Source organism: Arthrobacter sp. FW306-1B-F12A, assembly GCF_058781865.1.
Genome location: NZ_JBYSXD010000009.1, coordinates 1 through 47,600 on the forward strand (window position 1 = coordinate 1; position 47,600 = coordinate 47,600).

The window sequence follows — 47,600 nt, forward strand, 5'->3', positions numbered from 1 at the left end:
CCCTCCCAGCCCGAAGGCGCCTTCTCCACCCTCCTCTCCCACGTGGCCGATCGCGTAGAGGACCTCCTCGCCGACGAATTCGCCCGGCGCGGTTTCAGCGCAGCCGACGGCGCCATGTATGCCCAAATGCTCGTGGGCATGGTGGCGATGACCGGCCAATGGTGGCTGGACCACCGCGAGCCCGACAAACGCGCGGTAGCCGCCCACCTGGTCAACCTGGCATGGAACGGCCTGACGGGCCTGCAAAAGGAGCCGGAACTCCGGAGCGAGGGCTAGGGCGTCTGGTTGGCTTTTGCGGTTGCGGTTTCGGTTGCGTCCACGGTTGCCGTGGTCGCCTCCGCGGTTGCGTTTCCGTGGTCGCCTCCGCGGCGCAACTGCCCTTCGCCGTCGCCGTCGCCCTTGGTCGCCTACGCGGAGCAACGGCCCTTCGCCGTCGCTTAGACACAGCGCATATGGGGTCTTCCGGTCGCTGAGCGACCTCCAAACCCCGATGCGCCGCGATGCGCTCCTACCCGAAGGCCCGCAGCACCGCTCTTGCCATCGTTCCGTTTGGCGCCCGGCCTTCAACGCCGAGGCGCTCCGTCGACACGCAAAATTCCTATCGACACTGGAATCCGCGCATCGGATTTCACTTTCTGCGTCGCTGGCAAATTTGGGGGTCGAGAATCGCCCCCGATTCACCAAACAGCCGCTTCGACCCGCGCCCGGACCTCCGACGCCGATGTGCCCCGACGACGCGCAAAATTCCTATCGGCACTGGAATCCGCGCATTGATTTTCTCGATCCGTGTCGCTGGCAAATTTGTGTGTCAAGAATTGCCGAAGTCTCCCTTGTGCCTCGAGTTCCACGGCCCCTACCCATCCCACCGCTGGCGGACGACGCCGGCAGTCCGCCCCCGCGAGGTGACTTACCCCCGCCGGAGGCGGTTCTTCCGAAAGGAGCGCATCGCGGCCCTTCGTGGGCCGGGGAGCTCGCTCAGCGACCGAGCGGGCCCTCTTGCGTCGAAGCGGCGTTCCGAGGGCCCCGAAGCGAGCCTGCGAGCTTTGGGAAGGAACCTCCGCGCTAAGCGACGCGGAAGAGCCGCCTACGGCACCCCAGGCGACCACGCACCAAGGCGAGCCGCACCTACTCCCCCAGGATCTCCGCCGCCTCGAGCCATTCGAGCTCTAGGCCTTCTTTTTCGTCGAGGAGTTCCTGGAGCTTGGTGTTCAGTTCGCCGAGGGCGTCGAAGTCGCCGGATTGGGACTTGGCCGCCATTTGGACGTGGAGCTTCTCTTCTTGTTGCGCGATCTTGCCCAGTTGACGGTCGATCCTGTTCAGGTCTTTGCGGGCTTCGCGCTTCTCTGCTTCGCTGGGCCCGGAGGCTGCGGCACTCGAGCCGCTTCCCGCCGTCGGCCTCGCGCTGCCGCTCGACGCGCCGCCGGTCACCGCGCCGCTCGCCAGCGCGGCTTCACGCAATTCCAGGTACTGGTCCACGCCGCCCGGAAGTCCGCGGAGCTTGCCGTCACCCAGGAGTGCCATTTGGGAATCCGTGACTCGCTCCAGCAGGTAGCGGTCGTGGCTGACAACGACCAGCGTGCCGGGCCAGCCGTCCAGGACGTCTTCGACGGCGGCAAGCGTGTCGGTATCGAGGTCGTTGGTGGGTTCGTCGAGCATCAGGACGTTCGGTTCGCCCACAAGCAGACGCAGAAGTTGCAGGCGGCGCCGTTCGCCACCGGAAAGGTCGGTGACGGGAGTCCACTGCTTTTCCTTCGTGAACCCGAGCTGCTCCACGAGCTGGCCGGCCGTGAATTCCTTGCCGCCCACGCTGAAGGAGCGCTTCTCACGTTCGATGACCTCGATCACGCGAAGGTCGGACACGTCATCGAGTTCCTTGACGTCCTGGCTGAGCACCGCCGTGACAACAGTCTTGCCGCGCTTGACCTTGCCTGAACTCGGCGTGATCTCGCCGTTAAGGAGCCTCAGGAGGGTGGACTTTCCGGCACCGTTGACGCCCACCAGCCCCAGCCGCTGCCCCGGAGCCAAGCGCAAGGTAACGTCGTCGAAGAGCTTCCGGCCGGCGTCGTCCCCCTTGAAGTCCAGGGAGACGCCTTCAAGGTCCAGCACGTCCTTGCCGAGGCGGGCGGTTGCCATCTTGCTGAGGGCCACCGAGTCGCGCGGATCAGGAACATCTGCGATCAGCTCGTTGGCGGCTTCGATGCGGAACTTGGGCTTGGACGTGCGCGCAGGGGCGCCCCGGCGCAGCCACGCCAGCTCCTTCTTGACCAGCTGTTGGCGCTTGCTTTCGACGACGGACGCCGTGCGGTCACGCTCGGCGCGGGCCAACACGTAGGCAGCGTAACCGCCATCGAACGGGTCCACTATGGCGTCGTGCACTTCCCACGTCCGGTTGCAGACTTCGTCCAGGAACCAACGGTCGTGAGTCACCACAAGGAACGCGCCTTGGTTGGCGCGCCAGCGGGTCTTCAAGTGCCGGGAAAGCCAGGCGACGCCTTCCACATCGAGGTGGTTGGTTGGTTCGTCGAGCATGATGACGTCGTGGTCTTCGATGAGCAGCTTGGCCAGGGCGACTCTGCGCTTTTGTCCGCCGGAGAGGGCATGCACGTTGGCGTGCCAATCGACGTCGGCCACGAGGCCACCCATGATCTCGCGGATTTTGGGGTTCGCGGCCCATTCGTGGTCGGCTTGGTCGCCGACGATCGCGGCGCCGACCGTGAGGTCGCCGTCGAGCACGTCGGACTGGTCGAGGTAGCCGACGTTGACGTCGCCGCGTTTGGTGACGCGGCCGGAGTCCGGCGTCGAGCGCAATGCCAGCAAGCGCATCAGCGTGGATTTGCCGTCGCCGTTGCGCCCGACCATGCCGATCCTGTCGCCGTCCTCCAAACCAAGGGTTACGCCGTCGAGGATGGTGCGGGTTGCGAATGAAACGGTGAGGTTTTCACCGCCAAGCAGGTGGGCCACTGGGTACTACTTTCTGGTGTGAACAGTCAGGGCGACGTGTCAAAGAAGGGTATCGGAGATGATTCGGGCACCCGGAACCGGGCCGTGCACAGCAAGGGCGTTGTGCCCCAGGTGCCGAAGGTCCTCGGCGAGCCCCTCGGCCGCCCGGGGGTTGTGGGCAAGCAAAGCCACGGTGGGGCCGGAACCGGAAACAATCCCGGCCAGGGCACCGCTGGACTCCCCTATCCCTATGGTGTCCCGCAATTGCGGGGCCAGCTCGATCGAGGCGCGCTGGAGGTCGTTGATGAGGACTTTGCTCAAGGCATCGGGATTCCCGTCGCGCAGCGCCTGAAGGATCTTGGCGTCCACCTCGAGCGGCTCGGGGATGTCGAGTCCCTCGGTGGTCCGAAGCCTGTCCAAGGTGTGGAAAACCTCGGGTGTGGAAAGTCCGTAGTCTGCGCAGACGAGGACCCAGTCCATCTGCGCTTTCGCGAGTGCAGGTGAGAGTTCGTCGCCCACGCCAAGCCCGACGGCGGTACCTCCGAGAAGCGAGAACGGCACATCCGCGCCCAGCTCGGCTGCAAGGTGGGCCAGTTCTTCGCGTGACAAACCACTGTTCCAGAGGGCATCGCAGGCCAGGAGTGTCGCCGCGGCGTCGGCCGAGCCGCCGCCCATGCCCCCGGCGACGGGGACGCGCTTGGTGATTTCCAAATGCACGCCCGTGGCTTTCTCCGAGACATCCCTCATGATGGCGGCAGCCTTGTAGGCCAGGTTCCGCTCGTCCAGCGGGATGTCCACACCGTCGAGGTCCAAGGTGCTTGAGGGAGCGATGCTGACCGTGATCCCGGTCCCCTCCGTGCTCGTTGCGGCTACTTCCTCGTACAGGGACACCGCGAGATACACGCTGGCCACAGAGTGGTAGCCGTCGGGCCGCAAGGGGCCGACGTTGAGGGAAACGTTCACTTTGCCGGGTGCCCGGACGCGTACGGTCCGTGCGACGAAGCGCCCGCGGTTCGCACCGCCGATTGCCGGATTCATGCGTCCAGGGGGTGGCGTGCCTCGGCGATCCGGACAAACGCGTTGATATCGAGCACCTCTCCGCGGGCAGTCGGATCAACGCCTGCAGCGACAATGAAACGTTCGGCCTCCGCCGCGCTCCCCGCCCACGTCGCGAGGGCCGCGCGGAGCGTCTTGCGCCGCTGGGCAAAAGCGGCGTCGATGACTGCGAAGACCTGTTCGCGCGTGGCGTGCGTTGCCGGCGGCGCGCCGCGGGTGAAGGACACCAGGCCGGAGTGGATCTTGGGGGCCGGCCAGAACACATTCATGCCGATCACGCCGGCCTTGCGCATGTGGCCGTACCAGGCGGCCTTGACCGAGGGGACTCCGTAGATCTTGGAGCCCGGCCCCGCGGCCAGCCGGTCCGCCACCTCGTCCTGGACCATGACCAGCCCGTGTTGCAGGCTCGGGAAATGTTGGAGCAGGTGCAGGACCACGGGGACGGCGACGTTGTACGGCAGGTTGGCCACGAGAGCCGTGGGCTGAACCGGAAGTTCGGTGACCTTCATGGCGTCGGAGAGGACCAGGTGGAATTCGTCCACGGCTTCCGGGCGCCACGTGCGCACCGTTTCCGGCAACTTGCCGGCCAGTACGGGATCGATCTCGACGGCGACAACTGTCTTGGCGGCGTCGAGCAGGCCGAGCGTCAGCGAACCCAGCCCGGGGCCGACCTCCAGCACGGTTTCCTCGGGATCAATACCGGCGGCGGAGACGATCCTCCTGATCGTGTTGCCGTCGATGACGAAGTTCTGGCCCAGGGTCTTTGTGGGGCGGACACCGATTTCCTCGGCGAGCCGTCGGATGTCCGCAGCTCCCAGAAGGGGCGCGACGGCGGCGGGTTCGGAATTCGGTTCAGTCACCTAGGTATCGTATCGTCTGAGCGACCGGCGGGAGCGCCGCCTCTTGGCTTCAGCACGCGAAAAGGCCGGGCCCGAAAAATTCCGGACCCGGCCACTTTCATTTTTGCCTAGCTGGATGCTGCCCATCCGCAGCCCCACGGAGACAGGCCGCGCTGCGCGTAGACGCGGTTGGCGATGTCGATCTGCTGGGCCTTGCTGGCGGCGGCGGCGTTGGGAGCGTAAGCGCCACCGCCGGAACCGATCCAGGTCTGGATGTCGAACTGCAGGCCACCGTAGTAACCGTTGCCGGTGTTGATGGCCCAGTTCCCGCCGGACTCACACTGTGCGATCTTGTCCCACATTGCCTCGTTCGGCGCACCCGTAGGTCCGGAGGCAACAGCTGCGGCAGGTGCGGGCTTGGGGCGTTCCTTGGTTCCGACCGTTACCTTCGCAGAGACCGGCTTGACGGTGACGTCCGAGGAGACCAACGTCCGGGAAGCCTCACGGCCATCCACCAGGACGAGCTTGAACGTCTTGCTGAGCAGCCCGAGGACCCCTTCCTGGGTGACCGTCTTCTGGTCGCTGAACTGGGTGGCGTCTTCCGTCGTGACCGTGTCGAACGGGACGTTCTCGGTCTCGGTGGCGGTCTTGCTGGTGTCCACCCGCGAAACCTTGATCACCATGTTCTGGACAACGGGAGCCGAATTGGGCTGCGAAACCCGGTCGTTGGCGCCAAGCGAGACGCCGGCATCGCTGAGGACGGTGCCCACGTCGGCCGCCGTCGTGGTCTTTGCCGAACTCTGACCGTCGACAATCAGGCTGATCGTCTTGGGGGTCAGGATCGAAACGTAGGATCCGGAGACGGCCAGCTGCGTGTCTTTCGGCTGCGAGACGGCCGATGCGCTCGCGACGCCGAGCTCGGAAACGAGGCCTTCGACGTTGGGGGCGGTGGTGTTGACCGTCCGCTGGGCGCCGTCAAGGCTGACGGTGACGGCCTTGGCCAGGTTGACGTTGATGATGGAACCGTTCTGCACCGAGGCGTCCAAGGCCGGGGATACCCGGTCTTCAGCCTTCAGATCGACCTTGGCTGCCTTGACCACTTGGTCAACGGTGTTGCCGAAGGTCTGGACGGAACTCACTTTGCCGTCGACGTTGAGGGTGACTGATTTGTTGTTGCCTGTAAAAGCAACCACTCCCAGCACCAGTGCCGAAAGCACCAGCAGCTGCGCACCGACTTTGACGAAACTGAACTTGCCGCCCGTGGTGAAGAACTTAACCATGTTTGCCCGTAACTTTTGGACCATCCGGGCACGGGGAAAAGCGCACAGGGGCCTCCTGCCGCGGTCCCGGATGCCTGCCGAAGCATGCTGGAGGACTGCAGCGGAGTTGTGCGCCGCCACACTCAATTCAACTGAAAACACCAATTGCGAACGGAGTTAGTTGTCCGAAGGCCTTCCCCGACCCCGGCTACTGGTTACCCACTGTAACCGAAGCGTTATAAAGTGACCAAGATTTTTACATACTGGGTATGTAAACCGGATTCGGCTCAGTCCCAGGAACCGTACGTTGCGACGGTGTTTTGGGCCAGTTGCGAGCACAGCGTGGAAAGCTCGGTTCCGGTCACTTCGGCCATGGAACGAACGGTGTACGGCACCATGTAGCTCGCGTTCGGACGGCCCCGGTAGGGGTGCGGCGTGAGGAACGGGGAATCCGTTTCGACGAGCACCAGTTCCGGATCCGCGATGGCCAGCGCGTCCCTCAGATTGGCGGCGTTCTTGAACGTCATGGTGCCCGCAAAGGACATGTACCAGCCGTTCAGGTTACAGATCCGGGCCAGTTCTTCATCGCCCGAGAAGCAATGGAACACCACCCGCTCCGGGGCCCCCTCCTCCCGGAGAACCTGGACGACGTCGTCATGCGCGTCACGGTCGTGGATCTGGAGGGTGAGGTCCAGCCGCTTCGCAATATCGATGTGGCGGCGGAACGAATGGCGCTGGTGCACCAGGCCGTCGCCATGGGTGCGGTAGAAATCAAGGCCGGTCTCACCGATCGCACGAACCCGAGGATGCGCCGCAAGCTCCTCGATTTCCGCGAGCGCCGATTCCAGCTCTCCGCGTCCCGCGTACACGGGGGCATCGTTGGGGTGGATCGCGACAGCTCCGAGGAGCCGCCGGTCCGCGTCCAGCGCCTGGACCGTGAACCGCGATGACTCGAGGTCGCAACCTACCTGCACGGCGCCCTGGACCCCCACGGCTTCGGCCGCGTCCAAAGCATCCGCGACGGCTACTTCGAGCAGGCCGTGCCGGAAATCGAGGTGCGTGTGGTTGTCCATCACGGGGACCGGCAGCGGTTCGGGAGCGGGCGGGTATTCCTTGCGGGAATCGCCGGTTTCAGTTGCGCGGTAGGAAGCCGGTGGGAGGGAATTGCACATGGATCCACCCTATCTTTCCCTGCTGATGCCTTCCGGACCGCGAGCTAATCCCCCGTGTATCCATTCCTCAAGAACATGCCTCTGTCTGCGGCGGCCCTAGGCTGGGTAGTCTGGTACAAAAGGCGGTATATCCCGGCCAGGGCACCGCGGCCCGGCTGGGGTTTCTGTCATGGCTGAGGGGATTGTCCATGGACTCAAAGCGACACGGCACCGTTGACGAAGAGTTGCTACGGGACGAGGCCGTGGTTGCCTTGCCGCCTGAGCGCGAGTCCCTTAACGGGCACAAGCCGAGCGTCATGGATCCTGGGCAATTCCATGCTGCCAGCGAGAAGATCCTGGCGGCCATCAACAAAGTGATCGACGGCAAGGCCGAGGCCGCCACGCTTGCCCTCACCGTGCTCCTCGCCCAAGGCCACCTGTTGGTGGAGGACGTGCCGGGCGTTGGCAAGACGCTGCTCGCCAAGACCCTCGCCCGGACCATCGATTGCAAGGTCAGCCGTATCCAGTTCACCCCGGACCTGCTTCCTTCGGATGTCACGGGCGTCTCCATCTACAACCAGTCCTCGCGGCAGTTCGAGTTCCGGATAGGTGCGGTGTTCGCCAACATCGTGATCGGCGACGAAATCAATCGCGCCTCCGCGAAGACGCAGTCCGCCCTCCTCGAATGCATGGAGGAACACCAGGTGACAGTGGACGGCCATTCGTACCAGCTGGGCGAACCGTTCATGGTTGTCGCGACGCAGAATCCCATCGAGATGGAAGGAACGTATCCGTTGCCGGAGGCGCAGCGGGACCGTTTCATGGCCCGCATCTCAATGGGCTACCCCGACAAGCTCTCGGAGATCGAGATGCTCGAGACGCATCAGGCTGTCTCACCCCTCGCCAAAGTCACCCCTGTGGTCACTTCCGCGGACGTAGCCGCGATGATCGCCACGGTACAGCAGGTTTACGTTTCCCAATCGATCAAGGAATATACGGTTGCCTTGGGCCGGGCCACGCGCGACAGCGCACGCCTGCGCCTCGGAGCCAGCCCCCGTTCCCTGCTGCAACTACTGCGGGCGGCCAAAGCGACGGCCGCCCTTGACGGCAGGGATTTCGTCCTTCCCGACGACGTCATTTCCGTCGCTGAGTCCGTTCTGGCACACCGCATCATCCTTGACCGCAAGGCCGCGAGTTCCGGTGACACTCCGCAGAGCATCATCCGGGCCATCCTGGCCTCCCTCCCCGTCAGCCAGGACGCCGGCGCGGAACGCCGCGGCGCCTAGGGGAAGCGAAGAAGGGGGGCAGGCATGGCGCTGGTCGATCTACTTCCGAAGCATCTGTTCACGACCCGTGGGTGGGGCTTGCTTGCCAGCGGCGTGGGTTCTTTGCTGCTTGCCCAGATCATGGGCAGGCGGGATCTGCTGGCCCTGGGGATCCTGCTGTTGGTGCTGCCGCTGGTATCGCTTGCCGGGGTCCGTATCCTCAAACCGCGCTTCCAGGTGTTCCGCGAATTCCATCCCTCCTCCGTGGAAACCTCTTCCACGGCCACGGTGCGCTTGGCAGTGGCACGGACCGGTGCAGCCGCCGGGCCGGTGATCATGGAGGAGCAGTTGCCGCCGCGCTTCGGCGAACCTCCGGCCTTTCGCTTTCCTGCCCGCGCCGCTTCCGGCGGCACCAGCCGCTATGAATACCATTTGCGCTCCGGTAAGCGCGGCCAGTTCAAGATCGGTCCGGTGACGGCCGAGTTCTGCGATCCCTTCGGCTTGTCGCTGCACCGCCACGAGATCGACGACGGCGACATCCTCACCGTGACGCCTGCCGCCGTCGAACTCCCCGCCACCGGCCTGGCCGGGGCGCGCGGAAACGACGGCGTGACGGCCACCCGGATCCGCGCCAACCCCAGTGACGACGACGTGATGACCCGCGAATACCGGCACGGGGACCCCATGCGACGCGTCCACTGGGCCGCGACAGCGCGGCACGGAGAGCTCATGGTGCGGCAGGAGGAATCCGTCACCACGCCAGAGGCGACCATCATCCTGGACCAGCGCTATTCCGCTTTCGTGTCCGGCCCGGCCGCGGTCTTCGGCCCTGCCCACGACGACGCTTTTGAACTGGTGAGCAGCGAGAACTTCGAATGGGTCGTGACGGCGGCGATGTCGATCAGCACCCACCTCGCCGATCGCAACTATTCGCTGCGGTTCCTGGATGCCGCGGGACACCCCGCATTCCGTTCATCCCGCTCCGCCCCGTATCCCGAAACCGAGGAATTCAGTGGTTTGGGAGGCCTGCAGTCCATTGCCGAAAGCCTCGCCGCCATCCAGCTCAGCGGTCCACGGCACGTCCACGGCGAGCGCGGCCGTAAAGAAACCGCCGCCGTCGAGGGTGCCGAGGCCCCCTTCGACGACCACCTGATGGACAAGCTGGCCGCGCACCGCCTCCGTGGCCCCGTTCTCGCGCTGCTCGGCAACATGCCGCTCTCCGAGGCCCGGGCGTTGGCGCCGGCCGCCGGCTACGGGGCCAACGCATTTGCCCTCGTTGTTACCGACCACCCGCGCCATGTCCAGCCTGTCATCGAAGCCCTCAAGCTGGGCGGATGGCGTGCCGTCGCCGTGAGCTCGAGGACGGACCTTCCCGCCGCCTGGGCCGGCTTCGATCAGGGAGAGATCCTCGCAGCTGCTGCCGCAGCGATGGACGTCCGCCGTGGCGCGGCGGTGCCACGATGACCACAACCTCCAGGAACGGCCCCCCGGGACGGCCCCCGAGCCCGGAGCCGGCGGGGACAAGTGACCCATCCTCCAATAGTCCGGGAAGGTCCAGCGGTCCGGGAAGGGCACCCCTTTCCCCGCGGAAGCCGGGACCTGGAGCCTACCCTTGGGCAATGTCGGCGGCCATCGCTTTCGCCGTACTCGGAGCCTCGCTCTCCCTCAACGGGGTTTTCAGGGGCTGGGCATGGTTGGTTCCCGCTATCACCACGGTGTTCGTCGTCGGATTGACCCTCGCCGTCCTTCGTGCCTTGAGGGTCCACCCGGTACTCACCACTTTGGGCGGGTTTCTCGCCTTGGTGTTCATCCTCGACTTCACGTTCTTCCGGCCGGAAAGCATCGCGGGCTTCATTCCTTCCGGCGCGACCCTTGACACGCTGGGCCAATTCCTGAAACGGGCCGGCGAAACGGTGGTATCTGAGACGGCGCCCGTCTCCCCGAACGCCGGAATAGTTTTCGTTGCGTGCGCGGGGCTGGGCTTGGTAGCTATCCTCATCGACGCCTTGGCCGTCCCGCTCGGCATGCCCGCGACAAGTGGACTGGGCCTGCTGGTAGTCCTCGTGTTCCCGGCGACCATCAAGCCGCAAGGCGGCGGCCTGCCCGGATTCCTGGCTGCCGCCGTCGGATTCATCCTGATCCTGGGCTGCAGCCAGTGGTTCGCACCGGACTCGAGGCTGCAGACCGACAACGCCCACGGTACGGGGCAGCTCAAACGGTCCATCGTGATCGGTGGCGTGGCCCTGGTGGTGGGGCTGCTGTTGCCGTTGGCGGTTCCGGGCTTTGAGCGCGGGACGTTTCCGGTCGGTTCGAGGCTGAATCCCTGGGGCGTGTCCAACGGCCTGAATCCCATGATCACGCTCGGCAACAGCCTGCGGAATCCCACCGGTGACGGCAGCATCACCTACGCCACGAGTTCCACGGCCCCGGTGTACTTGCGTTCCGTCACCATTGACAAGTTCGACGGCGATACCTGGGCGCCGGACGACCGCGAAGCCTCCCGGCGCATCGGGGCTGGCCGGATGGCGCCCGACTACCCGCTCCCCGCCGAGCTGGTCCGCCAATTGACCGTGGTCGATACCGGACAGTTCACCAGCCCGTATCTCCCGGTCCCCTATGCCCCGACCGCCGTCAACGGCCTGAGCGGACGCTGGTCCTGGGATCCCGAGACACTGAGCATCCGCGGCGAGGACAGCACCACCCGGAACCAGCAGTACACGGTATATTCGGCGCTGCCTTCCGTGACGTCCGCGACGTTGAGCCAGGACAATGCCAAGCCCACCTCCATCTCGCAGGATTTCATCCAGTTGCCAAGCAATGTTCCTGACATTGTGAAGAACACCGCCAAGACAGTGACGGCAGGCGCCAACGGCAACTATGCCAAGGCGATGGCGATCCAGAACTATCTCCGCTCGTCCCAGTTCAGCTACTCCCTGCAGGCTCCCGTCCAGGGCGGTTATGACGGCAACGGCCTGTCCGTGCTGGCGGATTTCCTGCAGCAGAAGAGCGGCTATTGCGTGCACTTCGCTTCCGCGATGGCCGTCATGGCACGGCTGGAGGGAATCCCGAGCCGCATCGCCGTCGGCTACGCGCCGGGCCACGCCACGGGGGCCACAGTTGCCGTGGCGGGACAGGAACCCCTTCCCGAATACCAGGTGGATGCCCGCGACGCCCATGCCTGGCCCGAGCTCTATTTCGAGGGAGTCGGTTGGGTCGCCTTCGAACCAACCCCTTCCCGCGGCGTGGTCCCGCCCTACGCGAGCGACCCTGTTGCAGCGGGCGGCCCGAGCACCAACCTGCATGACGAAAACCTGGCCCCGGGTGCCTCGACTCCCGCGCCGAGCACCGCCGCTGTACCGCCCGTTGCGGGTCCGGGGGTCGGATCGGGCACGGGCACCGGTTCCGCGGCCATTTGGTACGTCACCGCAGCGGCGCTCCTTTTGGCGGTGTTGGTGGCCTCCCCGCGGCTGGTCCGCTCCGGTATCCGGGCGCGGCGCCTGAGGCCGGGTGGTCCGGTCCTGGCGTGGGCTGAGCTCCAGGACCTCGCCACGGATTACGGTGTACCGCCGGTGCCGAGCGAAACGCCGCGGCATTTCGCGGCCCGATTGAGCAACTCGGCTGTGCTCGGCGCGCCCGTGGCGGCAGCGTCGCCGTCGGGAGCCGACGACGACGCCGGGCAGCACGCAGTAGCCTCGCTCACGGGCGACTTCGAACGGCAGCGTTACGGTCCCCCGGCGGGCGTCCCTGCGGACACTGCGGCGGAGCAAGCGAACGCGGCCCCGATCCGGATCGCGGCTGTCCGTGCGGCGTTCCGGCGCAATGCCACATGGTTCGAGGCCTTCCGTGCGGATTGGTTCCCGCCATCCTTGATGTCCCGGTGGTTCCAGCTCCTATCGACCCCCTTCCGTTGGCTGGGTGGCATGTCCACCGCCGCGGCTCGCCGTGCGGCAGGATCCTGGAAAAGACTGTTCAGTTCCATCCGCTGGCCGCGCTGACCCAACTCACTAGCAGTTGTTGTCGTTATGGGCGCCTAAAACGACAGTGAGGGGCCACGCCGCCAGGGTTCCCTGGCCGAGCTTGCGAGGCGAGGGTGGCGGTGGGGATCAGTTGGGCTTGGAACGGCAAAGGCAGGGCACCGGAACCCAAAGGTTCAGTGCCCTGCCTTTCACTCAACGGCAGTTCCCCGTTGCGAGAGGTCCGCCGAAGTCCTACTAGTCGGCGTAGGGATCCGCGATGCCGACGTACTGCGTGGTGAGGTATTCCTCGATGCCTTCGAAACCGCCTTCACGGCCCAGGCCTGACTGCTTCACGCCACCGAACGGTGCCGCGGCGTTGGAGATGACGCCCGCGTTGAGGCCGAGCATGCCGGTCTCGATCTTTTCACTGACGCGCAGTCCACGGTTCAGGTCCCTGGTGTAGACGTAGGCCACCAGCCCGTATTCGGTGTTGTTGGCCAGTTTGATGGCCTCATCCTCGCTCTTGAAGGTGATGATCGGCGCAACGGGCCCGAAGATTTCTTCCTTCAGGATCCGGGCGTCCGCGGACACGTTCTTGAGCACGGTGGGCTGGTAGAAGTAGCCCGGGCCGTCCACCGGGGCACCGCCGGTGACGGCGACCGCTCCGTTGGCAACGGCGTCGGACACGAGTGCATGCACCCCGTTGCGGGCCTTGCCATCGATCAACGGGCCGACCGTGGAGTCCGGCTCGGTACCGCGCGCAGTGTTCAGTGCCGAGATCTTGGCAGCGAACTTGTCGGCGAAGGCGTCAGCGATGGAGTCATGCACAATGAAGCGGTTGGCTGCAGTGCAAGCCTCGCCCATGTTGCGCATCTTGGCCGCGACGGCGCCTTCGACAGCCCTGTCCAGGTCGGCGTCCTCGAAGACCACGAACGGGGCGTTGCCGCCGAGTTCCATGGAGCTGCGCAAGACCTTGTCCGCGGCTTCGCGCATGAGGGCCTGTCCGACGGCGGTGGAACCCGTGAAGGAGATCTTGCGCAGGCGGTCGTCCTTGATCAGGGGCCCGGTGACGGCGCCGGCCGTGGAGGTCTGGATGACGTTGAGCACGCCTGCGGGGAGGCCTGCTTCCTGCATGACCTGTGCGAAGAGCAGGCTGGTCAGCGGGGTCAGGTTGGCGGGCTTGAGGACCATGGTGCAGCCGGCGGCCACCGCGGGAGCAATCTTGCGCGTGGCCATGGCCAGCGGGAAGTTCCACGGGGTGATCAGGAGACAGGGACCAACCGGCTTCTTCTGGACGAGGATGCGGTTCTTGCCGTCCGGAGCCGCGGAGTAGCGGCCGCTGACGCGGACGGCTTCCTCGGAGAACCAGCGCAGGAACTCGGCTCCATAGGCTACTTCACCGCGGGCTTCGGCCAAGGGTTTGCCCATTTCCAAGGTCATGAGCAGAGCGAAGTCTTCGGCACGTGCCGTGACCAGCTCGAATGCCCGGCGCAGGATTTCGCCACGCTCGCGCGGAGCGGTACGGGCCCAGGAGGCCTGGGCGGCTGCGGCAGCGTCCATCGCCGCGGCGCCGTCTTCCACTCCGGCGTCGGAGATGCTCACAAGCACCTTGCCCGTGGAGGGATCCTCGACGTCGAACGTCTTGCCGGACGCGGCAGGCAGCCACTGGCCGTTGATGAGCAGCCCCGTGGGAACGGAGGCGAGAAGTTCGCTTTCGCGATCGGCGGTAACAGTCACAGTGACTCCTTCGTCAGTCAGCGCACATTGTAGGGATGCACCAACACTTGATTTTTGTGGAATTACTGTCACGGTACTGCCCGCCGCGAAGCAGTGTCTACGCCTTCGCGCACTGCCGCGGGCGCAAGAGTTTGTGCAGTTGCACAGCCCCGGAGTGGGGGCTGAAGCAACCGCGCCGCAAGCACCGCCTAACGCGCCGCGAGCACGGCAGAGTACAGCTCGCGCTTGCTGATGCGGGCGTCCTCGGCCACTGCGGCCACCGCCTCCTTGAGCCTGATTCCCTGGGCGATGAGTTCATTGACGGCGGCAACATGGTCCTCAGGCTTGCCTGGCGCCTGTTCGGGGGCGCCGGCGACGACGACGGCGATCTCGCCGCGGACCTCGTTGTTTTCGGCCCACTCGAGCAATTCCCGGATGGTTCCCCGAATGACTTCCTCGTAGGTCTTCGTCAATTCGCGGCAGACCGCGATGCGACGGTCCGAGCCGAAACGCTCGTGCAAGGCACGGAGCATTGGCTCAAGCCTGTGCGGGGCCTCGAAGAACACCATCGTCCGGCGTTCGTCGGCGAGGTCCGCAAGCCGGGAGCTGCGTTCTCCGGCTTTGCGGGGCAGGAATCCTTCAAAGCAGAACCGGTCGGTGGGCAGCCCCGATAGCGCCAAGGCCGTCAACACGGCGGACGGGCCGGGGAAGGCGGTGACGAAAAGCCCGGCGGCCACGGCTCCCTCCACGAGGCGGAAGCCGGGGTCGGACACTGCGGGCATTCCGGCGTCGCTCACCATGATGATGGTCTTGCCGGCCCGGACGTGGTCCAGCAGTTCCTCGGTCTTGGCGGCCTCGTTGTGCTCGTGGTAGCTGATGACCCGGCCGGACACGGTGATGCCGAGCGACTGGACGAGCCGATGCAGGCGCCGGGTGTCCTCCGCTGCGACGATGTCGGCCGTCTGCAGTAACTCGATGAGCCGGCTGGAGGCATCGCCAACGTTGCCGATGGGAGTGGCAGCCAGCACTATCCGGCCTACGCCGTCGGGCAGGTCAGGAAGCGCGTGCGCCTCAAGGGACTCCGCCGAATCAGGAACGGTGGTTTCATCCGGGGAGCTCAGCTGTTCAGTCACCCAACAAGCCTAATGCCCTGGCTCCGCCTCCGGCCTTCAGGGAGCTACCGGAGGCAAAAGGTAGCATGGGCTGAGTGACCGATACCTCCGTGCGCCCCGCCCCGCAAACCTGGTTGATACGGCCCCGGGAGGCTTTCAAAGCCGAGGCCCTGCGGACGCGGCTCATTGGAACCATCCAGAGCTGGCGGGATTATCCGCCGTCGTTGAGGCTGTGGTTCTGGCTGATCCCCGCCATCACGGCCGTGATCGGCGGGATTCTGCGTTTTGTCCGCCTCGGTGACCCGCATAGCCTCGTCTTCGACGAGACCTACTACGTCAAGGATGCCTACTCGTTCCTGGTCAGCGGTTACGAGCGGAGCTGGCCGGACAAGGCCAACGATGCCTTCAATGCGGGCAACCCCAACGTCTTGCTCAACTCCCCCGAGTACGTGGTGCATCCCCCGGTAGGGAAATGGATGATCGCCTTCGGGATGTGGCTCTTTGGTTCGGACAATTCCTTCGGCTGGAGGTTTTCCGCGGCTCTGACCGGCACGCTCTCCATCTTCCTGGTCGCCTTGATCGCGCTGAAGCTGTTCCGTTCCCACATCCTGGGCGCGGTGGCGGGACTGTTGCTCGCCGTGGACGGCCACCACCTGGTCATGTCGCGGACCTCGCTCCTGGACATCTTCCTGATGTTTTGGCTGCTCGCCGCCTTTGGCGCCCTGCTGATGGACCGCGACGACGGACGACGCCGCTTGGCGGCACGGCTTGCCGCGCTGGCGGGCGGAGCCAAGGACGGCCGTCCGACGGCGGTGCACCTCGCCTCAGGCCCGTGGCTCGGATTCCGGTGGTGGCGGCTGGCGGCGGGTGTCTGCCTCGGCTTGGCGGTCGGCACCAAGTGGTCGGCGCTGTTCTTCGTTGTTGCTTTCGGCTTGATGACGGTGTTTTGGGACATGAGCGCGCGGCGCATTGCGGGCATCCGGAGCTGGCCCAGCGCAGGCATCATCAAGGACGGCATTCCGGCGTTCTTCACCATGATTCCCGCGGCGACTGCCGTGTATTTGTCGACCTGGACCGGTTGGTTCCTTTCCAACGACGCCTACTACCGGCACTGGGCCGACACGAATCCTTCCGCCACGTGGGGCTGGATTCCCGGGCCGTTGCGCTCCCTGGCGTACTACCACGTGCAGGCTTACAACTTCCATCAGGGCCTCAGCTCGCCGCACCCGTATTCGGCGAGTCCGTGGACCTGGCTTGTCATGGGGCGGCCCACATCGTTCTACTATGAGTCCCCCAAGCCGGGCACTCCCGGCTGCGATCTGCCCAACTGCACTTCGGCGATCCTGTCGGTCGGCAACCCGGTGGTCTGGTGGGGTGCCACGATTGCGCTCTTTGTGGTGCTGTTCTGGTGGGCGGGACGGCGCGACTGGCGGGCGGGGGCCATCCTGGCCGGGGTCGCCGCCGGGTATTTACCGTGGTTCATGTATCCGGAGCGCACCATGTTCTACTTCTATGCGCTTTCCTTCGAGCCCTTCCTCGTGCTGGCCCTCGTCTATGGATTGGGACTGGTGCTCGGCAGGAGCGGGGCTCCTCCATGGCGGCGCCGCTCCGGCCTGTACCTGGTGGGCCTTGTGGTGGTCCTTGCCGTGCTGTTGTCGGCGTTCTTCTATCCGGTGTGGACGGCGGAAGTGATCAGCTACCAGGACTGGCGGATGCGCATGTGGATGCCGTCCTGGATCTGAGCGGCCTGACCGGAAGGCCGGGACGGCTCGCACACTGAACACCCCCGCATGAACGAAGCGGCCCGCCTGGGATTGGAGATTCCCAGGCGGACCGCTTTCCTCGTTGTTGCGGTGGTGCTACTTCTCCGGCGTGCCGGCTTCCGCGCGGACCTCCGGGTCCGCATCCGCGCTGTGTTCCGCAGCAGCTTGGTTCTTGGGTGCAAGTCCGCGACGACGGCGGGTAGGCCAGGTGAAGATGAGTGTCAGCAGGGCCGTGATGAAGACCAATGCACCGATCGCAATCCCGGAGTCCATCCAATATTGCCCCGGGAACAAGCGGATCAGCGTGTCGTCGAGCGCAAATGTCCAGGTGCCGTTGGCGAAGAAAATGTGGTGGAAGTCCGTGAAGAACTGCTGCCAGCCCAAGGCCGCAAGCGTGCCCAGTCCAAGGATGAGCACCAAAGTGACGATCGAACCGGCAAACATTCCGCGGCGGATTCCGCCCGTGCTTCGCTTGCGCAGATAGAGCATGGCGATGATGCCGATGATGATCATGAGCGCGCCGGCACCGAATGCGGAGAGCATCACGGTCTTGACGTCGGCCATGTGGGAAACTTCGCCTTCCTTGAACAGCTTCTCGCCGTTCTGGTTGACGAGCTCGCCCAAGTAGCGTGGACCGGACCAGTTGCTGAGATAGTCCAGGGCGTAGGACCCATAAGTCATCCGGTCATCGGCGTTGAAGCCGTAGCCGTCGCCAGGGAATCCCGGCCGGTAGTACTCCACCCACAAGAACAGCGGGCTCGCCACGGCGCGGATTGCCAGCACCAGGAGGACCACCGGGTAGAAGACGGCCAGCAGGACCTGGAAAATGCGCGGGGCCAGCGGCTTGGCGTTGGCGGCCTGCTCCCGCTCGTGGTTGCGGCGTTCCACTTCGGCTTCCGGGGGGCGGACCTGAAGGGCCGACGTCGGCAAGGGCTCCGCGAAGAGGGCTGGTTCCTGTCCGGCCTCCGCAGCCTCGGCGGCTTTGCGGTCAGCCCGGCTCTCCGCCTGTTGTCCTGCGACGGGAGGTCCTGCGACGGGAGGTCCTGCGACGGACGGTCCTGCCACGGGCCGTCCCGCGGGCGGCCGTGCAGCTTCGCCTGCGGTTGCCGCTCCCACGGCGCCGGCTCCCGGCTTGCCCCCTTCGGGCTCCCGCGTGCTCGAAGAGTCCCGGGCTCCGTCAGGGGCCCCGGCCGGACGTGCATCAGTGGCTGCGGACTTGGCCGCGGGCTTCATCCATTCGAAGGCCGGCTCGTCGCCGTCGTCGTGGATATCCGCGTCCGGATCTTTGGGGATCGGGCTCTTCTCGGTCACTTGGATTTCACTTCCGTAGGATTCACATGCCGGAGCAGGAACGGTCCGCTGGCAATCTTCTCTGCCATCGAGCCTACCGTCAGCCCTCGCGGAGAGACGATGAGCCACCCCGGCGGACGTCGGATTGCGGCCGGACCCGGGTGCCGTCAGGCGGCAATCTCCCGGTATCCGGCGTCGTTTGCGTCCAGGTCACCCGTGGCGCCGGCGCGGAATGCCCGCCCGCCCAGCACCAAGGCATAGATCCAGTATGCCGCGAGAACGAGCGAACCGATCAGGATCTTGGCCCACACGGGAAGCGGGCTCGGCGTGACGAAGGCCTCGACGAGTCCGGAAACGAACAGGACAAGCACCAGGCCCAGGGCCACGGTGATCAGGGAACGGCCTTCTTCCGCGACTGCCTGCATCCTGCGCCTCGGACCCGGTGAAACCATCGCCCAGAAAATGCGGAGACCGCCCGCGGAGGCGATGAACACAGCCGTCAACTCCATGAGGCCGTGCGGGAGGATGTAGCTGAAAAACACGTCCATCTTGCCGGTGGCGGCAAACACGCCAGCTGCAACTCCCAGGCCCTGGGCATTCCCGAACAGCATGTAGGGTACCCAGAATCCGGTGATGCCCAAGGCCACGGCCTGCGCCCCTATCCAGGCATTGTTGGTCCAGACCGCGCCGGCGAAGGATGCAGCAGGGTTCTCGGAGTAGTAGTCAACGAAGTCGTGGTCGACGTATTGCTTCACGGCGTTGCTGCTTCCGAGGGCCCTCAAGGCGTCCGGGGACGTTCCGATCCAGAACGTGTAGGCACCGGCCACAAGGCAGAAGAAAACCCCGCACCAGACAGTGAGCCACCGCAATCGGTAGAACGCGGCTGGCAGGGACACCACGAAAAAGCGGGCGAGGTCTTCCATGAAATTCGATCGTGCCCCGGTGAAGCGCGTGCGGGCCTGGGCGAGGGCCGCCGACAAGGAGGCGGAGAGTGCGCTCTCCGGGGCCACGGACCGGATGAGGGACAGGTGTGATGACGCCACTTGGTACAAACGCAGCAGCTCGTCGGCTTCGCCGCCGTCCAGGCGTCGTTTGTGCGCGAGCTCGTGCAAGCGGGCCCATTTGGTCCCGTTCACCACGGAGAAGGCATCCATGTCCACGGCTCTACCCTAATCCCCACCCTCCCCAAACAGTCCCACATCCACGCAAAGCCCTCCTCCGCATCGGTGGCCGCGGTTAGACTCGATCCAGCGGGAGCCGTCCGGTCCTGCGGAGGTCGTGGCAATGCTTGGGGGCGGGCTTGAGTTCTATCATTACCGGCGAGGCCGTAGTCCTTGAACTACGGCCGGCATCGTTCGGGGCGAGGGCCCTTGGGCTCATGCTCGATGTCCTGGTTCACGTCGTGTTGCTGGTGGGCCTGTTGTTCCTGATCGGTATGGCGGCACCTGATGTGGACGTGGCCGCGGGCAACGCGATGGTTTTGTCCAGTGGGGTGCTGTGCCTCGTGGTGGTCCCCGTGGCGGTGGAAACGCTGAGCCGTGGCCGTTCTCTGGGCAAGCTGGCTACCGGGCTCAGGATCGTGCGCGACGACGGCGGATCCATCCGTTTCCGGCACGCAGTGATCCGCGGCTTGATCGGGTTCCTGGAGATCTACGCGACGTTCGGCGGATTGGCCATTGCCGTGGCACTGTTCAATGACAAGTCGAAGAGGCTCGGGGACGTCGTGGCAGGAACCTATGCGCTCAGGCAGCGCGTTCCTGCCGAACCCAAAATCCTCCCCTTCGCGCCTCCGCACCTGCAGGCTTGGGTGGCGCTCGCCGATATCGGCAGGGTTCCCGACGGGACGGCGAGGCGGGCCTCACAGTTCATCCAGCAGGCCTGGCGGATGGCTCCGGACTCACGCGCCCGCCTGGCCGCGGCCCTCGCAAGCGAGCTGGCGGCTTACGTCGCTCCACCTCCGCCGCCCGGAACGACGCCGGAAGGCTACCTGAACGCAGTGTTGGGCGAGCGGCGAAACCGGGACCTGGAACGGCTGCGCCGCGCTGAACAACGCAGCGCCGTTATGGGCGACCGGCTCAACAGGCTCCCGTTCACGCGCTAGCAAAGCGCGCGGCACGCACGGTGCGCAACGCCGTCGGGCACAACTGCCTCCACGTCCCGGCAGGGCTTAGCGCTTCGCGTAGCCGGCCCAGGCGATGTTCCAGTCCCCGAAGCCTTCAAGCGGTTCAACCGCGGGGGCTCCGGTGTTCAGTACCTGCACCACATCCCCCGTACGCATGTTGTTGAAGAACCACGCGGCATCGGCCGGGAGCAGGCCAACGCAGCCGTGCGAGACGTTGTATGCGCCGACGGCCCCGTAAGCCGATGGAAGCGCTTGGTGAACGTAGACCCCTGAGTTCGTGAGCCGGTTGGCGTGCTCGACGACGAGCGGTGCGTAGTAGCCCTTGTCACCGGGTTTGAGTCCGATGCTGCCGGCGTTGAATTTCGAGTGGCGTTCCTGCTCCATGATCACGGCGTATCCGGTGGGCGAGAGCCAGTCCGGGCTGCCAAGGGTGACGGGAGCTGTCTTGACGAGTGCGCCGTCGATATATACCTTCATGGTCTTGGTGGCGTCGTCCACTACCGCTATCCGCTGCGGACCGGTCGTGAACATTGCCTTGACGTTGGAGTTGCCGATCATTCCGTTGCCGAAATCCTTGCCGAACAAAGGCATGTCCACTGTGACGCTCGTGTTGGCCGCCCAGAAGGTCTCCGGGCGGATCCGCACTTTGCGGTCCGAGTACCAGCGCCAGGCCACTTCCTGGCCAGAGGAAACACCGATCTTCACGGCCTGTTCCATGGCGGCTTTATCCGCCACAGGCTCGCTGAAGTTGATTTCGATGGGTTGCCCCGAACCCATGACGGAACCGTCGTTGGGGAACACCAAGGCATTGGCCTCGTTGGGCGTGGATACCGTGCTGAAGGATTGCGTCTTCCGGGTTTCCCGGCCCGCGCCGTCAACAACAGTGAAGCCATAACGGTACTCGGTGTTGAACGCCAAGGGATCCAGCGTGGACCAGGTGCTGCCGTCGGAACTGATGCTACCCGTGATGGCCTTTCCGCCCTTGGCCGGGACGAGTTCAACGTCCTTCAGCGTGCCGTGTACCGCCTTCACGGAAGGCCCGACGGCGGGATTCACTTCGCGGGCACCGTCAAGGGGCGTGATTCCCAGTTCCACTGCCTTGACGACAGCGGACGCCAACCCGGCATCCGTGCGTTGCGGAGATCCCGCTTCTGATTCGACCGCCGTTTGCAGCCAGTTCGGGGCGGTTGCAACACCGATTCCTCCGACCGCAACGCCGGCACATATCCCCATGATTCCGAGAATCTTCCCGGTCTTGCTTTTCCTTTGCGACGCCACAGTGCAACTCCACATCCCCCTGCAGAAAGCCAGCCCCCAAGACTGACCCGCCAAGTCTACCGGGGGTTCCGATGCGTCCGGGGCAGTGCGCTCAGGCGCGCCCTATCAGTTGGCGTACTGGGTCAGTCGGCGTATTGGGTCAGTCGGCGTATTGGGTCAGTTGGCGTATTGGGCCCAGGGGATGTTCCAGTCGCCAAAGCCGTCGTCGTAGTTGGCGTAGTCACCCTGGGTATTGACCACTTGGACGACGTCTCCGGTCGTCATGTTGTCGAACACCCATTTCGCGCCGTCAGGTCCCAATCCGATGCAGCCGTGGGAGAGGTTCGTGACGCCGATGTACGGCAAGGCCGAGTCGGTGGCCTGGTGGATGAACTCGCCGCTGGGCGTCAGGCGCGTCGCGTAGTTGACGTCAAGCTGTCCGTAGTAGGCCGGATCCCCCGGCTTAAGGCCGATGGTGGAGGCGTCCATGTGCTCCACCCGGTACTTCTCCATAAGGACCAAGTAGCCGCGCGCGGAAGGGAACCTGGTGTCGCCCATGGTGTCCGGCCACTGGCCCACTTGCTGGTCGTTGATACTGACCGTGAACGTGTGGGCAACCGCGTCGGCCACCGCCACCTTCTTGTCGCCGATCTTGAAGGTGTTCGTCTTGTTGAAGTTGCCGATCTGGCCGTTGCCGAAGTCCACCCCGAACAGCTTGAGATCCACGGTGACGGTGCTGTTCGCTGCCCAGAAGTTCTCCGGACGGTAGCGCACCATGGTGTCGCTGAACCAGTGGAAGGCCCCCACCTGGCCCGACGTGGAGGTGACCTTGATGGCCTTCTCGACAGCGGCCTTGTTGACGACCGGTTCGCTGAACGTGAGCTGGAGCGGCTGCGCCACGCCCACCTTCGCCCCGTCCAGGGGGTACATGGCGGCGTCGGCCTCGTTCTGTGTGGAGACCGTCGTGAAGGATCCGGTCTTCGACGTTGCGCGACCGGCCGCATCGGCAACGGTGTAATTGAAGGTGTAGGAGGAGTTGAATTCGAGCGGAGTCGATGCCGTCCAGCTCAGTCCATCCGGGGTCAACGCACCATCAACGGTCTTGCCTTGAGCGCTCGTCAGGGAGACCCTGTCCAGGGTTCCGTCCTTGACGCTGATAGTGACGGGCGCAGCCGGGTTCACCTGTTTGGCTCCGCTCGCAGGCGAGGCAACCACCGTGGCAGGCTTCACGACGGGCAGCACCGCCGCTGCCTCCCTGCGTTCACCTGATGATCCCTCGGACTCGATTGCCGCACTGGCCGCATGCGGGGCCACTGCGGCGAACGTGCCGCTGAGCGCGGCAATGAGGCAGACAACCACGATCCAGGCGACTTTGCGGAACCTGCTTCGCTTCGTCGGCCCAGCATCCATGTGCCCAGCGTCCAAGTGCCCAGCATCCAAGTGCCGGGCACTGCCGCCGTCCTGCTCGGTGTCGAAGAGCCTCGCAGCGTCCACTTGCTCGAAAGTGTCCGCTTGCTCGCCGTCGGGATTAAGGCCCATTCCTGTTTTCTCCAAAACTCACGCCCCCCAATAAAACTCACGCCCCACAGCCGCATCCTAAGGGGCGCGGCTTGATATTGGCTGGGAGCCCGCCTTCCGGCGTGCCCCCAGCCAGTGTTCTTAGTACCGGTAGTGTTCCGGCTTGTACGGCCCGGCAACGTCAAGGTCCAGGTATTCCGCCTGTTCCTTGCTGAGCTCGGTCAGTTCCACGCCCAAAGCATCCAAGTGCAGGCGGGCAACCTTCTCATCGAGGATCTTGGGCAGGACATAGACCTGGTTCGAGTATTCGCGCTCGGCCTCGGGCTGGTCCCTCTTGGTCCACAGCTCGATCTGGGCGATCGTCTGGTTCGCGAAGGAGTTGCTCATAACGAACGAGGGGTGGCCCGTGGCGTTGCCCAGGTTCAGGAGGCGGCCTTCGGAAAGCACGATGATCGAACGCTCCTCGCGGCCGTCGGCTGCGGCGAACACCCACTCGTGGACCTGCGGCTTGATTTCCACCTTGTGCACGCCGGGGACCTTTGCCAGTCCGGCCATGTCGATCTCGTTGTCGAAGTGGCCGATGTTGCCCACGATCGCCTTGTTCTTCATGCGGAGCATGTCGGACGCCATGATGACGTCCTTGTTGCCCGTAGTCGTGATGAAGATGTCGCCCTGTTCCAACACGGAATCCAGCTTGGCCACCTGGTACCCGTCCATTGCTGCCTGGAGCGCGCAGATGGGGTCGATCTCCGTCACGATCACGCGCGAACCCTGGCCGCGGAGCGCCTCTGCGGCGCCCTTGCCGACGTCGCCATAGCCGCAGACGACGGCGACCTTTCCGCCCATCAGGACATCCGTGGCGCGGTTGAGGCCGTCCGGCAGGGAGTGGCGGATGCCGTACTTGTTATCGAATTTGCTCTTGGTCACCGAGTCGTTGACGTTGATGGCCGGGAACAGCAGCTTGCCCTGTTCGGCGAGCTGGTAGAGCCGGTGCACGCCCGTGGTGGTTTCTTCGCTCACGCCACGGATCCCGGCGGCGATGCGGGTCCACTTCTTCGGGTCGGCGGCAAGGCTCTTCCGCAGCACGTCGAGGACCAGCGCATACTCTTCGGGATCACTCTCCGTGGCGGTCGGCACCGCGCCGGCTGCTTCGAATTCGACGCCTTTGTGGACCAGCAGCGTGGCGTCTCCGCCGTCGTCGAGGATCATGTTGGGCCCAAGCTCAGGGTTGGCGTCAGCGCCCGGCCAGGTGAGGATCTGCTCGGCGGTCCACCAGTATTCGTCGAGGGTCTCGCCCTTCCAGGCGAACACGGGAACACCCCGGGGAGACTCGACAGTTCCCTTGCCGACGACAACGGCGGCCGCTGCCTCGTCCTGGGTGGAAAAGATGTTGCACGAGGCCCAGCGCACCTCCGCACCGAGGGCCGTCAGCGTCTCGATGAGCACCGCGGTCTGCACGGTCATGTGCAGGGACCCGGCAATACGCGCCCCCTTGAGCGGCTGGCTTGGACCGAACTCGGCGCGCAGCGACATGAGGCCCGGCATTTCGTGCTCTGCCAGGCGAATCTGGTGGCGCCCGGCTTCGGCCAGGGAGATGTCTGCAACCTTGTAGTCGAAAGTCATGAAAGTCCTTTGGAAGTACCGAATGGTCGAGTCAGGGGGGCTCAGGCGTCGTGCTGTCCTGCGTCGTGCTGGTCTGAGGCCGCGGCGTTGGCGGCGGCCAGCAGCTCCGGGGGCAGGAGCAAGGGGATTCCATCCTGGATTGCATAGCGGAGCTTCTCACCCGAGGCGGACGCGGCCGTCGAGACAAGTTCCTCGCCGTCCTGCTCCAGCGGGGACCCGGTGACAGGGCACCGCAGGATGGACAACAATTCAGGACTGACCTTTGGCATGGTTGAAGCTCCCTGGATGGCATCTCGCGGACGCCGCTTTGGACAGATATGGCAGCTTCCAGAGTACAACCCAGCGGCGCCGCACACGGTGTCACAATGCTTGTCGCTCAGGGAGCCGCGACACATTGGGCGACACACGCGGCGGTACACGGAGGCAATGGACGCGTGGTTGCTGTCGTCCGGGGTTCAGGACGGATCGCGCAGGATGCGCAGGTGGCGCCTTGTTCCCTCCACGGGGGCCGGTCCGTCAAAGGGGGCCCGGACTGTGCGCTGTTCCGGCGCGGCAGGCGCCGATGCGGCTTCCCGCACTGCATTCGCCAGGGCAAGGAGATCGTCCGGCCCCGGCTGGGGCGGTGAGGACGGCATGGCGAGCCGCATGACTTCCCAGCCCCTCGGTACGGTCAGCGACTCGGCATGCTGCGCACACAGATCGTAGGAATGCGGCTCGGCATACGTGGCCAACGGACCAAGCACCGCCGTGGACTCGGCATAGACGTACGTCAAAGTAGCCACCGCGGATTGGCGGCAAGCTGATCTGGAACACTGACGAATTGCACCCACAACATCCCAGATTAGCCGCACTTCCCCGCGGCGCGGTGCATTGCCCCTTTGCGCGCATTATGTCGCGTTGGCGGAATCACGGGTCTAGAGTCGATATATGCAGTCACAGCACCACGTTCCGGGCTTCACAGTCCATTTGTCCGGCACCGGGGACAGCCAGGAAACGACGACGGCGGGCACGTCCGCACGCGGCTTCAGGGAGCGCCGCAGGAACCGCCACGGGCGGGGCTTGCGCGGCGAAATCATCCTTCCCAACCTTCCCGGCTACCGGACGCGCGCCGAAAGGTTCGACGACCTCGTGCTCGATTCCGCTGAACGGCTGCAGGATATGTGGGGCAAACGGCTCGACAGTGTCGCGTTCGCGGTGGACGAGATCCCGCCGAACCTTGAGGAACTGGTGGCACAAGGCGCCGCGGCACCGCTGGGCTCGTACACCCCGGCAGCCCGCGGCGCGGGCCCCGTCATCACCATCTATCGGCGCGTCGTCGAGCACACCACCGGCGGCCGCGAGGACCTCCAGGACCTGGTGCACGACGTCGTCGTCGAGTACACCGCCGAGATGCTCGGAGTGCCGCCGGAGACCCTGGACCCCGTGTACCGCCGCCGCTATCAGTAACCGAGCGTGACCTGCACTTTTTCGTGGCCCGCAGCGCCATCCTGGATGGTCAGGACCGAAACGCCTGGTTGATCGCCCTGGCCGAGGACGAGCGCGCCGTAGGCCGCATCCCCTGCCGCCGACACGATGTAGCCCGAAACCGCCGCGCCGTCGGACTTGTCCGGAACGCCGATGACCGCGGTGGTCCCTCCGGCGATGTCGACCGTTTGCGCCTTGTGTACCTTGCCGTCCGAGGTGACCGGCGTGTAACTGACAGTGGCCCGTCCCGTCGGCACACCGAAGCTGAGGAAACGGGTCCCGCCTTGGGGTACCGCCATCACATGCTGGCTACCCAAACGGACCGCAGCCGGAGACCAGGCGAAGTCAACGGGGTCCTCCGCCTTGAGCCCCCTCGTTACGCGGGAGGAAGCTGCGAAGGAAACATCCGAGGTAGCGCTGACGGTATACATACCGGCCGGGACGCCCGCGAGCGGCACTTCGGTCACCGAACCCGCCTTCGCAGTCACGGCTCCCCCGCCGGGCAAAGCGCGCTGGCCGTTCGGCCCGTACAAGCGCACGTCCACGACGGCGTCCACAGGACCGGGAACAGTGATCTGCAGGGCCGGAACGACGTCGGCAAAACCGGGCTTGTCCGCGAGTGACTTCACGGGGGCCGGGTCCTGGACGTCCACCCCGGTCATGACCTGGGAATCGGCGGCGCCGGCACCAGGAGTGATGAGCTCGACGCCACCGGCGGTGAGGCCCCGGAGGACGCTTTGCTGGATGGTTGCCGCGACCGGGCCGCCGCTGCTGCGCAAATGCACCGAGAGCTGACCCTCGTTCGGGGCCAGTCCGGCCAAATTGATGGACCGGGTAGCTCCCGGCGAAACCAGCAAGCCTCGGCTGTCCGGGGCTTGGATCTGCCCGTGGGCGCCGAACAGCTCGAGATTGACGGTAGCCGGGGTACCCGAGGCATTGCTGATGTTCAAGACCGCCGTTCGCCCGAGTGCAGTGTTCGCTCCAAGGAGCCATGCATCATTGACCGGCTGTTGGCAGGGTGCGGCCGCCAGTCCGCGGAGGTCGCCGTCGCTCGCGGTGTAGCTCATCAGGCCCGCTACCGCGGCCTTCTGGCCGCTGATGGGATCGGCGCCCACCACGGTGACGTCGCCCGCAGGCCGCTGGGCCACGACGCCGGCATTCAGCACGGGCGGCCCGGACGCAGGGGCTGGGGCGGCGGCGGGAGGCTTCGCAATATCGGCGATTGCAGAACCACCCAGCGAGGCGAGGTTGCTCCCGGGAACGGATCCGCCGGCGTCGCTGAGCACCACCGCGTCCAGGAAGCTCTTTGCCGAACGCGAAACAGGGCTGAACTGGCTGTCGGTGCCCGCGCTCGTTCCCTCGGCGAGACGGGGAGGTGCCGGACACACTGCGGCTGTCCTGCCCGCCGGGACATCCGCGAGGGCCATGTCCAGCGTTTTGCTTCCCGACGGCGACGGCAGGATCGAGGCTGCCGACACCATCCCGGCCCCAGCAGCAAGGAGCAACGTCGCGGAAAGCGCTCCCAACACAACGGCCTTGTTCTTGTTCTGGCCTTTGCTCTGGTTGTGGGCTTTGCGCTGGCCGCGCTTCCTCGACCCCGCTCCGGGCTCGGCGGCCGGTCCTTGGTTGTCAGACACTGCTGTACTCCTTACGGAGGGAGTTTTGTTCCTTCAGGAGGCCGGCTTTCGGCCTGCGGGCAGGCATGGGGATGGCCAGAAGGACGGTCAATCCAATCACCACGGCCTGCAAAATGCTGAGCCAAGGCTCCCACACGGTGGTGTAGCGGATCTCGATCTCGCCGCCCGCGGACGGCAAGGTGAATGCTTGGGCCCATCCGGACGTCGTCGGGCTCAGTTGGCGGCCATCCAACCAAGCGCTCCAACCGGCATCTGCCCGCTCAGCGAGCACCACCAGGCGTCCGTCCCCGCCCGCCGGGATGTTGCCGGTAGCAGAGGATCCAAGGGAAGGCAAGAGCGCAACGACGGCACCTTTTGCGTCCACCACCCTGACACGGTGCGCCGTTTCGGCGTCGGCCGCGGCGGCCTGGTTGAGCGGCGTGACCCGCCACAGCCACCCGGAATCGGTTTTGCCCACAGCCACCAGGCCGGGCACGGAATCGATCCGGTTGGCCGTCAACGGTGCGGCGGTGTCGGCTGACTTCAGAACCACGAATCCTGCGCCAAGCTGCTCAAGGGCGGGCCGCGGGTCAACCCCTGTTCCCGCGACAATCGTGGCTACGGCGTTCCGGATGGACGCGGTAGCGTCGTCGTCGGCCACGAGGCGTTCCTGCCCGGGTGATCCCACAATGGAACGTCCGGCAGCGACAGTCGAGAGCGAGTCCAAAGTAGTACCGGCTCCGCGCATGAGGGATGACGTGTAGCCACCGTTCTCACCGGCGGTGATGACCAGCGTGCGGGTCTGTTCCGGCCCTTGGCCGTGGTCGACGGCGGTGGCCGGCAACGTGCCGGGACCTGCGGGCTGGACCAGTCGCGGCGTGCCCAGCGCGCCGCTAGCCGAGGGCGGGCTGTCTGGGCCGGCCAGGACATTCTGGGTTGCCCAGAGGCCCATGCTTGCCAGGGGTCCGGCAATGAGGAGAAGCGTCGCTACAGCGGAGACGATGCGCACTGCCGCGCGCTGGACCGGGCGGCCGTCTTCCGCCTTGGCCTTCAGGTGGAGGAGGTTATCGGCGCCGATCAGCGCCGCTCCCAGGAACGCGAACCCGGCCGCGGAAACTGCCGGACCCGTGAATGGCGCGACGAGCAGGTTGCCGTCGACTCCGGTTGCGACGTGTCCGGCGAGCCATGCCCAGGCGAGGAGCACAAGGGCTCCGGCCCAGAGGAAACGCGTGACGCGGGACCGGCCTCCGGGGACAAAGAGTGCGGCGATGGAGAGGAGCAGGACCGGCGCGCCGATCAGCAGGGCAAGCGCCAGCGCCCACGGAATACCCGACGGGCCGAATAATGCCAAGCCGGCCAATCCGCCGTTGACGTCGAATTTCAAGGGTTGGCCAAGCAGTTGCTGCCACAACGGTGCGGCTTCGAATCCCAACGGGACGCCAGGATCGGCCAGCATGGTGCGGGGCCGTTCAAGCGCCGAGAGGACGTACGGCGCAAAGAGCGCGGCGCTTGGAAGCAGCGACCACCAAATGGTCCGGCCCCGCCGCCCCAAGGCGATGCCGCAAAAAACAATGAGGACGGCAAAGGGAGGAAGCAGGGATGGCGCAGAGGCAGTCACCACGGCCAGCGCCAAGCCGGCCGCGGCTGCAGCAGTCCACGACGGAGTGCCGTTGACGCCCGGCTTGCCCGGCAACGGCCTGGTTGCGGCGCGGCCGGACTGCTGGACCTGGTCCAGCGTAGTCCCGCGCCCCAGGGCCGATCCGGTGGCCCGGAAGAGTGCCAGCACCAACAAGGGCATCGCTACGTGGGCCAAGAGGGCGCCGGCCCGTCCTTGGTTAACGGCGACTTGAAGGGCCGGGGCTGCGGCCCAGATCAGCGCCGCCATGAAGCGGTAGCGGCGCAAGCTGGTCATCGCGCCCGCGGCAAACCAGGCGCCCAATCCTGACAGTGGCATCGCCAACAACAACAGCCACACGATCGCCGTGCTGGAATCGCTTCCCCCGAGCAATGACACAAGCCACAGGATGTAGGCGAACGGATCCCCGTGTCCGGGCAAACCCGCGCCCAAGCCAATCCACCACGTGGATGCCGACCGCCAGATGTCGCCTGCGGCGGACAACGGCAAGAGGCCGCCGCCCGTCACGCCGTTTGCACCCAGGAGCCCCAGCAACCCCACGATGGAGGCAGCCAGTGCAACAAACGCGGTGGCCACCGCGCCCGTCCCGATCCAACCCCGCTCATTCGTTGCTAGGGCCACAAAATCGTCACCTGCGTCACCGCTCGGTTCCGGAGCCAGGGAGTCGGTCTCCTGGAATTCGTCTGCGCCAATCGCCTCGACGAGGGAGCGTCGATGGGCCCAAACCTCGCGCCGCGGTGTCTGCAGGCCCTTGACCATTGACCGCGGTACGCGTCGCGTCCGGGCGGCGTTTCGCCGCGAACGCCAAATCGCCCCGGGACGGCCGAGCGCCGCAACGGTCGCGCCAAGCTGGGAAATTCCGTGACCCGGTTCTTTGACCAGGATGCTTAAGACGAGCCTGACCATGCTCCCGAGCAACGCGCCGAACGCGTGCAGCGGAACCTTCCACGGCGAAGCGTGGGTGAGCCTCAAATGGACTTGGCTCTTGCGTGCGGCCGCAGGTGTCGCCAGGCTGTGGGGACGGTTCTCCACGTGGAACATGCGCGCCGCCGGAACCACCACCACCCTGTTGCCCGCAAGCCAGTTGCGCCAACAGAAATCGACGTCGTCTCCCACTCCGGGAAGCGCGGGGTCGAAGCCGCCCAATTGCTCCCAAGCGTCGCGGCGGATCAGCATGCCGGCGGAATTCACCGCGAAAGTGTCCGTGCGCCCGTCGTATTGGCCCTGGTCGAGTTCGTCGGCTTCGATGAGCGTCAGCCGTTCGGCCCAGCGGCTCGTGGACAGGCCGGCGTCGACGAGCCTGCGTTCCGCGTTCCAGGACAACTGCTTGCAACCGGCCACTGTGACCGAAGGGGCTCGCTCGACTGCCTGAAGCAGTTCGGCGAGTGCATCCGGGGCGGGAGCGGCGTCGTCGTGCAACAACCAGATCCATTCCACGGCTCCCGGCTCCCGCGAAGGTGGCGCCGAGCGGGCCAGGCCGGCCATGACGGCCGCACCGAAACCTACTTTGTGTTCGCCGGTGCCGGTGACATTGGCCTTGCCGAGAGCCCGCTGCAGCAAGGCGGCGGACTTGTCGCGGGAGCCCGTATCAATGCCAATGGCGGCATCTGCCGGACGCGTCTGGTCCAGCAGAGCCGCCAGGGTTCTGGGGAGATAGTTACCGCCGTCGTGCGAGACGACGACGGCGGTAACGTGTACTGCCTTGAGAATCAGACCGCTCGCTTCCTCAGCCTGCGGCGTTCACGCTCGGAGAGCCCGCCCCAGATACCAAAACGTTCATCATTGGCGAGTGCGTATTCAAGGCACTGCGAACGGACATTGCACGCACCGCAAACCTTTTTGGCATCCCGCGTGGAGCCGCCCTTCTCAGGGAAGAACGCCTCCGGGTCCGTCTGGGCGCACAAGGCGTCCGTCTGCCAGCCGAGTTCGCCTTCGTCGTCGAAGTCCCCCTGGCGCGGAAGCCCGATCCACACCGGCTGGGCCGGGTTGTCGAGCGGACGGCGCAGCTCCATCGGAGGATCGTCGAGATCATCCTCCGGATCTGCCGGCGTGCCTCCCACAAGAGCCTCGTGGGCAGCAAGAAAGGCTGTTGCCTCGTCTTCCAGCGACTCCCGAGTGGTCTCTATGTAGCGGTCCGCCGCCTGCGGATCTGCCGGGTCAACATACCAATCCCCCGGAACTTCACGCGACCGGTACTTCACCGACGCATATTCCGCGACGACTGCATCTTCCTGGATACGCAACGCTTGCCCCATGGCGTCCCTCCTGATGTGTGCAGCTGCTGCCGTGCTCATTCGGTACTCGGTTATGTACCCGATACTCCCGCAGCGGCGTTCGATATCTAATTACACGCGTGTAACTACCAAGCCGTCAAGCCGCGCCGGGATAATAATCAACTTTCCGCACTAACTCCCGCCGCGCCACGCCCGCGATTTTTTTGCCCCATCCGCGCGCTTCCGCGGAAAAACGGAAGCTTCGACTCACTTAAGATGTATTTTCATTGAATTTCAGGGAAATTGCTTGGCCCCTCAAGCGCCGTGCCGTCACCGGCCCTTGGCCCTATGTGGCGCAAGTCATACCCGCCTGCGCCGGGCCGGACGCCCCGTGGCAAGATGTAGCCATGAACACCCCCGCGATGAACCTGATGGCCGCCCTGCGCTCCGGACACGCCACATCCCCCCGACTGACCTGGTACGGGCCGGACGCCGAACGGGTGGAGCTCTCGGGACGGGTCCTGGACAATTGGGTGGCCAAGACCAGCAACCTACTCCAGGACGAGTTCGACGCCGAACCGGGCATGAGCCTTCGCCTCGACCTGCCGGCCCATTGGAAGTCCCTCGTATGGGCGCTGGCCGGATGGCAGTTGGGGATGGAACTGGTGCTCGACGGCGGCAGCGCCGACCTGCTTGTCACGGACACCCCCGACGTCGGTGCGGGAGCCGACTTCGACGCCGTCGTCGCCGTGCCGCTCGCGGCACTAGCGATGCGCTGGCCGGGAGAACTGCCTGCCGGCGTCGTGGACTACGCGGCCGAAGTCCGCTCCCACGGCGACGTGTTCATGGCGCACGCCGAACCGGACGCCGCGCTGCCGGCGCTGCGCCGCCCTGAAGCCGGACACTCGCACGGCGAATTGCTGGACGGCTTCGCCAAGGAACACGACGCCGGCGTCCGCCTGCTGGTCCGCGCGGCCGACGGCTTGGAGTCGGCCCTCGCGGACGCACTGGGCGCGTGGAGCAAAGACGGTTCAGTGGTCCTCGTGCACCCGGACGTCGACGTCACCCGGCACCTGCTGGACAACGAGCGCGTCAGCGGCGCCTAGGCACGTCAGCGGCGCTTGACCGCGTCTTCGCCTTGGTCCGAGCCAGTCTCGGAGCTGGCAACATGCATGGCCTTGGCTTTGGCCCTGTGGTGGGCCTCGATGATCTCGTGGTCATGCGAGAAGGCCGGCTCTTCGTCGAGTTCCTTGTTGAAGACCAGGAAGCGGTAGGCGAAGAAGCGCACGACAGTGGCCACGAGGATGCCGACGACTCCGGCGGCGAAGAGAACGTTCTTGTCCTGGATGTTCATGCCGTATTTGGCGATGGCGGTGAGGCCGGTGGAGATGCCGATACCAATTCCGTTGATGATGATGAACATCACGAACTCGCGCACCACGTTCTGCTGGCGGCGGTGGCGGAAGGTCCAGAAACGGTTGGCGATCCACGAGAACACGGTGGCCACGGTGGCGCCGACGAAACGGGCCTTCGCCTCACTGTCCGACATCGGGCCGTGCATGAGATAGTAGGTCAAGCCGTTATCTATGACGAACGCAACACCGCCGACAGCGCCAAACTTGGCTACTTCGCGCCAAAAGAGCGAGGCGAGCCCGCGGATGCGATCTGCAAGTGTGTTGATCATGACCCTCCATGGCCGTTGTTCTAGGGGGCCGATGGGCCGAAGCCTCCATTTTAGCTCCGATTTCTTGGAGCTTGCCCATTTGTTCCGTGCCGACGGCTTCGAGCCGGGTTCCAAGGACCCAGCGGCGAGCAGAATCTGGGAACCAGCCGCTGGTTCGGTAGGCTGAACCTTGTGACTTTTCCTGTAATTGGCGTGGTGGGCGGCGGACAGCTCGCACGAATGATGGCCCCGGCCGCAACCGCTCTCGGCTTTGAACTCCGGGTCCTTGCTGAAGGTGAGGACGTTTCCGCAGTCCAGGCCGTAGCAACGGCCCCCATTGGCGACTACAAGGACCTCGCGGCCCTTCTTGAGTTCTCGGAGGGCTTGGACGTCATGACCTTCGACCACGAACACGTTCCCACCGAGCACCTCCGGGCCTTGATCGAGGCCGGAGTCAACGTCCAGCCCGGCCCCGATGCCCTGGTGCACGCGCAGGACAAACTGGTGATGCGCGCCGCGATCGACCGCTTGGGGCTCCCCAATCCGGCGTGGGCTGCAGTCCACGGCGTCGAGGACCTCGTGGCATTCGGTGAGCAGACCGGTTGGCCGATCGTCTTGAAGACCCCGCGCGGAGGCTATGACGGCAAAGGCGTGCGCATCGTCCATTCCGCCGACGACGCCCGGAGCACCACGGACTGGTTCGACGCCATGAGCCCGCTGCTCGCGGAAGAGAAGGTTGACTTCAGCCGCGAGCTTTCCGCCCTCGTCGCAAGGACCCCAGACGGCGAATCCCGTGCTTGGCCGGTAGTCCACACCGTCCAGGTGGACGGCGTTTGCGACGAAGTGATTGCGCCGGCCCAGGACATTCCCGTAGAAGTCGCCGCGGCGGCCGAAGAGGCAGCGCTGCGGATCGCCAATGAACTCGGCGTCACGGGCGTCATGGCGGCCGAACTCTTCGAAACGCCCGGCGTCGGAGTCGGCTTCCTGGTCAACGAGCTCGCCATGCGGCCGCACAACACCGGCCACTGGACGCAAGACGGCTCCGTCACGAGCCAGTTCGAGCAGCACTTGCGAGCGGTCCTCAACCTCCCGCTCGGTGCCACCGACGCGCTCGGCGCAGTAGTTGTCATGAAGAACTTCCTGGGCGGCGACAACCAGGATCTCTTCAGCGCCTACCCCAAGGCCCTTGCCTACGAACCTGCCGCAAAGGTCCACTGCTACGGCAAGTCCGTGCGGGCCGGCCGCAAGATCGGGCACGTGAACCTCGTCGGCAACTCGACGGCGGACGTCGACTCCATCCGACGCCGCGCCACCGTAGTGGCCGACATCATCCGCGACGGCCGCATGCCGGCCGAAACCACCTCCGAGGAGACCGCATGAGCGCAGAGAACCGCATGAGCGCAGAGAACATGGAAGCCGAAAACGCGGATGCGGCTGTCGCCGCCCCGATCGTAGGCCTCGTCATGGGCTCCGACTCCGACTGGCCGGTCATGGAAGCCGCGGCGGACGCCCTGGCAGAATTCGGCATCCCTTTCGAAGCCGACGTCGTCTCAGCCCACCGCATGCCCACGGAAATGATCCGATACGGCCAGACTGCCCATGAACGTGGCCTCCGCGTCATCATCGCGGGAGCCGGCGGCGCGGCCCACTTGCCGGGGATGCTCGCCTCCGTCACCCCGCTGCCCGTCATCGGCGTCCCGGTCCCGCTGAAGACCCTGGACGGTATGGATTCCTTGCTGTCCATCGTGCAGATGCCCGCCGGTGTTCCCGTCGCCACGGTGTCCATCGGCGGCGCCCGCAACGCCGGCCTCCTGGCAGTGCGCATGCTGGCGTCTGGAACCGACGAGCTGGCCGTGCGGCTTCGCGGCGAACTGCTCGAATTCGCCCAGGAGCTCAACAACACCGCCACCGAGAAAGGCGCCCGGCTCCGCGACAAGGTCGCCGAAGTCTTCTCCACCGCGAACGTCTCCGCCCGAAGCAGTCGTTAAGAGCCCGGGCAGCCGTTAAGAGGTCATCCCCGGCAATCCCGAATGTACCGTACCGCAATGACAAGGATCCCCTGCCGTGTACCAGCTTGAGAATGTTCTCCGCCCCTACGCATGGGGATCGACGACGGCGATCGCCGCTCTGCTGGGAAGGCCCGCCTCGGGCGGTCCGGAGGCGGAGTTGTGGATCGGAGCGCACCCAGACTCGCCGTCCGTGGCCACCCGTCCGGATGGATCGTCCGTCGCCTTGGACGCCCTGATCAAGGTGGACCCCGTGCATTTCCTCGGTGAAACGAGCGTGGCCGAATTCGGTCCGCGCTTGCCGTTCCTCACCAAGCTCCTTGCGGCCGACAAGCCCCTGTCCTTGCAGGTCCACCCTCGCTTGCAGCAGGCCAAGGACGGATACGCGAAGGAAAATGCCGCAGGCATGGCGGCGGACGCGCCCGAGCGCAACTACCGGGATGACAACCACAAGCCCGAGATGATCTTTGCGCTGACCCCGTTTCACGCCCTCTGCGGTTTCCGTCCGGCCGCGGATTCGCAGCGTGTCTTCGAGCATCTCGCAACCCTTCTGGACCTTGCCGCCGTCGACGTCCCGGACGTCATCACCGGTGTCATCGCGGATCTCTCCGAGCCCGATGAGCCCTCGGCACTCAAGGCTGCGTTCACCCGGCTGATTACCGGCGGGGATGCCGTCTCCGCCGCCACCGATCAGGTGGTTTCCATCCTGAAATCGGGCGCACCGATGGGTCAGCACGCCGCGGAACTCTCCACCTTGATGGACATCAACAATGAGTTCCCGGGCGATCCCGGTGTCCTGATTTCGCTGCTCTTGAACCTTGTCTTCCTGTCCCCGGGCGAATCGGTGTACCTGCCGGGCGGAAACGTCCACGCCTACCTGAAAGGCCTCGGTGTCGAGGTGATGGCGGCCTCGGACAACGTGCTCCGTGGCGGCCTCACCCCCAAGCACATCGACGTCCCCGAACTCCTGAAGACCATCGAATTCGCTTCCCTCGGCGTACCGCGCATCGAGCCCAGGATCTCCGGATTCGGCCAGGATCTCTATGTGCCGCCCTTCAAGGAATTCCAGCTCCAGCGCATCGAGTTGGCTCCCGGAGCGGAACCGGTGCCGATGGCGCAAGCCGGTCCCGCCGTCGTCGTCGTGGTTTCGGGTTCCGTGGTGCTCGACTCCCCCAAGAGCGAACTCGCCGTGGAACGCGGCGGGAGTGCCTTCATCCCGGCATCCGAAGAGCCCGTAATGGTGCACCCGGTTTCCGGCGCAACGGGAACCAGCGTCGCCTTTGCCGTCACAACCGGCTTGGGGAATTAGAGGGTGGAGTACTTCCTGCAAACGCCCGCATGGGCGTCCTTCCAGCGATCCCTCGGCCGCACCGTGCACGAGGAGTCCGGTCCGGGGTGGCGTTTCCTCGCCGTGGAGGAAAAGAACCCGGCTGGAAAGGTCATCTACTCCCCCTACGGCCCCGTGGCCGACTCGTTGGAAGCCTTCGACGAAGCCCTGGCCGCGCTTGTGGCGATTGCGCGCCGCAGCAAGGCGGTGTTTGTGAGGATGGAACCCGTCACTGCTGGATTTGAAGCGGCCGACGCCGCTGCGGTGCTGGGGGGACGCGGCCTCCAGCCCGCGCCGTCCAACCAGCAGCCGGAATTGAGCTGGATCGTGGATCTGGACGGCGACTTCAAAGACGTCCTTGCGGGCATGAAACCCACCAACCGGAACCTGTACCGCAACATCCACAAGAAGGGCGTCACCTTCCGGTCCTCGCAGGATCCCGCAGAGATCTCGATACTTCTCGACTTCCTCCACATGACAGCGGCACGCAACGGCTTCAAGCCCCAGAGCGACGACTACTTGAGCTCGGTGGCCCGCTCCCTCATGCCCGCTGGTGCCGGCACGCTGTTCATCGCCGAACTCGAGGGCGAACCCATTGCGGCCGCCTTGGCGTACGACTCCGCCGACACCCGCACCTACGCCCACGCAGCGCTCGATGACACGCACCGCAAGCTCAGCGCGGGCATTCCCTTGCTCGTGACGCTCATGGCCGATGCCAAGGACAAGGGGCTCAAGCACGTCGACCTGTGGGGCGTGGCCCCGGAAAACGAGCCCGACCACAAGTGGGCCGGATTCACCGCCTTCAAGAAGTCCTTCGGAGGCAGGGAAATCGCCTACCCAGGCACCTGGGACCTTCCCGTCAACAAGCTCCGCTACGGGGCCTACCAGCTGGCCCGGAAGCTGCGCGAAAAGCTCCGCTAGGGTCCCTTCGCGCGAACTGGCAGCAGATGCCCTCTGCGTCGATTCAGAGGGCATTTGCTGCCAGTTCGCGCTGGGGGGTGGGTCCTACTTGCGGGCGTAGCCCTCCCACTTGCTGGCCTGGTGCTCGCCGTCGACGAAGCGGATGGTGCCGGACTTGGAGCGCATCACGATGGACTGGGTCAGGACCTTGTCCTTGGAGTAGCGCACGCCCTTGAGGAGGTCGCCGTCGGTGATGCCGGTAGCGGCGAAGTAGCAGTTGTCGCTCGTGACGAGGTCGTTCGTGGAGAGGACGCGCTCGAGGTCGTGTCCGGCGTCGATGGCCTTCTGCTTCTCGTCGTCGCTGGTGGGCCACAGGCGGCCCTGGATGACACCGCCGAGGGACTTGATGGCACAAGCGGCAACGATGCCTTCGGGGGTGCCGCCGATGCCCATCAGGGCGTCAACGCCGGTGCCGGAACGTGCAGCGGCAATGGCGCCTGCGACGTCGCCGTCCATGATGAACTTGGTGCGGGCGCCGGCTTCGCGGATTTCCTCCACCAGCGGGCGGTGGCGGTCGCGGTCCAGGATCATGACGTTGAGCTGGTTGACTTTGACGCCCTTGGCCTTGGCGATCAAGTGCAGGTTCTGCTTCACCGGGAGGCGCAGGTCCACCATGTCGGCTGCTTCGGGACCCGTGACGAGCTTCTCCATGTAGAACACGGCGGAGGGATCGAACATGGTGCCGCGCTCGGCAACTGCCAACACGGCGAGGGCGTTGTTGATGCCCAGCGCGGTCAGGCGGGTTCCGTCGATGGGGTCGACGGCGACGTCGCACTCGGGTCCGGTGCCGTCACCGACGTGCTCGCCGTTGAAGAGCATGGGGGCTTCGTCCTTTTCACCCTCGCCAATGACAACGACGCCGTTGAAATGGACGGTGTGGAGGAAGGAGCGCATGGCGTCGACGGCGGCGCCGTCTGCTTTGTTCTTGTCGCCGAATCCAACCCAGTGGCCGCCCGCAATGGCGGCAGCTTCGGTAACCCGGACAAGTTCGAGGGCCAGGTTGCGGTCCGGCTCATCGGTCCCGACGGCGAGCGCCGGCGAAATCGTGGAATACTTCTGGGACATTGGCGCTGGAGACACGTGAACCTCTTCTTCGATGACGCGATTCGTGGGACCAGGAATGGCTGGGCTTGGCGGCCTGAATGATTCCTCTAGAAGAGATCATAGTCGGGGCGGGGTGGCGCGGTCATGGGATGACCAACTCCCGGAACGCCCCTTGCGCGGACCGGCCGATGTGTATTAGCCGCTTGGATAGGAGACTATTGAAGCGTGAGTGAAACGCAAGACAAAGCAATTGCCGCCGCCCCCTCCGACGGCGGAGGCACGGGCGCAGCTGGCGCCGACGACGCTGGTCAGGCCGCGGTGAACCCCGTTATCCCGGCGAAAGCAGCCAAAAGGGCCAATGCGTCGGTGATTGGCATGCTCATCGCCTTGCTCCTCTGCGTGCTGGCGTTCCTGCCGATTGTGCTCATGAATCCGGCGCCAAAGAGCAACGGTTACAAGCCCAACGTCGATGTGGCGGCAACCGCCGCCAATGCGAAAGATGTGGCCGGTTTCACACCGGTGGCGCCGGATACCGGCGACACATTTAGTCCGAACTACGCCCGCTGGTCATCCGGAACCGGCGATGGCGTGCCCACGTGGGAGGTCGGATACGTCACTCCCAAGCAGGCCTTCATCGGCATTGTCCAGACCCGCAAGGCCAACCCAACCTGGATCTTCCAGCAGACCGGGAGTGCTCCGGTTACCGGAACGCGCAGCGCCGGCGGCCACGACTGGGAGCTCCACGACACGGCCAAGGGCAACCGCAGCATGGTCCTGAACTACCGCGGCACCACGATCATCCTGAGCGGCGGCGCCGGCCTGGACGAGTTCTCCACGTTGGCCACAGCTGTGGTCAAGGCGATGGACGCAGCTCCGGTCGCTTCCGCGGACGCGAGCACGAAGCCGGGCGACACAGTTTCGCAGCCTGCCACCACAAAGCCGTAAAGTAGCGCCGTGGCTACCTATCTGACTCCTGCACTTGCCTGGCGCCGTCTGCGCGAAGGAAACGAACGCTTCGTCGCCGGGGAGTCCATGCACCCCAACCAGGACGCTTCCCGCCGGCATTCCCTGGTGGAGGACCAGCACCCCTTTGCCGTGATCTTCGGTTGTTCTGATTCCCGCCTGGCCGCCGAAATCATCTTCGACCTCGGCCTGGGCGATGCCTTCGTGGTCCGCACGGCCGGTCAGGTGATCGACGACGCGGTCCTCGGTTCGCTGGAGTACAGCATCTCCCAACTGCATGTTCCGCTCATCGTGATCCTTGGCCACGACAGCTGCGGCGCGGTGACCGCGACGAAGAGTGCCGTCGAGACCGGTGAAATGCCGGCAGGTTTCATCCGTTCCCTCGTGGAACGCATCACGCCTTCCGTCCTCACCGCAATGCGCAATGAGCAGACGGACGTCAACGAGATGGTGGTGGAGCACGTCAAGCAGACGGCCCGCCGCCTTGCCGACAGTTCACGTGTGATTTCCGACGCGATCGACGACGGCCGGGCCGCCGTCGTCGGGCTTTCCTACAAACTGGACGAAGGCCGCGCGGCGCTTGTTTCCGGGATCGGCAAGCTCTAGGCCGGATGCCGGGCCGCCCCGAAGGGGCGGCAAGCGGCGGCCGTAGCTTTGTTCCACCGGTTTTCGGTCAAGCGGCTGCTCGCCATAAGCTAGCCCCATGACTTCCACTCAAGAATCCAACACGGCCGAGTTCCGTATTGAACATGACACGATGGGCGAAGTTCGCGTTCCCGTGAACGCCCTGTACCGCGCCCAGACGCAGCGCGCCGTGGAGAACTTCCCGATCTCCGGCAAGACGCTTGAGCGCGCACACATCGAGGCCCTGGCCCGCGTCAAGAAGGCCGCGGCCCTGGCGAACGCTGAACTTGGGGTGCTCGACGGCGAGCTCGCCGAGGCGATTGCCAACGCTGCCGATGAGGTTGCCGCCGGAAAGTACGACGGCGATTTCCCCATCGACGTCTTCCAGACCGGTTCGGGCACATCCTCCAACATGAACACCAACGAGGTCATCGCCGAGCTTGCGACGCGCGCCCTCGCGGCCGCCGGGAGCGACAAAGTTGTCCACCCGAACGACCACGTCAACGCTTCGCAGTCCTCCAACGATGTCTTCCCGACGTCGGTCCATGTCGCCGCGACGTCGGCCCTGATCAACGACCTGATCCCGGCCCTCGAGTACCTGGCTGCTTCCCTGGACCGCAAGGCCTCGGAGTTCAAGGACGTCGTCAAGTCCGGCCGTACCCACCTCATGGACGCCACCCCGGTGACCCTTGGCCAGGAGTTCGGCGGCTACGCAGCGCAGGTCCGTTACGGCGTCGAGCGCATCAACGCCGCCCTCCCCCGCGTCGCCGAGGTCCCCCTGGGCGGCACCGCGGTGGGCACCGGCATCAACACCCCGGAAGGCTTCCCGGAGCGCGTCATCGAGCTGCTCGCAGCCGACACCGGCCTGCCACTGACCGAGGCACGCGACCACTTCGAAGCGCAGGCCAACCGCGACGGCCTCATCGAGGGCTCCAGCCAGCTGCGCAACATCGCCATTTCCTTCATGAAGATCAACAACGACCTCCGCTGGATGGGCTCCGGCCCCAACACGGGACTCGGCGAGATCTCCATCCCGGATCTCCAGCCGGGTTCGTCGATCATGCCGGGCAAGGTCAACCCGGTCATCTGCGAAGCCTCGATCATGGTCTGCGCCCAGGTCATCGGCAACGACACCGCCATCGCCTGGTCCGGTACCAACGGCGCCTTCGAGCTCAACGTCGGCATCCCCGTCATGGCTGCCAACCTGCTCGAATCCATCCGCCTCCTGGCCAACACCAGCCGCGTCATGGCCGACAAGATGATCGACGGCATCACCGCGAACGTCGAGCGCGCCCGCTTCCTGGCCGAGGCTTCCCCGTCCATCGTGACCCCGCTGAACAAGTTCATCGGTTACGAAGCAGCGGCAAAGATCGCCAAGAAGGCCGTTGCGGAGGGTTTGACCATCCGCGAAGCCGTGGTCTCCCTGGGTTACCTCGAGCGCGGCGAACTGACTGAAGAGCAGCTCGACAAGGCCCTCGACGTCACCACCATGACCCGCCCGGCCCACAAGGCCTAGTTTCTCGCCAGCCCGACTGGCCAGCCCGACGGCGGACTCCGGGAGCGCAAGCGCGCTCAGACCCGCGCGGCGATCTCCGCCGTCGCGCGGTCCTTGACGGCCCAGCACGGACTCAACGGCTTCACTGTCGAGGAAGCCTGCGAGCAGGCCGGCATATCGCGGCGGACCTTCTTCAACTATTTCCACACCAAGGAAGACGCAGTGATCGGCTCGTTCTCCGACGAGCTTCCCGAGGACGCGCTGGAAGCCTTTAACCGCAATCCCGATCGTGCAGCCGGCACGATCTCCGGCTCGCTGCTGTCCGCCCTGCGGCACTTCACCCTGGCGGTCCTCGAGCGGTCCACCGTCAGCCCTTCGGAGATCCGCCAGCTCATCGCCGCAGTCAAGGCCGAGCCCCAGCTCCTTGGCCGGTTGACCCGTGAAGGCGAAGTCCGCGAGCGCCAATTCGCAGAGCTCATCGCATCCCGTGAAGGCCTCGCCGCGGACCATGCCGAGATCGTCATGGCCGCGGCGGTCTTCGGCGCCGTCACCAAGAAGACAAGCCAACAGTTCTTTTCCGAAGAGAACACCGAGCCCTACCGCGAGCTGCTGGACCGGAACCTCCACGCAGCCCGTACTCTCTTCGCCCAAGCGCTGGACACCCACCCCGTCGAACCCCAGAAGGACCAACCGTGAGTACCACCCTCAAGACCAAAGCGGCCGCACCGCTGCTCTTGACCCAGAGAAGGATCTGGATCATTTTCTCGGCGCTCATCGCCGGAATGCTGCTCTCGAGCCTGGACCAGACCATCGTGTCCACGGCCATGCCCACGATCGTCGGCAAGCTCGGCGGCGTGGAGAACCAGGCCTGGATCACCACGGCCTACTTGCTGGCCACCACCATCGTCATGCCGATCTACGGCAAATTCGGTGACATCCTGGGCCGGCGGAACCTCTTCCTCATTGCCATCGGCTTGTTCACCGCAGCTTCCATCGGTTGCGCCTTCGCCACCGACTTCTGGGGTTTCGTGATCTTCCGCGCCATCCAGGGCCTGGGCGGCGGCGGCCTGATGATCCTGTCGCAGGCCATCATCGCGGACATCGTGCCTGCCAAGGAACGCGGCAAGTACATGGGTCCCCTCGGTGCCATCTTCGGCCTCTCCGCCGTGGCCGGCCCGCTCCTGGGCGGCTTCTTCGTCGATCACCTGACGTGGGAATGGGCTTTCTACATCAACATCCCCGTCGGCATTGCGGCGTTCACGATCGCCTGGTTCACGCTCACGCTGCCGAACAAGAAGGCCGAAAAGCGCATCGACATCCTGGGCGTGCTGCTGCTGTCCGCTGCCACGGCCTGCCTGATCTTCTTCACCGACTTCGGCGGCAAGAAGGACCAAGGCTGGGACTCCCCGCTCACCTGGGCCTTCGGCGCCGGCATGGTGCTTGCTGCCTTCCTCTTCGTCCTTGTGGAGCGTAAAGCCGAAGATCCCATCATTCCGTTGAGCCTGTTCAAGAACCGGATCTTCATCAACGCCACGGCCATCGGCTTCACCCTGGGCTTGGGCATGTTCGCCGCTATCGCCTTCGTGCCGACGTTCCTGCAGATGTCCTCCGGCACCTCGGCCGCCGTCTCCGGCCTGCTCATGCTGCCGATGATGGTGGGACTCATGGGTACGTCGATCTACTCCGGTATCCGCATCTCCAAGACCGGCAAGTACAAGATGTTCCCGATCCTCGGAGCGAGCCTCACGATCGTTGCCATGTTGTGGCTCACGACCCTCACGGCGGCAACTCCGATCTGGGTCATCTGCATCCAGCTGTTCATCTTCGGCGCGGGCCTGGGCCTGATCATGCAGGTCATCGTCCTCGTGGTGCAGAACGCCGTTCCAGCCGAGCAAATCGGCACGGCAACGAGCACCAACAACTACTTCCGCGAGGTCGGGGCTTCGTTGGGCGTCGCCGTCTTCGGCTCGATCTTCACCACGCGGCTCGCTGAGTCCCTCACCAGGGCATTCACAGGCGCGGGTGCTTCAGCCTCACAGGCCGCACAGTCCACCAGCAAGCTTGACCCTCAGACGCTGGCCCAACTGCCGGTCCCGGTCAAGGACGCCATCGTCAACGCCTACGCCGATTCACTGGCACCCGTGTTTTGGTACCTCATCCCGTTCATCGCCATCGCCCTCCTCCTCGCGATCACCCTCAAGCAGATCCCGCTCTCCGACACCGCCGGAATGGTGGCCCGGGGCGAGGCTGTCGGGGGCGCCGAGGCCGAACGCCTTGAAGCCGAACGCCTCGGAGTGTCCGTGGAGGGACCCGGCGAAGGGTCCGCCGAGGGTTCCGCCGAGGGTTCCGGCGAGGGTTCCGGCGAGGGGTCACGCGCCGTAGACGCTGTTCCGGAGTCCGGCCCGCTGGGGGACAAAGACGGCGAGCTCGCCCGGCGCTGAGCCCGGGACATGCCCGCCCTTGGCTCGGACCAGTGGACATATGGGGAATCTGTCCACTGCCGGGACGCAAGGCCGGGCATGTCCTCCGGGCCGAGCATCTGGCTTAGGCTGGAACGCATGAGTTCAGAGCCCGAAGAATCCGCGAACATCAGCCCGGCCGTTCGATGGGGACTCGGGGCAGTCCTTTTCGGCCTCCTGGCCGTCTCGATAGCCTCCGCCAAGGGCGAATGGTGGACCATCGTCGGCGCTATTGCCTGTGGTGCCGCCGCATGCCTCTTCGCGGCCCGCGCGATCCTCGCGGCCCGTCAATCCCGCTGATATGCGACGGCGGAGCCTGGCTCCAGCGCAAGCCGGATGGTTTCGCGGTGGCCGGCACTGATCTCAGGCAACTCGTCGAGGGCAAACCAGCCGACGGCGATTGACTCGTCGTCGTTGACGCGGGCCTCTCCCGAGACATAGCGGCATTTGAAGGCAATATCCAGGAAGTCGCAGACGTCTCCGTTGGGATACGTGACCGGGCCGATCACGCCCACCGCCAGGATGCGCTCGGTTTCGGCCACAACTGCAGTCTCCTCGAAGATCTCGCGGAGCAAACCGGGGGCCGGATGCTCCCCGGGTTCCAGCATTCCGGTGATCAGGGTCCACCGGCCATTGTCGGCCCGTTGGCACAGCAGGACCCGGTTCTCGTCGTCCAGGACCACGCCCCGGACGCCGGGTAGCCACAGCGGGTCGTTGCCGATCTTCTCGCGGATTTCTCGGATGAATTCAGGGACCGGCACGGCCTAGCCTGCTTCCGTTGAATCAGCCATAACCAACACGAGCTCTGCCTCCGCTTCCGGATCGGATCCGCCAGTAGGGCGAGTATCCCACCGGCGATGCCCGAATGACAGCGGGCAAGGCGGCTCAAACGGTGGCTTCTCGCTCCGTTTGCCCACAGCTCTCCTCACGCCGGCAGGGCAAACATGGCCGCAGCGGCACCGGCCAGCATGAACGGCCCGAACGGTATCGAAGATTTCAAGGTTCCCCGCCGGGCAGCAAGGACTCCCAGGCTCCACAGCCCACCGAAGAGGAACGCCGCAAATGTTCCGGTAAAAACATGCGCCCAACCCAGATAGCCAAGGTAAAGGCCGAGGACACCGGCCAATTTGACGTCGCCGAAGCCCATCCCCGGCGGGTAGACCAAGCGCAGGATGAAATAGAACACCCACAGCACGGCTCCCCCGGCCACGATTCCCAAGGCAGGCACCCCGAGGAAGGGGGCACCGCCGTCGGGCGCTGGTCCAGCCGCTCCCCCAGCCAAAGTGACGGCTGCCGCCGCGCCGAGCAGCAACGCACCGGCGATGGCATAGGAGGGGAAGACGATCCGGTTGGGCAAGAGGTGGTGACGGACGTCGATGACCGTGAGCCGGGCAGCCATGACAGCAAAATACACACAAGCTGCGAGCAGCAGCCAGAAGGCCGGGAAACTGGTCCCCCATAATTCGCCGAGTCGTCGGATCACCCTCGGATGCTATCGGTTTTCTCGAACCTCCGCCGGTTACGCACGCTTAGACTGTGGATATGGGGCGTTACAGTGCAGAAATCCAAGGCAGTCCGGATGCCGACATGTCCTCCACCTTCCGAAACCTCTGCCGCTCCTCCCCATGGAAATGGACAAGCCTCAGGTTCGAATACCTGGACAGGCCGGGCAAGGCGGATGCCACAGTGCGCGCCTGGTTGCGCCGGCCGGGAGCGCTTCGGCTCGAAACCGTCGACGGTGCGTTACTGCATAGCACCACGGGCATCAACGACTCCCGAGACGGGCTTTACCTAGGCTCCAAGCGAAAGTCCTGGCTTTTGCCGGCCCACTTGGTGACCCCCGTTTATGACTCCGCGGGCTTGGTCCGCCGACGCCCCGAAGCGGCCTACGGCGAACCGTCGTTCGGGAACGGTCGGCTCGCTGCAGCCCTTGATCCTGTCGAGCTCGCCGGAAATGCGCCGGTGCCGATGGAGTTTCCCGAGTCCAACAGGGTGTCGTTCGGCGCCATTCGGGAAGTGGATCACGAGGGGCGTCCAGCGCTCGAAACCATCGCGACGCCGGGATCCAGTTACGTGGCTGCTGATGCGGCAACGCCGCTCTGTTTCCCTGGGCGCACGCTGTTGCGGGTGGACTCGGGAACGGGCGTGTGCGTTTCCAGCCAATCGCTCGACGGCGATACCACCGGCCACGGGCATTGGATGCGGATCCTGGGGGTGGACGAATACATGCTGGACGATCTGTTCCTCGCCGAATCGATGAACCTCACCGACGTCCGCAAGCACATCAGTTGGGACATCGGTCCCCGTGCATGAGCGCGGCCCCGCCCTGGAACGCTAGCTCACGTATATCGGGTTTCCGGCCGACCCCCGCTCACATATATCGGGTTTCCGGCCGACCCCCGCTCACGTATATCGGGTTTCCGGCCGACGCCCGCTCACATATATCGGGTTTCCGGCCGACGCCCGCTCACATGTCCGCTAGGCTTCCCGGATGAATGAGCTAAGCGCCATCTGGCCCTTCTTCGGCCTCATCCTGACCACACCCCGCTTGGAGTTGCGCCCCATACAGGACGCCGACATCCCCGCAGCCGTCAAGGCCGCCCTCAGCGGCATTCACGAGCCTGGGAAGTCCCCCTTCAGCAACCCCTGGACGGAACTGCCCAAGGATGAGTTGGGTGCCAACATGGCCCGGTGGTATTGGCGCTGCCGTGCGGGAACGGCTGCGGAATCATGGACGCTCCTCCTCGGCATCTGGCATAACGACGAGTTCATTGGCTGCCAGGATATCGAGGCGAAGAACTTCGCATCGTTGAAGACCGTCTCCACCGGCTCCTGGCTCAAGAAAGGCGCCCAAGGCCTAGGCCTTGGCAAGGAGATGCGCGCGGCCGCCCTCAGCTACGCCTTCGACTACCTGAACGCCGAAGTAGCGACCTCCGAAGCTGCCATTTGGAACAAGGACTCCTTGGGCGTTTCCGCCAGCCTCGGCTATGAACCCAACGGCATTTACCGCGACCAATGGGGCACCGACGTCGTGCAGGTCCAACGAGTTCGACTCACCTCGGGCTCCTTCACCCGACCCGATTGGAAGCTAAAGGTGGAAGGCCATGAAGCCACAGCACAGTTCCTGGGTTTGTGAGCGAGCGTCGGGGGAAAACGCCACATACGTGAGCGAGCGTCGGGGGAAAAACCCGACATAGGTAAGCGAGCGTCGGTGAGAGAACGACAACGATCGACGCGCGGAGGGGGGGGGGGGGGGGGGGGGG

The 47,600-nt window shown here is 65.2% G+C and carries 40 protein-coding genes and 1 pseudogene; 20 read left to right on the forward strand and 21 right to left on the reverse strand.

From position 1 onward, the window contains the following. Nucleotides 1-276: pseudogene (locus tag AC3WJU_RS06710) on the forward strand (TetR/AcrR family transcriptional regulator); the annotation flags it as partial. An 849-nt stretch (nt 277-1,125) separates the two neighbouring features. Here AC3WJU_RS06710 and AC3WJU_RS06715 read toward each other — a convergent pair. From AC3WJU_RS06715 to AC3WJU_RS06735, 5 genes are all read right to left on the reverse strand, one after another. Continuing rightward, nucleotides 1,126-2,961: an ABC-F family ATP-binding cassette domain-containing protein gene (locus AC3WJU_RS06715; RefSeq protein ID WP_284989830.1), complete on the reverse strand. Its 1,836-nt coding sequence runs from the start codon at nt 2,959-2,961 to the stop codon at nt 1,126-1,128. 39 nt (nt 2,962-3,000) lie between these two features. Further along, nucleotides 3,001-3,978, reverse strand: coding sequence for a 4-(cytidine 5'-diphospho)-2-C-methyl-D-erythritol kinase (locus AC3WJU_RS06720; RefSeq protein ID WP_284989831.1), 978 nt, complete (start codon nt 3,976-3,978; stop codon nt 3,001-3,003). Then, nucleotides 3,975-4,856: a 16S rRNA (adenine(1518)-N(6)/adenine(1519)-N(6))-dimethyltransferase RsmA gene (gene rsmA, locus AC3WJU_RS06725; RefSeq protein WP_284989832.1), complete on the reverse strand. Its 882-nt coding sequence runs from the start codon at nt 4,854-4,856 to the stop codon at nt 3,975-3,977. Before rsmA ends, AC3WJU_RS06720 begins: the two co-directional genes overlap by 4 nt. Before the next feature lie 107 nt (nt 4,857-4,963). Continuing rightward, the gene (locus tag AC3WJU_RS06730; protein ID WP_059387941.1) at nt 4,964-6,115 is read right to left on the reverse strand and encodes a resuscitation-promoting factor; all 1,152 of its coding nucleotides are present in this window, start codon (nt 6,113-6,115) and stop codon (nt 4,964-4,966) included. A 266-nt stretch (nt 6,116-6,381) separates the two neighbouring features. Next, on the reverse strand, nt 6,382-7,266 hold the full coding sequence (locus AC3WJU_RS06735) for a TatD family hydrolase (RefSeq protein ID WP_306961210.1): 885 nt from the start codon (nt 7,264-7,266) through the stop codon (nt 6,382-6,384). Nucleotides 7,267-7,454: 188 nt separating this feature from the next. Between AC3WJU_RS06735 and AC3WJU_RS06740 the strand changes: the two genes are divergently transcribed. The 3 genes from AC3WJU_RS06740 to AC3WJU_RS06750 all read left to right on the forward strand — a co-directional run bounded on the left by AC3WJU_RS06740 (nt 7,455) and on the right by AC3WJU_RS06750 (nt 12,505). Further along, nucleotides 7,455-8,531 carry an AAA family ATPase gene (locus AC3WJU_RS06740; protein ID WP_492259503.1) on the forward strand — a complete coding sequence of 359 codons (1,077 nt, stop codon included), beginning with the start codon at nt 7,455-7,457 and terminating at the stop codon, nt 8,529-8,531. Between the two features lie 24 nt (nt 8,532-8,555). After that, a complete protein-coding gene (locus AC3WJU_RS06745; protein ID WP_284989836.1) occupies nt 8,556-9,974 on the forward strand; it encodes a DUF58 domain-containing protein in 1,419 nt (472 codons plus the stop codon). 155 nt (nt 9,975-10,129) lie between these two features. Further along, nucleotides 10,130-12,505 carry a transglutaminase TgpA family protein gene (locus tag AC3WJU_RS06750; RefSeq protein ID WP_492259504.1) on the forward strand — a complete coding sequence of 792 codons (2,376 nt, stop codon included), beginning with the start codon at nt 10,130-10,132 and terminating at the stop codon, nt 12,503-12,505. Nucleotides 12,506-12,721: 216 nt separating this feature from the next. On the opposite strand, the gene AC3WJU_RS06755 is transcribed toward AC3WJU_RS06750, so the two are convergent. After that, nucleotides 12,722-14,203, reverse strand: coding sequence for an NAD-dependent succinate-semialdehyde dehydrogenase (locus AC3WJU_RS06755; protein ID WP_059387943.1), 1,482 nt, complete (start codon nt 14,201-14,203; stop codon nt 12,722-12,724). Nucleotides 14,204-14,391: 188 nt separating this feature from the next. After that, a complete protein-coding gene (gene rsmI / locus AC3WJU_RS06760; RefSeq protein WP_284989869.1) occupies nt 14,392-15,234 on the reverse strand; it encodes a 16S rRNA (cytidine(1402)-2'-O)-methyltransferase in 843 nt (280 codons plus the stop codon). Between the two features lie 155 nt (nt 15,235-15,389). On the opposite strand from rsmI, the gene AC3WJU_RS06765 reads away from it, so the two are divergent. Continuing rightward, nucleotides 15,390-17,036 carry a dolichyl-phosphate-mannose--protein mannosyltransferase gene (locus AC3WJU_RS06765; protein ID WP_492259505.1) on the forward strand — a complete coding sequence of 549 codons (1,647 nt, stop codon included), beginning with the start codon at nt 15,390-15,392 and terminating at the stop codon, nt 17,034-17,036. A gap of 117 nt (nt 17,037-17,153) precedes the next feature. Here AC3WJU_RS06765 and AC3WJU_RS06770 read toward each other — a convergent pair whose 3' ends face one another. Continuing rightward, the gene (locus AC3WJU_RS06770) at nt 17,154-18,368 is read right to left on the reverse strand and encodes a TIGR01906 family membrane protein (protein ID WP_492259506.1); all 1,215 of its coding nucleotides are present in this window, start codon (nt 18,366-18,368) and stop codon (nt 17,154-17,156) included. Nucleotides 18,369-18,514: 146 nt separating this feature from the next. Further along, a complete protein-coding gene (locus AC3WJU_RS06775) occupies nt 18,515-19,507 on the reverse strand; it encodes a stage II sporulation protein M (protein WP_306961198.1) in 993 nt (330 codons plus the stop codon). A gap of 140 nt (nt 19,508-19,647) precedes the next feature. On the opposite strand from AC3WJU_RS06775, the gene AC3WJU_RS06780 reads away from it, so the two are divergent. Further along, entirely contained in the window at nt 19,648-20,448 is an 801-nt protein-coding gene (locus AC3WJU_RS06780; protein ID WP_306961196.1) for an RDD family protein, read from the forward strand. A 66-nt stretch (nt 20,449-20,514) separates the two neighbouring features. Here the strand turns inward: AC3WJU_RS06780 and AC3WJU_RS06785 are convergent, their stop codons facing one another. From AC3WJU_RS06785 to AC3WJU_RS06805, 5 genes are all read right to left on the reverse strand, one after another. Then, on the reverse strand, nt 20,515-21,588 hold the full coding sequence (locus AC3WJU_RS06785; protein WP_492259507.1) for a L,D-transpeptidase: 1,074 nt from the start codon (nt 21,586-21,588) through the stop codon (nt 20,515-20,517). Between the two features lie 315 nt (nt 21,589-21,903). After that, on the reverse strand, nt 21,904-23,136 hold the full coding sequence (locus tag AC3WJU_RS06790) for a L,D-transpeptidase (protein ID WP_492259530.1): 1,233 nt from the start codon (nt 23,134-23,136) through the stop codon (nt 21,904-21,906). Between the two features lie 249 nt (nt 23,137-23,385). Beyond that, nucleotides 23,386-24,867, reverse strand: a complete 1,482-nt coding sequence (gene ahcY / locus AC3WJU_RS06795) for an adenosylhomocysteinase (protein ID WP_492259508.1) — start codon at nt 24,865-24,867, stop codon at nt 23,386-23,388. Nucleotides 24,868-24,908: 41 nt separating this feature from the next. Then, nucleotides 24,909-25,136, reverse strand: coding sequence for a Trm112 family protein (locus AC3WJU_RS06800; RefSeq protein ID WP_306961190.1), 228 nt, complete (start codon nt 25,134-25,136; stop codon nt 24,909-24,911). A 186-nt stretch (nt 25,137-25,322) separates the two neighbouring features. Continuing rightward, the gene (locus AC3WJU_RS06805) at nt 25,323-25,697 is read right to left on the reverse strand and encodes a DUF3499 domain-containing protein (protein ID WP_284752499.1); all 375 of its coding nucleotides are present in this window, start codon (nt 25,695-25,697) and stop codon (nt 25,323-25,325) included. 97 nt (nt 25,698-25,794) lie between these two features. Between AC3WJU_RS06805 and AC3WJU_RS06810 the strand changes: the two genes are divergently transcribed. Continuing rightward, the gene (locus tag AC3WJU_RS06810) at nt 25,795-26,313 is read left to right on the forward strand and encodes a metallopeptidase family protein (RefSeq protein WP_492259509.1); all 519 of its coding nucleotides are present in this window, start codon (nt 25,795-25,797) and stop codon (nt 26,311-26,313) included. On the opposite strand, the gene AC3WJU_RS06815 is transcribed toward AC3WJU_RS06810, so the two are convergent. Genes AC3WJU_RS06815 through AC3WJU_RS06825 form a run of 3 tightly spaced genes read right to left on the reverse strand, consistent with a single transcriptional unit; the run spans nt 26,307 to nt 31,838 of the window. Continuing rightward, nucleotides 26,307-27,968, reverse strand: a complete 1,662-nt coding sequence (locus tag AC3WJU_RS06815; RefSeq protein WP_492259510.1) for a DUF5719 family protein — start codon at nt 27,966-27,968, stop codon at nt 26,307-26,309. The two genes, AC3WJU_RS06810 and AC3WJU_RS06815, sit on opposite strands and share 7 nt — an antisense overlap. Then, nucleotides 27,961-31,293, reverse strand: a complete 3,333-nt coding sequence (locus AC3WJU_RS06820) for a glycosyltransferase (protein ID WP_492259531.1) — start codon at nt 31,291-31,293, stop codon at nt 27,961-27,963. The genes AC3WJU_RS06815 and AC3WJU_RS06820 overlap by 8 nt, the downstream gene beginning before the upstream one ends. Then, nucleotides 31,293-31,838, reverse strand: coding sequence for a WhiB family transcriptional regulator (locus tag AC3WJU_RS06825; protein WP_084784377.1), 546 nt, complete (start codon nt 31,836-31,838; stop codon nt 31,293-31,295). Before AC3WJU_RS06825 ends, AC3WJU_RS06820 begins: the two co-directional genes overlap by 1 nt. Before the next feature lie 365 nt (nt 31,839-32,203). On the opposite strand from AC3WJU_RS06825, the gene AC3WJU_RS06830 reads away from it, so the two are divergent. Beyond that, nucleotides 32,204-32,902 carry a TIGR03089 family protein gene (locus AC3WJU_RS06830; protein WP_476910275.1) on the forward strand — a complete coding sequence of 233 codons (699 nt, stop codon included), beginning with the start codon at nt 32,204-32,206 and terminating at the stop codon, nt 32,900-32,902. Between the two features lie 5 nt (nt 32,903-32,907). Here AC3WJU_RS06830 and AC3WJU_RS06835 read toward each other — a convergent pair whose 3' ends face one another. Then, nucleotides 32,908-33,480, reverse strand: coding sequence for a GtrA family protein (locus AC3WJU_RS06835; RefSeq protein WP_284989853.1), 573 nt, complete (start codon nt 33,478-33,480; stop codon nt 32,908-32,910). A 171-nt stretch (nt 33,481-33,651) separates the two neighbouring features. Between AC3WJU_RS06835 and AC3WJU_RS06840 the strand changes: the two genes are divergently transcribed. From AC3WJU_RS06840 to AC3WJU_RS06855, 4 genes are all read left to right on the forward strand, one after another. After that, entirely contained in the window at nt 33,652-34,839 is a 1,188-nt protein-coding gene (locus AC3WJU_RS06840; protein WP_084784711.1) for a 5-(carboxyamino)imidazole ribonucleotide synthase, read from the forward strand. A 29-nt stretch (nt 34,840-34,868) separates the two neighbouring features. Then, entirely contained in the window at nt 34,869-35,447 is a 579-nt protein-coding gene (gene purE, locus AC3WJU_RS06845; protein WP_492259532.1) for a 5-(carboxyamino)imidazole ribonucleotide mutase, read from the forward strand. 76 nt (nt 35,448-35,523) lie between these two features. Beyond that, nucleotides 35,524-36,774: a mannose-6-phosphate isomerase, class I gene (gene manA, locus AC3WJU_RS06850; protein ID WP_284989858.1), complete on the forward strand. Its 1,251-nt coding sequence runs from the start codon at nt 35,524-35,526 to the stop codon at nt 36,772-36,774. A gap of 3 nt (nt 36,775-36,777) precedes the next feature. Further along, entirely contained in the window at nt 36,778-37,713 is a 936-nt protein-coding gene (locus AC3WJU_RS06855; RefSeq protein WP_307052648.1) for a lipid II:glycine glycyltransferase FemX, read from the forward strand. An 84-nt stretch (nt 37,714-37,797) separates the two neighbouring features. On the opposite strand, the gene glpX is transcribed toward AC3WJU_RS06855, so the two are convergent. After that, nucleotides 37,798-38,817: a class II fructose-bisphosphatase gene (gene glpX, locus AC3WJU_RS06860; protein WP_171983398.1), complete on the reverse strand. Its 1,020-nt coding sequence runs from the start codon at nt 38,815-38,817 to the stop codon at nt 37,798-37,800. A 204-nt stretch (nt 38,818-39,021) separates the two neighbouring features. Here glpX and AC3WJU_RS06865 point away from each other — a divergent pair, with 204 nt between their 5' ends. From AC3WJU_RS06865 to AC3WJU_RS06890, 6 genes are all read left to right on the forward strand, one after another. Beyond that, nucleotides 39,022-39,741, forward strand: coding sequence for a DUF4245 domain-containing protein (locus AC3WJU_RS06865; RefSeq protein WP_492259511.1), 720 nt, complete (start codon nt 39,022-39,024; stop codon nt 39,739-39,741). A 9-nt stretch (nt 39,742-39,750) separates the two neighbouring features. Beyond that, nucleotides 39,751-40,365, forward strand: a complete 615-nt coding sequence (locus tag AC3WJU_RS06870) for a carbonic anhydrase (RefSeq protein ID WP_059387956.1) — start codon at nt 39,751-39,753, stop codon at nt 40,363-40,365. 97 nt (nt 40,366-40,462) lie between these two features. Beyond that, complete coding sequence (locus tag AC3WJU_RS06875; protein ID WP_492259512.1) at nt 40,463-41,899, forward strand: class II fumarate hydratase; 1,437 nt, start codon at nt 40,463-40,465, stop codon at nt 41,897-41,899. A gap of 72 nt (nt 41,900-41,971) precedes the next feature. Continuing rightward, on the forward strand, nt 41,972-42,574 hold the full coding sequence (locus AC3WJU_RS06880) for a TetR/AcrR family transcriptional regulator (RefSeq protein ID WP_492259533.1): 603 nt from the start codon (nt 41,972-41,974) through the stop codon (nt 42,572-42,574). Beyond that, nucleotides 42,571-44,319 (forward strand): MDR family MFS transporter, encoded by a 1,749-nt coding sequence (locus tag AC3WJU_RS06885; RefSeq protein WP_492259513.1) that lies wholly within the window; start codon nt 42,571-42,573, stop codon nt 44,317-44,319. The genes AC3WJU_RS06880 and AC3WJU_RS06885 overlap by 4 nt, the downstream gene beginning before the upstream one ends. A gap of 117 nt (nt 44,320-44,436) precedes the next feature. Continuing rightward, entirely contained in the window at nt 44,437-44,637 is a 201-nt protein-coding gene (locus AC3WJU_RS06890; protein ID WP_059387958.1) for a hypothetical protein, read from the forward strand. Here the strand turns inward: AC3WJU_RS06890 and AC3WJU_RS06895 are convergent. After that, on the reverse strand, nt 44,625-45,098 hold the full coding sequence (locus AC3WJU_RS06895; protein ID WP_059387959.1) for an NUDIX hydrolase: 474 nt from the start codon (nt 45,096-45,098) through the stop codon (nt 44,625-44,627). The genes AC3WJU_RS06890 and AC3WJU_RS06895 overlap by 13 nt on opposite strands. A 164-nt stretch (nt 45,099-45,262) precedes the next feature. Then, the gene (locus AC3WJU_RS06900; protein ID WP_492259514.1) at nt 45,263-45,820 is read right to left on the reverse strand and encodes a prepilin peptidase; all 558 of its coding nucleotides are present in this window, start codon (nt 45,818-45,820) and stop codon (nt 45,263-45,265) included. 59 nt (nt 45,821-45,879) lie between these two features. Between AC3WJU_RS06900 and AC3WJU_RS06905 the strand changes: the two genes are divergently transcribed. Then, nucleotides 45,880-46,650: a hypothetical protein gene (locus tag AC3WJU_RS06905; protein WP_441433671.1), complete on the forward strand. Its 771-nt coding sequence runs from the start codon at nt 45,880-45,882 to the stop codon at nt 46,648-46,650. Between the two features lie 178 nt (nt 46,651-46,828). Further along, nucleotides 46,829-47,473 (forward strand): GNAT family N-acetyltransferase, encoded by a 645-nt coding sequence (locus AC3WJU_RS06910; RefSeq protein ID WP_492259515.1) that lies wholly within the window; start codon nt 46,829-46,831, stop codon nt 47,471-47,473. The last annotated feature ends 127 nt before the right edge of the window (nt 47,474-47,600 follow it).

What these genes read in the sequence shown, in the direction of transcription:
- AC3WJU_RS06735 (WP_306961210.1), bottom strand. Translation starts at nt 7,266, where the DNA reads ATGTGCAATTCCCTCCCACCGGCTTCCTACCGCGCAACTGAAACCGGC.
- glpX (WP_171983398.1), bottom strand. Translation starts at nt 38,817, where the DNA reads ATGTCCCAGAAGTATTCCACGATTTCGCCGGCGCTCGCCGTCGGGACC.
- AC3WJU_RS06825 (WP_084784377.1), bottom strand. Translation starts at nt 31,838, where the DNA reads ATGGGGCAAGCGTTGCGTATCCAGGAAGATGCAGTCGTCGCGGAATAT.
- AC3WJU_RS06745 (WP_284989836.1), top strand. Translation starts at nt 8,556, where the DNA reads ATGGCGCTGGTCGATCTACTTCCGAAGCATCTGTTCACGACCCGTGGG.
- AC3WJU_RS06890 (WP_059387958.1), top strand. Translation starts at nt 44,437, where the DNA reads ATGAGTTCAGAGCCCGAAGAATCCGCGAACATCAGCCCGGCCGTTCGA.
- AC3WJU_RS06740 (WP_492259503.1), top strand. Translation starts at nt 7,455, where the DNA reads ATGGACTCAAAGCGACACGGCACCGTTGACGAAGAGTTGCTACGGGAC.
- AC3WJU_RS06720 (WP_284989831.1), bottom strand. Translation starts at nt 3,978, where the DNA reads ATGAATCCGGCAATCGGCGGTGCGAACCGCGGGCGCTTCGTCGCACGG.
- purE (WP_492259532.1), top strand. Translation starts at nt 34,869, where the DNA reads ATGGAAGCCGAAAACGCGGATGCGGCTGTCGCCGCCCCGATCGTAGGC.
- AC3WJU_RS06910 (WP_492259515.1), top strand. Translation starts at nt 46,829, where the DNA reads ATGAATGAGCTAAGCGCCATCTGGCCCTTCTTCGGCCTCATCCTGACC.
- AC3WJU_RS06875 (WP_492259512.1), top strand. Translation starts at nt 40,463, where the DNA reads ATGACTTCCACTCAAGAATCCAACACGGCCGAGTTCCGTATTGAACAT.
- AC3WJU_RS06905 (WP_441433671.1), top strand. Translation starts at nt 45,880, where the DNA reads ATGGGGCGTTACAGTGCAGAAATCCAAGGCAGTCCGGATGCCGACATG.
- AC3WJU_RS06730 (WP_059387941.1), bottom strand. Translation starts at nt 6,115, where the DNA reads ATGGTTAAGTTCTTCACCACGGGCGGCAAGTTCAGTTTCGTCAAAGTC.
- AC3WJU_RS06750 (WP_492259504.1), top strand. Translation starts at nt 10,130, where the DNA reads ATGTCGGCGGCCATCGCTTTCGCCGTACTCGGAGCCTCGCTCTCCCTC.
- AC3WJU_RS06790 (WP_492259530.1), bottom strand. Translation starts at nt 23,136, where the DNA reads ATGGATGCTGGGCCGACGAAGCGAAGCAGGTTCCGCAAAGTCGCCTGG.
- AC3WJU_RS06835 (WP_284989853.1), bottom strand. Translation starts at nt 33,480, where the DNA reads ATGATCAACACACTTGCAGATCGCATCCGCGGGCTCGCCTCGCTCTTT.
- AC3WJU_RS06830 (WP_476910275.1), top strand. Translation starts at nt 32,204, where the DNA reads ATGAACACCCCCGCGATGAACCTGATGGCCGCCCTGCGCTCCGGACAC.
- ahcY (WP_492259508.1), bottom strand. Translation starts at nt 24,867, where the DNA reads ATGACTTTCGACTACAAGGTTGCAGACATCTCCCTGGCCGAAGCCGGG.
- AC3WJU_RS06800 (WP_306961190.1), bottom strand. Translation starts at nt 25,136, where the DNA reads ATGCCAAAGGTCAGTCCTGAATTGTTGTCCATCCTGCGGTGCCCTGTC.
- AC3WJU_RS06810 (WP_492259509.1), top strand. Translation starts at nt 25,795, where the DNA reads ATGCAGTCACAGCACCACGTTCCGGGCTTCACAGTCCATTTGTCCGGC.